Origin of the sequence: Erysipelothrix urinaevulpis (assembly GCF_009828835.1) — a bacterium.
Taxonomy (GTDB): domain Bacteria; phylum Bacillota_I; class Bacilli_A; order Erysipelotrichales; family Erysipelotrichaceae; genus Erysipelothrix; species Erysipelothrix urinaevulpis.
In genome coordinates this window covers 57672-115342 of sequence record NZ_WTTB01000005.1, presented here as the reverse complement: position 1 = coordinate 115342, position 57671 = coordinate 57672, and the positions used below count along the sequence as shown (strand labels likewise).

At 34.6% G+C, this 57671-nt stretch carries 58 protein-coding genes (1 of these 58 only partly in view); 7 read left to right on the top strand and 51 right to left on the bottom strand.

What is annotated here, in order from left to right:
* Positions 1 to 208: 208 nt before the first annotated feature.
* The 30 genes from GVV10_RS06830 to GVV10_RS06685 all read right to left on the bottom strand — a co-directional run bounded on the left by GVV10_RS06830 (position 209) and on the right by GVV10_RS06685 (position 31609).
* The gene (locus GVV10_RS06830; RefSeq protein ID WP_159521005.1) at positions 209 to 2404 is read right to left on the bottom strand and encodes a RelA/SpoT family protein; all 2196 of its coding nucleotides are present in this window, start codon (positions 2402 to 2404) and stop codon (positions 209 to 211) included.
* A 44-nt stretch (positions 2405 to 2448) separates the two neighbouring features.
* Complete coding sequence (locus tag GVV10_RS06825; RefSeq protein WP_159521003.1) at positions 2449 to 2961, bottom strand: adenine phosphoribosyltransferase; 513 nt, start codon at positions 2959 to 2961, stop codon at positions 2449 to 2451.
* Positions 2962 to 2996: 35 nt separating this feature from the next.
* Positions 2997 to 4592: an Ig-like domain-containing protein gene (locus tag GVV10_RS06820; protein WP_159521001.1), complete on the bottom strand. Its 1596-nt coding sequence runs from the start codon at positions 4590 to 4592 to the stop codon at positions 2997 to 2999.
* Positions 4593 to 4614: 22 nt separating this feature from the next.
* Positions 4615 to 6147: a single-stranded-DNA-specific exonuclease RecJ gene (locus tag GVV10_RS06815; protein WP_159520999.1), complete on the bottom strand. Its 1533-nt coding sequence runs from the start codon at positions 6145 to 6147 to the stop codon at positions 4615 to 4617.
* Entirely contained in the window at positions 6137 to 7840 is a 1704-nt protein-coding gene (locus GVV10_RS06810; RefSeq protein ID WP_159520997.1) for a hypothetical protein, read from the bottom strand. The genes GVV10_RS06815 and GVV10_RS06810 overlap by 11 nt, the downstream gene beginning before the upstream one ends.
* A 2-nt stretch (positions 7841 to 7842) precedes the next feature.
* Positions 7843 to 8118, bottom strand: coding sequence for a hypothetical protein (locus GVV10_RS06805; RefSeq protein ID WP_159520995.1), 276 nt, complete (start codon positions 8116 to 8118; stop codon positions 7843 to 7845).
* 57 nt (positions 8119 to 8175) lie between these two features.
* Positions 8176 to 9426 (bottom strand): UDP-N-acetylmuramoyl-L-alanine--D-glutamate ligase, encoded by a 1251-nt coding sequence (gene murD, locus GVV10_RS06800; RefSeq protein ID WP_159520993.1) that lies wholly within the window; start codon positions 9424 to 9426, stop codon positions 8176 to 8178.
* On the bottom strand, positions 9423 to 10385 hold the full coding sequence (gene mraY, locus GVV10_RS06795) for a phospho-N-acetylmuramoyl-pentapeptide-transferase (protein WP_159520991.1): 963 nt from the start codon (positions 10383 to 10385) through the stop codon (positions 9423 to 9425). The genes murD and mraY overlap by 4 nt, the downstream gene beginning before the upstream one ends.
* An 11-nt stretch (positions 10386 to 10396) precedes the next feature.
* Complete coding sequence (locus tag GVV10_RS06790) at positions 10397 to 12556, bottom strand: penicillin-binding protein (protein ID WP_236261878.1); 2160 nt, start codon at positions 12554 to 12556, stop codon at positions 10397 to 10399.
* A 2-nt stretch (positions 12557 to 12558) separates the two neighbouring features.
* A complete protein-coding gene (locus GVV10_RS06785) occupies positions 12559 to 12858 on the bottom strand; it encodes a cell division protein FtsL (RefSeq protein ID WP_159520990.1) in 300 nt (99 codons plus the stop codon).
* Entirely contained in the window at positions 12859 to 13770 is a 912-nt protein-coding gene (gene rsmH, locus GVV10_RS06780) for a 16S rRNA (cytosine(1402)-N(4))-methyltransferase RsmH (protein WP_159520989.1), read from the bottom strand. It abuts the gene before it with no gap.
* On the bottom strand, positions 13771 to 14199 hold the full coding sequence (gene mraZ, locus GVV10_RS06775) for a division/cell wall cluster transcriptional repressor MraZ (RefSeq protein WP_159521140.1): 429 nt from the start codon (positions 14197 to 14199) through the stop codon (positions 13771 to 13773).
* Positions 14200 to 14322: 123 nt separating this feature from the next.
* Complete coding sequence (gene murB, locus GVV10_RS06770) at positions 14323 to 15204, bottom strand: UDP-N-acetylmuramate dehydrogenase (protein ID WP_159520988.1); 882 nt, start codon at positions 15202 to 15204, stop codon at positions 14323 to 14325.
* Positions 15205 to 15260: 56 nt separating this feature from the next.
* Positions 15261 to 15956 carry a CBS domain-containing protein gene (locus GVV10_RS06765; RefSeq protein ID WP_159520987.1) on the bottom strand — a complete coding sequence of 232 codons (696 nt, stop codon included), beginning with the start codon at positions 15954 to 15956 and terminating at the stop codon, positions 15261 to 15263.
* Positions 15946 to 17316, bottom strand: a complete 1371-nt coding sequence (locus tag GVV10_RS06760) for an LCP family protein (RefSeq protein ID WP_159520986.1) — start codon at positions 17314 to 17316, stop codon at positions 15946 to 15948. Before GVV10_RS06760 ends, GVV10_RS06765 begins: the two co-directional genes overlap by 11 nt.
* Positions 17317 to 17392: 76 nt before the next feature.
* Positions 17393 to 17539 (bottom strand): 50S ribosomal protein L32, encoded by a 147-nt coding sequence (gene rpmF, locus GVV10_RS06755; RefSeq protein ID WP_159521138.1) that lies wholly within the window; start codon positions 17537 to 17539, stop codon positions 17393 to 17395.
* Between the two features lie 14 nt (positions 17540 to 17553).
* Positions 17554 to 18054, bottom strand: coding sequence for a YceD family protein (locus GVV10_RS06750; protein WP_159520985.1), 501 nt, complete (start codon positions 18052 to 18054; stop codon positions 17554 to 17556).
* 270 nt (positions 18055 to 18324) lie between these two features.
* Positions 18325 to 19215 carry a site-specific tyrosine recombinase/integron integrase gene (xerA, locus tag GVV10_RS06745; protein WP_159520984.1) on the bottom strand — a complete coding sequence of 297 codons (891 nt, stop codon included), beginning with the start codon at positions 19213 to 19215 and terminating at the stop codon, positions 18325 to 18327.
* Complete coding sequence (trmFO, locus tag GVV10_RS06740; RefSeq protein WP_236261877.1) at positions 19184 to 20473, bottom strand: methylenetetrahydrofolate--tRNA-(uracil(54)-C(5))-methyltransferase (FADH(2)-oxidizing) TrmFO; 1290 nt, start codon at positions 20471 to 20473, stop codon at positions 19184 to 19186. The genes xerA and trmFO overlap by 32 nt, the downstream gene beginning before the upstream one ends.
* On the bottom strand, positions 20457 to 22487 hold the full coding sequence (topA, locus tag GVV10_RS06735; protein WP_159520979.1) for a type I DNA topoisomerase: 2031 nt from the start codon (positions 22485 to 22487) through the stop codon (positions 20457 to 20459). The genes trmFO and topA overlap by 17 nt, the downstream gene beginning before the upstream one ends.
* A gap of 19 nt (positions 22488 to 22506) precedes the next feature.
* On the bottom strand, positions 22507 to 23235 hold the full coding sequence (dprA, locus tag GVV10_RS06730; protein ID WP_159520977.1) for a DNA-processing protein DprA: 729 nt from the start codon (positions 23233 to 23235) through the stop codon (positions 22507 to 22509).
* 41 nt (positions 23236 to 23276) lie between these two features.
* A complete protein-coding gene (locus GVV10_RS06725; RefSeq protein WP_236261876.1) occupies positions 23277 to 23879 on the bottom strand; it encodes a ribonuclease HII in 603 nt (200 codons plus the stop codon).
* On the bottom strand, positions 23876 to 24682 hold the full coding sequence (gene ylqF / locus GVV10_RS06720) for a ribosome biogenesis GTPase YlqF (RefSeq protein ID WP_236261875.1): 807 nt from the start codon (positions 24680 to 24682) through the stop codon (positions 23876 to 23878). The genes GVV10_RS06725 and ylqF overlap by 4 nt, the downstream gene beginning before the upstream one ends.
* A gap of 3 nt (positions 24683 to 24685) precedes the next feature.
* Positions 24686 to 25243 carry a signal peptidase I gene (lepB, locus tag GVV10_RS06715; protein WP_159520973.1) on the bottom strand — a complete coding sequence of 186 codons (558 nt, stop codon included), beginning with the start codon at positions 25241 to 25243 and terminating at the stop codon, positions 24686 to 24688.
* A 46-nt stretch (positions 25244 to 25289) separates the two neighbouring features.
* On the bottom strand, positions 25290 to 25637 hold the full coding sequence (rplS, locus tag GVV10_RS06710; RefSeq protein WP_159520971.1) for a 50S ribosomal protein L19: 348 nt from the start codon (positions 25635 to 25637) through the stop codon (positions 25290 to 25292).
* A gap of 116 nt (positions 25638 to 25753) precedes the next feature.
* Positions 25754 to 26170 carry a GNAT family N-acetyltransferase gene (locus GVV10_RS06705; protein ID WP_159520969.1) on the bottom strand — a complete coding sequence of 139 codons (417 nt, stop codon included), beginning with the start codon at positions 26168 to 26170 and terminating at the stop codon, positions 25754 to 25756.
* Between the two features lie 79 nt (positions 26171 to 26249).
* Positions 26250 to 27545 (bottom strand): signal recognition particle protein, encoded by a 1296-nt coding sequence (gene ffh / locus GVV10_RS06700; RefSeq protein WP_159520967.1) that lies wholly within the window; start codon positions 27543 to 27545, stop codon positions 26250 to 26252.
* 9 nt (positions 27546 to 27554) lie between these two features.
* The gene (thiI, locus tag GVV10_RS06695) at positions 27555 to 28757 is read right to left on the bottom strand and encodes a tRNA uracil 4-sulfurtransferase ThiI (protein WP_159520965.1); all 1203 of its coding nucleotides are present in this window, start codon (positions 28755 to 28757) and stop codon (positions 27555 to 27557) included.
* Complete coding sequence (locus GVV10_RS06690; RefSeq protein ID WP_159520963.1) at positions 28744 to 29889, bottom strand: cysteine desulfurase family protein; 1146 nt, start codon at positions 29887 to 29889, stop codon at positions 28744 to 28746. The genes thiI and GVV10_RS06690 overlap by 14 nt, the downstream gene beginning before the upstream one ends.
* Positions 29870 to 31609 (bottom strand): septation ring formation regulator EzrA, encoded by a 1740-nt coding sequence (locus GVV10_RS06685; RefSeq protein WP_159520961.1) that lies wholly within the window; start codon positions 31607 to 31609, stop codon positions 29870 to 29872. Before GVV10_RS06685 ends, GVV10_RS06690 begins: the two co-directional genes overlap by 20 nt.
* 341 nt (positions 31610 to 31950) lie before the next feature.
* Between GVV10_RS06685 and rpsD the strand changes: the two genes are divergently transcribed.
* The gene (rpsD, locus tag GVV10_RS06680; protein WP_159520959.1) at positions 31951 to 32553 is read left to right on the top strand and encodes a 30S ribosomal protein S4; all 603 of its coding nucleotides are present in this window, start codon (positions 31951 to 31953) and stop codon (positions 32551 to 32553) included.
* A gap of 39 nt (positions 32554 to 32592) precedes the next feature.
* Here rpsD and GVV10_RS06675 read toward each other — a convergent pair whose 3' ends face one another.
* Together GVV10_RS06675 and GVV10_RS06670 are read right to left on the bottom strand one after the other, a co-directional pair.
* Complete coding sequence (locus GVV10_RS06675) at positions 32593 to 33123, bottom strand: chromate transporter (protein WP_159520949.1); 531 nt, start codon at positions 33121 to 33123, stop codon at positions 32593 to 32595.
* The gene (locus GVV10_RS06670; RefSeq protein WP_159520947.1) at positions 33110 to 33670 is read right to left on the bottom strand and encodes a chromate transporter; all 561 of its coding nucleotides are present in this window, start codon (positions 33668 to 33670) and stop codon (positions 33110 to 33112) included. The genes GVV10_RS06675 and GVV10_RS06670 overlap by 14 nt, the downstream gene beginning before the upstream one ends.
* A 95-nt stretch (positions 33671 to 33765) precedes the next feature.
* On the opposite strand from GVV10_RS06670, the gene GVV10_RS06665 reads away from it, so the two are divergent.
* The gene (locus GVV10_RS06665; RefSeq protein WP_159520945.1) at positions 33766 to 34593 is read left to right on the top strand and encodes a LysR family transcriptional regulator; all 828 of its coding nucleotides are present in this window, start codon (positions 33766 to 33768) and stop codon (positions 34591 to 34593) included.
* Between the two features lie 40 nt (positions 34594 to 34633).
* Here the strand turns inward: GVV10_RS06665 and GVV10_RS06660 are convergent, their stop codons facing one another.
* From GVV10_RS06660 to sufC, 10 genes are all read right to left on the bottom strand, one after another.
* Positions 34634 to 35224, bottom strand: a complete 591-nt coding sequence (locus GVV10_RS06660; protein WP_159520943.1) for a hypothetical protein — start codon at positions 35222 to 35224, stop codon at positions 34634 to 34636.
* A 14-nt stretch (positions 35225 to 35238) separates the two neighbouring features.
* The gene (gene tyrS / locus GVV10_RS06655; protein WP_159520940.1) at positions 35239 to 36489 is read right to left on the bottom strand and encodes a tyrosine--tRNA ligase; all 1251 of its coding nucleotides are present in this window, start codon (positions 36487 to 36489) and stop codon (positions 35239 to 35241) included.
* A 10-nt stretch (positions 36490 to 36499) separates the two neighbouring features.
* The gene (locus GVV10_RS06650; protein WP_159520938.1) at positions 36500 to 37744 is read right to left on the bottom strand and encodes a citrate lyase holo-[acyl-carrier protein] synthase; all 1245 of its coding nucleotides are present in this window, start codon (positions 37742 to 37744) and stop codon (positions 36500 to 36502) included.
* 246 nt (positions 37745 to 37990) lie between these two features.
* A complete protein-coding gene (locus GVV10_RS06645) occupies positions 37991 to 39112 on the bottom strand; it encodes an MFS transporter (protein ID WP_159520936.1) in 1122 nt (373 codons plus the stop codon).
* Positions 39109 to 39645 carry a 5-formyltetrahydrofolate cyclo-ligase gene (locus GVV10_RS06640; protein ID WP_159520934.1) on the bottom strand — a complete coding sequence of 179 codons (537 nt, stop codon included), beginning with the start codon at positions 39643 to 39645 and terminating at the stop codon, positions 39109 to 39111. The genes GVV10_RS06645 and GVV10_RS06640 overlap by 4 nt, the downstream gene beginning before the upstream one ends.
* On the bottom strand, positions 39638 to 41038 hold the full coding sequence (gene sufB / locus GVV10_RS06635) for a Fe-S cluster assembly protein SufB (protein WP_201290015.1): 1401 nt from the start codon (positions 41036 to 41038) through the stop codon (positions 39638 to 39640). Before sufB ends, GVV10_RS06640 begins: the two co-directional genes overlap by 8 nt.
* Positions 41031 to 41483 (bottom strand): Fe-S cluster assembly sulfur transfer protein SufU, encoded by a 453-nt coding sequence (gene sufU / locus GVV10_RS06630; RefSeq protein ID WP_159520930.1) that lies wholly within the window; start codon positions 41481 to 41483, stop codon positions 41031 to 41033. The genes sufB and sufU overlap by 8 nt, the downstream gene beginning before the upstream one ends.
* Positions 41484 to 41495: 12 nt before the next feature.
* Positions 41496 to 42707 carry an aminotransferase class V-fold PLP-dependent enzyme gene (locus GVV10_RS06625; protein WP_159520928.1) on the bottom strand — a complete coding sequence of 404 codons (1212 nt, stop codon included), beginning with the start codon at positions 42705 to 42707 and terminating at the stop codon, positions 41496 to 41498.
* Positions 42695 to 43489 carry a SufB/SufD family protein gene (locus tag GVV10_RS06620; protein ID WP_159520926.1) on the bottom strand — a complete coding sequence of 265 codons (795 nt, stop codon included), beginning with the start codon at positions 43487 to 43489 and terminating at the stop codon, positions 42695 to 42697. Before GVV10_RS06620 ends, GVV10_RS06625 begins: the two co-directional genes overlap by 13 nt.
* Positions 43482 to 44303 (bottom strand): Fe-S cluster assembly ATPase SufC, encoded by an 822-nt coding sequence (gene sufC / locus GVV10_RS06615; RefSeq protein WP_159520924.1) that lies wholly within the window; start codon positions 44301 to 44303, stop codon positions 43482 to 43484. The genes GVV10_RS06620 and sufC overlap by 8 nt, the downstream gene beginning before the upstream one ends.
* Positions 44304 to 44440: 137 nt before the next feature.
* Here sufC and GVV10_RS06610 point away from each other — a divergent pair, with 137 nt between their 5' ends.
* The 3 genes from GVV10_RS06610 (at position 44441) to GVV10_RS06600 (ending at position 46790) form a co-directional block, all read left to right on the top strand.
* Positions 44441 to 45415: a peptidylprolyl isomerase gene (locus GVV10_RS06610; RefSeq protein WP_159520922.1), complete on the top strand. Its 975-nt coding sequence runs from the start codon at positions 44441 to 44443 to the stop codon at positions 45413 to 45415.
* Positions 45412 to 46320 (top strand): peptidyl-prolyl cis-trans isomerase, encoded by a 909-nt coding sequence (locus GVV10_RS06605; RefSeq protein ID WP_159520920.1) that lies wholly within the window; start codon positions 45412 to 45414, stop codon positions 46318 to 46320. The genes GVV10_RS06610 and GVV10_RS06605 overlap by 4 nt, the downstream gene beginning before the upstream one ends.
* Before the next feature lie 71 nt (positions 46321 to 46391).
* Entirely contained in the window at positions 46392 to 46790 is a 399-nt protein-coding gene (locus tag GVV10_RS06600; RefSeq protein ID WP_159520917.1) for an HIT family protein, read from the top strand.
* Positions 46791 to 46821: 31 nt separating this feature from the next.
* On the opposite strand, the gene pnp is transcribed toward GVV10_RS06600, so the two are convergent.
* Positions 46822 to 48975 (bottom strand): polyribonucleotide nucleotidyltransferase, encoded by a 2154-nt coding sequence (pnp, locus tag GVV10_RS06595; RefSeq protein WP_159520915.1) that lies wholly within the window; start codon positions 48973 to 48975, stop codon positions 46822 to 46824.
* Positions 48976 to 49049: 74 nt separating this feature from the next.
* Complete coding sequence (gene rpsO / locus GVV10_RS06590) at positions 49050 to 49316, bottom strand: 30S ribosomal protein S15 (protein ID WP_159521134.1); 267 nt, start codon at positions 49314 to 49316, stop codon at positions 49050 to 49052.
* Between the two features lie 212 nt (positions 49317 to 49528).
* Here rpsO and GVV10_RS06585 point away from each other — a divergent pair, with 212 nt between their 5' ends.
* Positions 49529 to 50368, top strand: coding sequence for an NAD(P)-dependent oxidoreductase (locus tag GVV10_RS06585; protein WP_159520913.1), 840 nt, complete (start codon positions 49529 to 49531; stop codon positions 50366 to 50368).
* A 70-nt stretch (positions 50369 to 50438) separates the two neighbouring features.
* On the opposite strand, the gene hemW is transcribed toward GVV10_RS06585, so the two are convergent.
* The 5 genes from hemW to fmt are packed head-to-tail and all read right to left on the bottom strand — an operon-like array spanning position 50439 to position 55002.
* Positions 50439 to 51527: a radical SAM family heme chaperone HemW gene (gene hemW, locus GVV10_RS06580; protein ID WP_159520911.1), complete on the bottom strand. Its 1089-nt coding sequence runs from the start codon at positions 51525 to 51527 to the stop codon at positions 50439 to 50441.
* Positions 51517 to 51780: a MazG nucleotide pyrophosphohydrolase domain-containing protein gene (locus GVV10_RS06575; protein ID WP_159520909.1), complete on the bottom strand. Its 264-nt coding sequence runs from the start codon at positions 51778 to 51780 to the stop codon at positions 51517 to 51519. Before GVV10_RS06575 ends, hemW begins: the two co-directional genes overlap by 11 nt.
* Positions 51770 to 53572 carry a translation elongation factor 4 gene (lepA, locus tag GVV10_RS06570; protein WP_159520907.1) on the bottom strand — a complete coding sequence of 601 codons (1803 nt, stop codon included), beginning with the start codon at positions 53570 to 53572 and terminating at the stop codon, positions 51770 to 51772. Before lepA ends, GVV10_RS06575 begins: the two co-directional genes overlap by 11 nt.
* A 3-nt stretch (positions 53573 to 53575) precedes the next feature.
* Positions 53576 to 54076 (bottom strand): ECF transporter S component, encoded by a 501-nt coding sequence (locus GVV10_RS06565; protein WP_159520905.1) that lies wholly within the window; start codon positions 54074 to 54076, stop codon positions 53576 to 53578.
* Complete coding sequence (fmt, locus tag GVV10_RS06560) at positions 54076 to 55002, bottom strand: methionyl-tRNA formyltransferase (protein WP_159520903.1); 927 nt, start codon at positions 55000 to 55002, stop codon at positions 54076 to 54078. The genes GVV10_RS06565 and fmt overlap by 1 nt, the downstream gene beginning before the upstream one ends.
* 102 nt (positions 55003 to 55104) lie before the next feature.
* Here fmt and rpsT point away from each other — a divergent pair, with 102 nt between their 5' ends.
* Positions 55105 to 55371, top strand: coding sequence for a 30S ribosomal protein S20 (gene rpsT, locus GVV10_RS06555; RefSeq protein ID WP_159520901.1), 267 nt, complete (start codon positions 55105 to 55107; stop codon positions 55369 to 55371).
* Between the two features lie 44 nt (positions 55372 to 55415).
* Here the strand turns inward: rpsT and holA are convergent, their stop codons facing one another.
* Positions 55416 to 56345 (bottom strand): DNA polymerase III subunit delta, encoded by a 930-nt coding sequence (gene holA / locus GVV10_RS06550; protein ID WP_159520899.1) that lies wholly within the window; start codon positions 56343 to 56345, stop codon positions 55416 to 55418.
* Positions 56346 to 57671 carry the 3' portion of a ComEC/Rec2 family competence protein gene (locus tag GVV10_RS06545; RefSeq protein ID WP_159520897.1) on the bottom strand. It continues 309 nt past the right edge of the window, so 1326 of the gene's 1635 nt are visible here — the last part of the coding sequence; its start codon lies off the right edge, out of view; it ends in the stop codon at positions 56346 to 56348.

Genomic DNA, 57671 nt, shown 5'->3' with positions numbered 1-57671 from the left:
TTACTTTTTTCTTAGCCTCTTAACGCGAGTTACGATTTTTCCTAATCCACTATGTTTCAGAAAAATTTCTCTCATGGGTCACACCTAGTCGCATTGAGTAGTTTTCACCAAACACTACCTCTCTTTGACAACGCTCATAAGTTCATTCATGGTCAACGAATTTTGTTCATACATAAGTTTAACATAAGCTCTTTAAGATTGCAATCTATTACATGATAACTCGATCAACACGAATCACTGAGTCCACTTTCCTTAAATTAGCAATCAGTACTCGTAAATGCTGTCCATCCTTAACAATGACACGCATTGTCGTGATAACATGCACTAAATCTTCTTGGATTTCAGAATTCACTGCGTTCATTTTCACTTTTAACTGTGATGCACTGGTTACTAAATCTGTTAATAAGAAGTTTCGATCCATCGATAAAATTTTAAGGACAACTTCATACTCACCTTGGTCATGTTGCTCATCCCATTCAACATCAATTATTCTTTCATCAAGATTTGTAATGTTAGGGCAATCTTTTCGGTGAACTTTAACACCCATCCCCTTCGTTATATAGCCAACAATTTCATCACCATAAACAGGATTACAGCATTTACTTAAGGAAATCATCATCGAGTCGATGCCTTTAACATGAACTCCTGCTTTGTTGCTGCTTGGTGAAGGCAAATTACGATTCACAACACGATCCAGTCGATCTTGTTCTGTATAGTTTTGATCTTTCAAGCCTAAGCGTTCAAAAACAGCTTGCAATGAAACCGATTTTGTCGCAATCGCAAACATTAAGTCATCATAAGAATTGACAGACAATTGCGAATAAATACCTTCTAATTTTTTTGAATGTCTTAATTCTTTTTCTTCAAATCCTCGTCGTTTAAGTTCTTCCTTAAACATCGATTCACCCTTATGAATAAATTCAGCTTTATCTTCTTTCTGTTTTTTTAGAATGAAATTTTTAATTTTATTTCGTGCATGATTTGTTTTAACAACCTTTAACCAATCTTCACTAGGACTTGATTGAGGTGATGTTCTTACAGAGACAACATCGCCCGTAACTAAAGGTGTATTTAATGGAACCAAGGTTCCATTAACAATAGCGCCAACCGTTTGATGCCCTACTTCAGTATGAATCCGATAGGCAAAATCAATCGGTGTTGCGCCATTGGGTAAATCAATAACTCTTCCTTTGGGTGTCATAACATAAACATTTGCTTCAAAAATATCTTTTTGAAGAATATTCATATATTCTTGAGCATTTTCATCAACATCCTGAGTTAACATATTAAAATCTCTAAACCAAGATAAACGATCTTCAATTTCTTTTTGACGACTTGCTTCAGTACTGGAGCCACCTTCTTTATAACGCCAATGCGCAGCAACACCTCGTTCCGCAACTTCATCCATTGTTTTAGTTCTTATTTGAACCTCAAATATATTACCTTCTTCTCCAACGATAGTCGTATGAAGGGATTGGTACATATTCATTTTTGGCATCGCAATATAATCTTTAAATCGACCTGGAATCGGACGATAAGTAGCATGAATATACCCTAGTATTTCATAACAATTCAGCTCAGTTTCAGTAATAATTCGAATTGCTAAAAGATCTAAAATCTCGTCAAATCGTTTGTTTTTAGTTTCCATCTTTTTATAGATACTATACAAGTGCTTTGAACGACCAAAAATATTAAATTTAATTTTATTTTCAAGCAATAGATCAGCAATATCTTCAATCATTCGGGTAACCTGAGCATCACGCTCAGTTTTTCTATCATCAACAAGTCTTGCAATTTCATAATATTTATCGCGATGAAGATAACTAAAAGACAAGTCTTCAAGTTCATTTTTAATCTCGGCAATCCCCAATCGATGAGCGATAGGTGCATAGACATCAAGTGTTTCTTGAGCAATTCGTTTTTGCTTTTCAGGTGATTGGAATTGCAAGGTTCTCATATTATGGAGACGATCCACCAGTTTGATAAAAATAACACGAACATCTTTCGCCATCGCAATAAAAATCTTTCGATGATTGGCTGCTTGATATTCTTTTTCATCTTTAAATTCTAAATTCCCGATTTTTGTGACACTTTCAACAAGCGTTGCAATTTCTTCTGTAAACGCATTTGCAAGTTCGTCAAAACTAACATCACAATCTTCGATGACATCGTGGAGTAAACCAGCCGCAATTGTGGTAGGAGACACCGTCAGTTGAGCAAGAATATAGGCAACTTGAAGAAGATGAACTAAGTAGGGTTCACCACTTTTTCGATATTGACCATCATGTTTCTCTTTCGCGTATTCATACGCATCTAAAATAAGCTCAAGATTTTCTTCACGACTTATATATCGTTGTGCTTCTGTCATCACATCTTCAATTGTGATACGTGTTATTTGTTTCATTTCATCGTGCCTCCTTTAATAAAAAACGAAGAACCCTCTCTTCGTTAGTACTGCATAATTGTAAAGACTTCAATGTCTTTTAGTTTGTCTCTTCCCTTTAAATCGACAAGTTCAATCAAGAAACCACATCCAACAACTTCTCCACCTAACTCCTCAACGAGGGCGACGGATGCTTCAATGGTTCCACCGGTTGCTAAAAGATCATCAATAATCAAAACTTTTTGGCCTGGCTTAATACCATCACGGTGAATATGCAATTCATTTGAACCATATTCCAAGTCATAACGATAGCTGACTGTTTCTCTTGGTAATTTACCTGGTTTTCTAACAGGTACAAAGCCGATCTCCATACTATATGCCACAGGACATCCAAAGATAAATCCTCTTGATTCAGGTCCAACGATTACTTCTGCACCCACTTTACGGGCAAAATCTTCAAATAAATGAGTTGCTTCAGTAAATGCAGGTCCATGTGCCATCAAAGGTGTAATATCTCTAAAAATAATACCTTCTTTAGGAAAATCCTTAATTGATGCAATATATTCTTTTAAGTTCATCTTATCCTCCAAATTATAGTCTTATTATAACACAGTTATTTCTTTTTATAGTGAGCTTTAGTATAGTAGATACCAAATCCTGACAACAAGCTCACAAAAAGAGCAATCGATAATACTTTGATAACCGTTGAGTCATCTGTCTGAGCAATTTTCTTAAACGTTATAAGGTAATCGCTATTTACAATATCAATCTCAAGTAAATCTGCATGATCTATCATAACCTCTTGATGAGTATCAAGGAGCTCTTTTCCCGACATTTCATAAATAAAGTGTAACTGTTTGTAGTGATTCCCCATCATTGCAGCAGGCAACTTCACGGTTGTCTTTGCAGGAAAACCATTCTTGTTTTTAAATTTTAAGTAATATGTTTTTGTTTTTGTTAAAGCGTATAGTTCATCTTTTTCATCGACATTTTCTAAAGAATACTTTAAATCGATGTCACTCGAAATTGAATTTTCAAATGTATAGGTGGCAACGGGTAAATTTGTTGAATTCAACAAATGCACATTAACCTTTTGATTTTTGATCGCCATCATTATTTTTTCATCAATAATCATTTGATCAATCATTTTCATATTGTCGCGATACATTTTATCTTCAAGAAGAATAAATATATCGGTTTTTTCTTTATCTTTCAAAAATTCAATGGTTTCATCCACAGGCAACGATAAGGCAAACTCACCCTCACCATAAATATCCATATCCGGAATATGGTATGTGATTTGCTGCTCATTCACCGATTCTTGTGTTAATTCAACAAGATGAGCACCACTAATGCTTTTCTTAGGCATAACCTTAATATTTAATTCAGCAATGACTTCGTTAATCTGAGCAAATATTTTTGTCGTCCCTACTTTGTTGGCTGTAATAACTTGGTTATCAAGACTCACAATATTAGGATCTTCGATTGAGTACTTTGCCGATTTTTTTGTCGTTGTATCATATGGAACATAGACAAGTGATGGAATCTCTAATGTTTCTCCCACAGCAATTTCTATGTCTGTTGGATTGAATTCTAAACCTTTTAAAGGCACTGTAACATGAACTTCCATCTTAGCGACTACATTTCTTACACTTGCACTAATCGTCGCAGTTCCGATTCCTTGACCATAAACTCGACCATTTTCAACTCGGGCTACTTTAGGATTCGATGATTCCCATATAATTTCATGGGCTTTTATGCCACCATCAAGTTTGTATTCTATATCGAAAGACAAACCCCTAATAAGAAAAAATTCTTTTTTCGCAAACGAAATAGATCCTTTATCTGCCAAGACAGTCACTGATACTTCTTCTTCATATATTTCGCCATTATAATCATAAAGGACTAAAACATTTGTCGAGCCTTCAGAGACTGCACTCATTAAACCAGCATTATCAACCGTAACAACTGCCGTATTTTCACTTTTGTAACGTAGTGCTCCATTTCCTTTAGTTTCTACTTCAAGTGGAACACTTGAAAAAGCTTCAAGTGTATATTTTTTCTTTTTTATCGTTAAATATTTAGGGTCATCAGGTTCATTATTGGCAATGTGATCAGAATCTATATCTTCTGCTATAAGCAAAACAGGACTTAAAAACGATGATATTAAAAGAGCTAATAACGTGATCAACGATGCAATTTTTTTCATCTTACATTCCTCCCCTGTATCACTATCTTACCACAGTGTCGAATAATTCTTCTATATATATTGTAAATTTATTTTGATCTTGTAAATTTAATTTAAAACTAATTGATTTGGATTGTGATATCTCATACTCATTAATTGTCTTCGTAAACAACAAAGCTTCGTCGAGCGTTCCATCGTTAAATAATAACTTATAACCATGACCATTCAATCGTACAAGTTTATATGTCTGAGGTAAATTCATTCTCATCAACGGAATCTTTATTCCCTCGCCAAGAGGCTCATACTGTTTAAGTAGACGAATTAAGTCTCTGGTTAACTCTGTGTAGTCAACCGTAATTCCGTCAAATTCTTGAGTTGTTGGATCTGTTTTTTGAATCATTGAATATAAATCATTTTCAAAATTATCATAATACTCTTTTTTAATTGTCATACCATAAGCAAAATCATGGCCCCCCATGGCAATAAAATAATTTGGATTTAATTGACTAAATAAGGACTCCAATGAGATATTTCCACTTCTCGCACTACCTTTGTACACATCGTCATATTCTCTTAAAACAATACTTGGCTTTCCCGTCTCTTGTGAAATATGATTCGCAATAATCCCTAGCAAACCTTCATGATATGATGTTGAAGAAATAATTTGAATGTCATGTTGATTGATTTTTGTTCGGGCATCTTTTTGATAATGCGCCCCCAATTGTTTACGATAACTGTTTACCTCTAAGACTTGAGCAGCATACGATTTAATTTGTGCTTGAGAATCACTAAGAAAATATGAAACTGCCGTATTTATATTTACTTTGTCAGCCATTCGACCAATTGAGTTAATCTTGGGACTCACTTGAAAGGCTAAAAATTCTGCCGTATATTGAGTGTAACGACTTCGTTTGACTAATGCATCAAATTGAAGAAATTGATTTTTATTCAGAGCATCAACACCTCGTCGAACAATTTCTCTATTTTTTCCCCATAGTGGCATAACATCAGCAACCGTTGCTAATGCACCCAAAGCTTCCATATATTCATTATCTAACGACATGCCCTCTGCCAAAGCAAACATTAATCCACCTGCTGACATGGTACTAAAATAATCATCCTCAATGAGGTCTGGATGAACAAAAACAACATCATTGGGTAAGTCTTGATCCATAAGATGATGGTCAACAACCGCAACATTCATTCCATAAGCAAGCGCCTTATCAATCGCTTCAATCGCTTTAACACCATTATCAACCAGTAAGAGGTCTGTATAGCCTTTTTCATAGGCTAAATCGACTGTTTCCAAGGATAAGCCATACCCCTGGGTTAACCGATTAGGTATATAGAAACCCGCTTCAATCTTTAACTGTTGTGCAAGCAATAAAGCAATGCTTGTCGATGTGACACCATCACAATCATAATCACCACAAACCATCAGGCGGTTTGCGTTCTTCATAAACAATTCAAACCCTTCATGTTTATAAACTTTAATTTTAGGATTAATGATCTCATCTTTTTGTTCGTCCGATAAGTTCCAATACTCAAGTATTTCATTCATTATTTTATGATGCATTTCCAACAACCTTTCGTAACAAACATTTTGCTAAATAAATACTTTCGACACCCATGTGAACAGAAACTAACATAAGTGCTAAAATACCAACCATTTCAACCGCTATATCTGTAGGGATAATAACAAATACAGGAATAGCCATAATTAATAGGATCAAAAAATTAATGCCAGTCATTTTCACTATTTGATGAACATGTCGATCATCCTTAAAGATATTATTATGAATAATTAACACTGTTGAGACTATCATCGGAATTGACCAAGTGACAAAAACTATTTCCAAACTCCACTCTATTTGCAAACCTATAATAAGTGTAACAAATGCCAAGAGACTCATAATCGAAACTGCTGGTTGAATCCAAACTTTTTTTAAATCAAAAAACGTCCAATATAATAGCAAAGATGCTCCCAGGTAGATTAATAGGTTTTTATAAAATGACAAGGTACCCAAAGGGTTCGTTGCTGAACTGGTGTTATAGTATGTAACACTAACAGCCATTTCTTCGCCCACAATTTTACTGATGGATTCTAGATCATTAAAAGGAAGCTTATCGCTAAACTTTATCCATAAATCTTCTTGTTCACTCACTTCATAAGATTTTTGTTGTTGATACAAGCCTTCACGATGCAACAACGCTTGCAATTGTAAATATGTATTCGCATCTGATCGATTTAAAATCATGACGTTCTGATTCGTATAATCTTCACTTTCCAAAGCATCCCATTGAGTCATAAATCCTAATGTTAGCGTTATGATAAGTAAAAGTGAAAGACCAATATTCCCTAACAAATAAATTGTACGACTTTGATTTTTAACATTCACAATTTTGTCATCAACAAAATCCAAGTTATCTTGACGTTGATCTCTTTTTGCACAATAGACAAGTAGAGGCATTGTAACAAAGCGTTGTATTACAACTCTAAGTATGAGTAATGCCGACAATGCCCCCATAAAACCAGCCACAGAGTAGAAACTAAAAGACTCTAATGAAAAGGTAAATTGCGCAACAAATGCGAATAAAAGAGCAATTCCCCCTTGAACATGTAAATATTTTCCTTTTAGAAATTTGTTACTTTTCAAAACATCTTCAAGGTTTTGTCCTTCAAATTCACTGAGAAAGTATTGTTCAAAAAATATAATAATAATCATCGATATTAAGACGGCATACCAAAGCATTTTAGTATAGGGATAACCCATCTTTTGATTAAAGTAAAGTGACCCTATCACTAAACTTATTAATTCTAACGATGATAAATAACCCATCAGTTTAAATCGTCGTGAAAAATAAACCAATAAAACAAGAAAAAAGACTAAAAAATATGTCGCTACAAAACTCTCGTTATTTTTTAGCTTTGTGATGGACCCAAAAGACCCCATAACAATGACCTTTAATTTTGCGTCAATGGTTTCTATTCGGTCCTTATAATCTGATAATTGTTCAACTCCTGAGACCGTGACAAGATAGGTCGAATCTGAAATATTAGTTTTTCTTATTTCTCTGAGATTTTTACTCTCGTGTAATAAAAAATGGTCCAGAATTTGTTCCTGTTCAGTATATACAATGTATCGCGTATCTTTACCAAACCCTATCCCAGTTGTTAAAAGAGAACTCGTATGCAACGTAAAAACACCTACCAAAAGGCTTAAGATTATTAAAATAGATGTTAAATAATAATCATGTGTTTTATTCATCCTTAATCCTCGTTCTTCATTAACATTTTAAAATCTTGTAGCGTTTGACCATAGGCTTCTTTTTGTGAGCGGATTGCTAATACTCTTACGATTTCATCATCTGTTGTATTAAACACCAAATCAACTCGGTCACTTAAACGGCTACTAATCTTTCTTATTCTATATAAATCATCAAAAACCTTTTCTAAATCTTCTACAGTTAAACCTTCAAGACCTCGTCTTTTTAACTGTTTTAATCGTAAACTCAGTACCAATTGACTCTGTTGATCATCCCACATATTACCACTCCAAACTCTATCTATATTTTACATTATTTCACCAAAATAAAAAACTCTTTACAGAGCTTTTATATATTGTTTAAATATCATACCACGTTCTTCGAAATTCTTAAACTGGTCATAACTAGCACATGCTGGTGAAAGCACGACTACTTCATTTTCTTTTGCCATTTTATAGGCTTCTTCACTGGCCTCTAACATCGTTTCAAATATTTTAGCATTAGGGAAAACTTCTTTTAATAAATGTGCACTTTCTCCATAAACATACACACCCGCCAAACCTTCTTTATATCTCCCTAATAATTCAAATGAAATCTTCTTATCAAAACCACCTGCAATTAAATGAATCTTTTCATCAAATGATTTCAAACATACCTCTGTTGATTCAGGATTGGTTGCTTTAGAATCATTATAGAAACGAACACCGTTGATTTCTCTTATATACTCTAAACGATGTTCAACACCTTTAAATTCATGCAAAACGTCTTGAATTTGTGCCGGAGTTACACCCGCCAAATAGGCAATACTTGCTGCAAACATCGCATTCATTAGATTATGTTTACCAGGTAGTTTTAAATCACCAATTTGAAATAATTCTTCGTGTTTAAAATAAACACTTTTACCTTTTTTGTAGATATCCGCAGGTCCAACAAGTGATAAAGAAATATATTCAGTAGTGGTGTTTATCCGCTCCATTATATTTTTATCATCGACATTGATAATGCAATGCTTACTTTTTTGTAGCATTGATAATTTGGCACTATAGTAATCTTCAACTGATTCATAGCGATCAAGATGGTCAGGACTTAGATTCATGAGCGCATAAATATCAAACTGTGTTTCTCTTAGTCCATCCATTTGAAAGGCTGATATCTCAAGCGCTACCTTTCTTTGAGTATTACCATGGTCATAAACTGCTTGACTCAAAGCATAGCCTATATTTCCCGTAGCAAGCGCTCCTTGATCAATTTGCTTCAACATCTCATGGAGCAAATGGGTTGTTGTTGTTTTACCATTTGTTCCGGAAACTGCATATAATTTATATGCATCAGCATTCAAATAGGCCACTTCTACTTCATTGATTGCCTGGTCAAACCCTGGTACACCTGGTGCTTTAATAATACAATCATACGCTTGTATATCAATCAAAGAAAATGAAGCAATTTCAACATTAATTCCAATAGCTTCCAGTTCACTCATTTCTGGGAAACTTTGCTCATTGTATAAAGTAACTTCATCACTGCCTAAAGACAAAAGACGAGCAGCACCCACACCACTTCGTCCAGCTCCGATTAATACGGTCTTCATGAGATTGCACTCAATCCAAAGCCAATCAGCATAAAGGTCAAACCAAGAGCATAAAAGAACAATACAACATCTTTTTCTTTCCAACCACTTAATGTAAAGCTATAGTGAATTGGTGTATATTTAAATATTCTTTTACCGCGTGTTTTCCATGATATTTTTTGCATAATAACCGTAATTGTTTCAAAAACAAAGACTCCACCAATAACCGCTAATAAAAGTTCTTTATTTAAGACAATAGCAATCATCGCAAGCAATGCTCCTAAAGGCAACGAACCAACATCACCCATGAATATTTTTGCAGGTTTTTTATTAAAAACAAGGAAAGAAAGCAATGCACCCATCACTGACAAAACAAACACAAATAAAGCAGTCATTTGAGCAATTTTTGCGAAATATGCAAATGGAATTAAAGCAATCAACATAGTTCCTGTTGCCAAACCATCCATTCCATCGGTTAAATTAACGGCATTAGACGTGCCGGTCATGATGAAGAACACTAATAAAGGATAAGCCCATTTCAAATCAATACCATTTTCCATAAACGGCACCGCTAAAATATTTTTACCACCATTTAATTGATAAAAGAAATAAAAGACAACAGCAAGCACTAATTGATACAAGAATTTTTTTGATGCTTTCAATCCGTCGTTTTTTCCTTCTTTGATAATCTTATAATCATCTATAAGACCAATCATGGCATACAAGACAAAGATTACCATAATTAAAAGTGTCATCGGTTCTGGTTGAAATAATAACATCACAAGCGAAACTAATACAGGGATTACAACAAAGAGAACACCACCAAATGTTACGGTCGGTTTCTTATTTTTGTATTCATCCAATGCATATTCACTTGGTTTTTGTGAAACATTATTTTTTTGTAAAAAATCAATAAATCTGGGATACAACAACAAACCTAATACAAACGATATCCCAAGCCCCAGTAGTCCTATTAACATAATTCTTCTCCTTATTTTAGTTTAACTTTAATTAAATCTTTTTTATTAATACTTTTTCCTTTAGGAATTGATTGTTCTTGTACATAACCAGAACCTTCAATTTCAACGTTAACACCGACAAGATTTGAAAATGCATTCACTTCTTTTCGTGACCAACCCTTCATGTTTGGTACGGTTAACGTGCTTGAATTAGTATACAACATGACCAACTCATTTGACAAGATTTGGCTGTTAACTTTTGGATATTGATCAATGACTGTTTTACCATCACCCAATACAACAGTCTTATATCCTTTACTCTCAAGCGACTTTCTTACACTTGCGACATCTTGATTAATCAATTGTGGTAATTTTGACACTTTTGTCGCTTCGACAACAGTTTCTTCATACTCATCTTTTAAACCATAGGTTGAAACAACTTTTCGCACCACATCATTCACATGTCGTGCAGAATAATTTATATCATGACCATAATTTGCGGTATAGGCATAATAAAGAATATATTCTGGTTCATTATATGGAAAGGCTAAGGCACTTGAGAATATATATTGTCTTGCTGAATATTTTCCATCAATAACCATTTGCGCCGTTCCAGTCTTACCAATTACTTCAATTTCATCAATATCAAACCGAGTTGCCGATCCTTTGCTGACAACTGTTCGCATCATATCTCGAACTTGTAGTGCCGTGCTTTCTTTAAAGGGTTTACCGATTGCTGTCGTTTTACCTTTATAGATGACTTCTTTTGTATCATGATTTATAATTTCATCGACAAAATACGGTTTTACCATTGTTCCATCCGTAACAAGTGATGAATACGCCTGTAACATTTGTAACATTGTGACAGTGGATCCTTGCCCAAAGCCATTTGTAATTTTTTCTAATGAGTAATTCCATAAGTCATACCCTTCATTCTCTGGTATTTTATCTGTATCGACAAATTCAAAAAATCCTAATTTATACAAATAATCATGAAATACTTCAGGATCTAATTTTTTTGTTAAAAGTTCACCTATCATAACGTTTGATGACATATCATAACCATAATCATATGAAATATAACCATAATCAATATTCATCGCATTGGTAATTGTAGCAATACTATTTTTTTCACTAGGTAAACGAACAGGAACTCCATTTTTATCACCCACATAAAACGGACCAGAATCAAAGGTTTCTTTTCCATTATAAACGCCTTCTTCAATTGCTGCTGCGACCGTAAATGTTTTCATGGTCGATCCTGGTTCATAGGTAAATTGTGATCCTTTATTTTCATAGGACTTAATATCTAATTTATTCGGATCAAAGTTAGGATAGTCTGACCAAGCCACAATTTTGCCTGTTTTAGCTTCCATGACTGCGCCCCATAACTCTTTCGCCTTAACCCCTTCATCATTGGCAATCCGTTTCAAAGCATCTTCCAATGACTCTTGAATGGTTCGATCCAGTGTTAATTTTACATCTGCTCCATTTTTTGCCTTTTTTTCAATCACTTCAACTTGCGGTAAGATGTACCCATCTTTATCTTGTTGGTAGGTCTTGTGACCATTTTCACCTTTCAAATACTTCTCATAATTTAACTCAATGCCAAAGCGACCTGTTAGATTTCCTAACTCATCATCAAATAAAGAAATACCGATCAAGCTTGAGGCAAAGTTTTTATTTGGGTAGTGTCGCGTTAGCACAGGAATAAATCCTAAGCCTGGCAAGTTATGTGATTCAATCTTTTCTTTTTGTTCTAACGATATTTTTTTACCCGCTAAACCAAATTCAACTTGCGATTTATCTTTCTGATTTAAAATAGCTAATATTTCCTTGGGGTCTTCTTTAATCACATCTGAAATAACTTGAGCGGTCTTTTCTTTGTCAACAACATAAGCAGGCTCTTTTGAACTGTTTAAACGATTTTCATCAATGATAGCATATAACGTATACGCATTTTTATTGGTCGCAATAATATTATCATTTTGATCAACAATGTTTCCCCGTTCCGCCACAATTGTTTCATCAACAACATGAATCCCTTCAATAATTTCTTTAATATTGGTTTTAGAATTCACATGATACCCCAACACAGAAACAATAAAAACATTGGCACCCACTACAATAAAGAGGAGTGCCATAACTACACTTATTAACAATACTTTAAAATTTGAACTTCTACGCTTCATAACTAATCACCTTGTTTTATTGTCACCGTGTTATTGTTTGTTTCCAAGCCTGCATCATGTGCTATCGAAACAACACGACTATAAGCTCGCAACTCTTGTATATCTCCAAGTAAAACTTCATTCTCAACTGTAATAGCTGTAATTTCTTTTTCAACATCCTGAATTTGACGTGTAATTCTTGTATTCTCTGTTCGGATGAAAACCTGAGTAAATAGGAAAAGCAATACACTAATCATAACCATCGAATATATCATTCCATTAATTGATAATTTCTTTTTCTTTTTAACAATTCTTTTTGCCATTTACCTCACCCTTTCCAAGACTCTTAAAATCGCACTATGTGAGCGATTATTTTCTTTGAGTTCTTCCTTACTTGCTTTTTTCCCCTTTACAATTACCTTGTAATTCAGTTCTTCTTCAATTGCGACAGGAATTCTAGGATTTACCTTTGCAGGTTTACCTACCTTATTAAATGCCTTCTTAACTAAACGATCCTCTAAGGAATGGAATGTTAAAACAACTACTCGCCCACCAACCTTAATACTGTTAATAGCTTGTTCAATTGCATCTTCCACTTCTCCTAATTCATTATTCACTTCAATACGAATTGCTTGGAATGTTTGTTTTGCAGGATGTCCTTTTTTCATTTCTTTAAATGGATAAGCACGCTTAACTGCCTCAACGAGATCAAAGGTCGTCTCCAAAGGCCTTGCCAAACAAATTTGTCTAGCAATCCCTTTTGCAAAGCGTTCTTCACCATAATCTTTCAATATTCTCTCAAGATCACTTTCCGAATACGTATTCACAACTTCATACGCCGATAATTTTTGTCGCTGATCCATCCTCATATCGAGACGTTCATCAAATCGATAACTAAACCCGCGACTTGGATCATCAAACTGTGGTGATGATACCCCTAAATCAAAAATAATTCCATCAACTTCAGAAATTTTTTTTTCTGCCAATACTTCTTCAATCTGTGTATAGCTCCCCCTAACAGATTCAAATAAATTTCCATAGGGCTTTAACCGTTCATGTGTTCGTTTTAATGCATCAGCATCTTTATCAAAACCAATAACATGACCCGTTGTTAATCGTTTCAAAATTTGTTCTGTATGCCCGCCCGCTCCAAGCGTAGCATCAATATAAACTCCATCTTCTTTTATATTTAAACTCTCAATTGTTTCATTGAGCATGACTGAATAATGTTTCATTTAAAAATACTCCGTCAAGGATTCGGCGATGTCTTCGAAGTTTTCACTTGCTAGAGCGTAGTAATTATCCCATCGACCTTTATCCCATATCTCAACATGATCGCTAACTCCCACGATCACACAATCTTTTTCGAGTTTAGCTTCCTCACTCAAGTGACTTGGTATTCTTATACGTCCTTGTGCATCAAGGTCACATTCTGCTGCTTTTGAAGTAATCATGTGTACATACATCCTCGCTTCACGTTTAGTTGTTGGCAATTTTTTAAGTTTTTCATAAACATCTTGCCATTGTTCTTCAGTATAAATTGCTAAACAGCCATCTAAACCTTTCGTAACAATCATTGTATCCCCTAATTCCTCTCGAAATTTAGCTGGAACAATAATGCGTCCTTTTGTATCAATTTTGTGTTGATATTCGCCCATGAACATAAGAATCACCCACTTTCTACCACTTTGCGCCACTTTGTACCACTATTGTATCATAATCTTATTGTTTTTGTTGTGAAACTATCTCTTACAAGCATAAAAAAAGCTTGGCGTAAGCCAAGCTCCTTAAACAACTCTCCATTCAAGTTCTAATTCCACATCAAATTCATCTTTAACACGACGCTTACACTCTGCAATAACATCATGCATATCTTGAACTGTTGCGTTCCCTTTATTAACAATAAATCCAGGATGTTTTGTAGAAACCATAGCATCCCCGATTGTGAATCCTCTTAATTCAACTGTATCAAACATTTTCCAAACATATAAACTTTCTCCGTTTTTATCTTTAGGGCGTTTAAATACACTTCCTGCATTTGCATAATTACGAGGTTGTTTAACATATCGTTCGTGACGGTAATATAACATTTTGTCTAAAGACTCATTATAATCGCCTGCCATCATTTTTAATCCAGCACGTAAAACGTAGACAGGTAAGTTATTTAAATGCGAATAACGATAGGCAAAGAATTCTTCATCTGGATATATCGTTTCAACTTCATCTTTTTCATAATTGTAAACTTCAATCCAATTGACATATTGTCCAATGGTGTATTGCCATTGTCCAGCGTTCATAATTAATGCTCCACCAATTGTGCCTGGAATATCTTCACAAAATTCCAAACCACCCACAGATTGTTCACAAGCAAACCATGCTAAACGATTCAATCGAGCACCTGCTTCTAAAACAATTTCCTGATCGATAATTGTAATATTACTCAACAATACATTGATAATAAATACAGTGTTATCATCATAGTAATCTTTAGAGAAAAGCATGTTAGAACCATTACCAATCAAAACGATTTCTTTATCTTTATAATCTCGCAGTGCTTCTACAAGACCTTCAATTGTATTAGGTAAAACGACCGTATGTGCAATAACATCAAGTCTTAATGTGTTATATCTTCTGAGTGATGCATCATGCATCGTGAAATAATTTGCCATATGTACTCCTTTTTATAAAATGATCTTCCTTAGATAATATACAGTGTTGCTGAAAATTATTCAAGCAGTTCAAAAATTTTCGGTAAATCAGCAGGCGTTAAGACAGCCAGTGCTTTTTGATTCATAAATCCATTTTTTGTCACAATAACCCCTACAATTCCACGACCTTTTTCGTACAAATCAAAATACGTTTCCACTATTTCTCGTAAAGGACTCTGTAAGGACACAAAGAGCACTCTATTTTTTTTATCTTGGTAAGCCAATAATTCTTTGACTGTTAAATCAAAATTTCCCATTGCAAAAGCCTTTTGGTAAAGTTTAGAATAAACAATCCCAATATAGCGTCCTTTATCGTAAATAGGAACCATTGAGTAATTATGTTTTTCTTGAATTTTAGCTAGGTCTATCGCTTTCATATCTGGATGAGACGTGTAAACTTTGCTCAGAGTTACATCAGCTAATGTTGCTGGTTGAGTTAGTTCTTTAAGAATTTTTTCAATATTCTCTACGACCTCACTATGAGGTTCTGCAATTGCATAATTTTCACCACTTCGATTATGAACAATCGCATTTCTAAGTTGTGCATATTCGAGCAAATCAAAGGAGTGGTGTTTCACAATTGCATTTTTTGTCGATAACACCTGAACCATTTGACTAAACCCGAAGGGTGGATTGTTTAATTGTTTTTTTAGGACTTGTTCAATTGCTACAAAAGCATGAATAAATCGTCTTGAGTTCAATTTATTGTCCATCAACATTCATCACTTCCTCTATGCTTGTCATTATTTCATCACGACTTTTTTTATCTGGAATATAAACATAATATTTATAGCGTTTATCCTGGCTGTAGGTATGCTTCATCGCACCCACACCCTTCAAATCTAAATCACGAACATTCCATTCATTCTGATTGGATATTTGATTTGAAATAATTTTCGAAATATCTTGATCACTAAGATTTGTATCTAAGACATTCCGTAATAATGGTAAGTGCGAAGGCAATGAGTAAACATTGTTTTCACTCAACATTTTGTTCATGATTGCTTCCAATAAGTATTGATGATTTAACCCTCGATCAATATCTCCACGGTCTAATTGAGTACGAGCACGCGCAAATTCCAAGGCTTCTTGACCATTAATATGATTTTCTCCTTGGATAAATACCGTTCCTTTATCAGTTGTAAATTCATTGGGTGAAAAAACATTGACACCCCCTACCGCGTCAACTAAATTAACTAAACCTGTGAAGTTAATTCTAGCATAATAATTAAACTCAAGCCCAAAATAGTTTTCCAATGTCTTCATTGAACATCCAACACCATATAAGCCTGCATGCGTTAATTTATCTAAACTATTATTCTCACAGCCTAAATTTAAATAGGTATCTCGAGGAATTGTAACCACTAAAACTTCATGTTTTTTGGGATTGACTGCTAAAACTAAGTTCATGTCACTACGAGATCGTGTCACCACATCACCAAATACATCAATACCACTTAAGTAAACAAGGAAAGGGTCATCAAGTACATCAATTTTTTGGGGCTGTACAGAGGAACCAACTTTCACAGAATAACGATTCACTTGTCGCAATTCTAATCCATCTAAATTAGGATTAGCAATTGCTTCAGGGACTAAATTAGAATTCAATAAAAAAGCTTGAATTTTATTCTCTTTTAAATCAACCGCTAAATCATCGACACTTTCATAATTCATAAATTTAATATTTGGCGAAAAACTTGCTAAAAGTTCCTCATGATGACTGGCTCTAACACCATAAAACCCAATATTCTTAATTTCATCATCCAACTCAGCAACTGCCAGTAAATCATAATCAACAAGTTCAAAGGTATGAGCTTGTGATAGTTTATTTAATTCGTACTGTGATCCAACAAAATAAAAAGAAACAATGATCAACGATAGCCCTGTTAAAAAACGCCAAAAACTATGTTTTGTAATAATCAGTATCGCCATCGCAACCATCGTTAAAATTGATAAAATAATGAGTTTAAAACGAAACGGGATATATTCAATTGTAAATAAGGACAAAATAAGTGCAACAAAACCAATAAATAAAGCGAATAAAGATATTGAATAGGTATGGTTTTTTTTCATGATTTTACCTCACTTTCACAATGTATTCCCATAAATTCACATAAAAAAATCTTGGTTTCCCAAGACTAATTTATAATTACTTAACTTCGTCTCGATTCGCACGATGTGGAACCTTCCACTCTCCAGTTTGTGGATCTTTTGATAAAGTTACTTTTGGTAATTTGTAATGTGTACGACGTTTGTTTTTTCTTGATTTCGATGTGCGTCTTTTTGGAACTGCCATCATCTCACCTCCAATTAATCAATTTCAATCTCTTTTAATTTTGCAAGTCTCGGATCAATTTCTTTACTTTTTTCTTCCAAATAATCCTCTTCGCTCATAACTACCCAACCATCACCGCTTGGATATTCAGTTAATTCTGGATCAACTAACTTCAATGGAATATCAGCCAAGATTGCTGCAAGTATGTAAGGATCTAAGTCAAGCTCTTCTTCCTCAACATAAATGCTATCTTCATCTTCTTCCAGTTCATCGAAAGCAAATACTTCCTGAACACGAACTGAGAAAGGATGTGATAACGGTTTAAGTGTAATTGCACACGGAACTATCATCTCACCATCAATATACATATTAACGGTTAAACGACCAGCATCGTGATCGTAATAAGCATCGCCACTTGCATGAATATCTTTTAAATCATTGCATCGCGGATGTTCTTCAAGTTCGATCATCAAGGCTTCATCGATTTCAATTCGGGAAGCATTCGATTGATCAAGCTCTGTGCGTAAAAATTTCATAATCTCACCTTGCTTTTTAATGCTCTTTAATTATAGAGAAAAGAGTTGCGAATGTCAAACAATTCTACTTGTTTATGCAAAAAGAAAAAAGCCTATTATTATGTGGCTTTTTTCAAATTATTTATAAGGGGAAAGAATATCTGCATAATAACTTTTATTTATTCACAAGGGGATATGAATATAGGAGAAGAGGTTATTATCCAGTGTAAGAGATATCTCTTACATGACTATAATACCTAAATAATGTGTGGAGAGTTTGCGCTTCCAATGTTAAATTATGTGATTGATTGTTTTATCATATATTTCTTTAAGTTTTTCTTGACTCACATGCGTATAAATTTGTGTTGTACTTAAGGACTCATGACCTAACAATGATTGAACCACCCTTAAATTAGCCCCTTGATCCAGTAAGTGTGTTGCGAAGCTATGCCTTAACATATGAGGATGCACCCGCTGTTTTAAGCCTGCTATCTTTGCTTGTTTCGCCAAGGCATATTGGAAACCACGTGGTGATAAAGGTTTACCATTTGCATTAACAAAAACAAAATCATGAGATTCTTGCTTCATTAATAACGGTCTAAGTTCACTTAAATACTCGCTAATTTTTAGAGAAAGTGAAGGATAATAAAATGCAAGTCGTTCTTTGCTTCCTTTACCTTCAACTAAAATAACGCGTTCTTTTTGTTGAATATCTTTTAATTGAAGGCCAACACATTCACTGACCCGAAGACCAGAGGCATACATTAATTCAAACATGAGACGATTTCTTTTTCCCAATACACTGTCATCACAACTTAACAACAAATTATTTAATTCTTGTTTTGTCAAAAATCTCGGTAATTTTTGGCTGGGACTTTGAACTTTAATTTGATTAAATGGATTCATCGTTGCACCGTAATTCATCTGCATAAATTTAAAAAAACTTCTAAGTGCAGAAACTTTTCTTGCAATGGTTGTGGGTGCTAATTCCATTTTGTATAATGCATTGAGGTATTCAAAGGCATTACTTTGATCTATGTTGAGAAGATCCTCACCTTCAAAAAATTCTAAATATTGATTGATATCACTTCGATAAGCATCTTCAGTATGAACTGATCCAGTATTTGTAACTGTTTGTTGGTTGATAAACTCATTTAAATATTGTTTGTTTAAATCGTTCAACTTCCTCTAAGCTCCTTTGAGCCATCTCTTCTTTTTCTTTTAAACGATTCCCAACAATCCCAAAATTAATATTCATAGGTTGGAAACGTTCAGGGTTTGCCGTCGCTACATATTGAGCTAAAGCACCCATCATTGTTTGATTCGATAGAGATTCCATGCTCTCACCTTGCATATATTGATGAATATTTAACGCTGCATATAGTCCCGATGACGCCGATTCAACATACCCTTCAACCCCACTCACTTGTCCTGCAAAAAATATGTGTTTGTGTTCTTTACTTTGAAAGTGTTTATTGAGGATGAGTGGCGATTTGATATAAGTATTACGATGCATAACACCATAACGAACAATTTCAACATCTTCTAAGCCTGGGATCATTTGAATAATTCTTTTTTGATCTCCCCATTTTAAGCGCGTTTGAAATCCAACAAGATTATACAGTGATGCCGCAGCATCATCTTGTCGTAATTGAACGACTGCAAATGGTTTGGATCCATCTGGTTGTTCCAAACCAACTGGTTTCATTGGTCCAAACAACATGGTCTTAAACCCTCGTGATGCCATCTCTTCAATTGGCATACACGCTTCAAATACTTTAACATCTTCAAATTCCCTCATTGGAGCTTGTTCAGCAAGCAACAATTCTTTATGAAAATTCATAAATTCTGATTTTGTCATGGGACAGTTAATGTAATCAGCTCCATCACCTTTATCATAACGAGACTTTTTATAAGCAATATCAAAATTTATTTTGTCTACTGACACAATTGGAGCTACAGCATCATAAAAATATAAATCATCTTGACCAAAAAACGTTTGCAAATAATGTGAAAACGTTTCCGATGTGAGGGGCCCTGTCGCAACCAATGTCACTTTGTCATCAAACTCTGTAAATTCTTGATCAACGACCGTTATATTAGGATGTGATTTTAAAACATCACTTACAGCCTGACTAAACCCTTCACGATCAACCGCTAAAGCACTTCCCGCTGGTAATTGATGCTTATCTCCCATTTGCATAATCAAACTATCAAACAAACGCATCTCAGCCTTAAGAATCCCTACAGCATTGGACAAACTATCTGACCTAAAGGAGTTAGAACAGACCAACTCCGCAAATTTCTCACTAGTGTGAGCAGGGGTCATCTTAGTTGGACGCATTTCAACTAACTCAACCTCATACCCTAACTGGGCTAACTGATAACTTGCTTCACTCCCTGCAAGCCCACCCCCAACAACTCTAACTTTTTTCTTCATCCTTTGTCTCTTCCTTTGTCTCTTTTTCTTTTTTCTTTTTTTCATTCGGTTGGATATAACGGCATTTAGGGAAACCTGAGCACCCAACAAAATATGTTCCATAACGACTCTTACGCTTCACTAAATCAGAACCACATTCTGGACATTGTTCACCAGTCTTAACAGGTTCCTCTTTCTTATTTTCCTCCAATGCACGATTATATCGACATTTTGGAAACTCATTACATGCAATAAACTTACCATATCGACCATATCGATAGACAAGTTCACCACCACATTCCGGACATTCCTCACCAACTTTTTCAACTTCGAGTTTTTCCATTTTCTCATCTGCTTCTTCAAGTAATGGATAAAATTTGTCAACAAAATCCTGAAGCGCTTTAATGTTATCTTTATTCCCTTCTGATATTTCGTCTAATTCTTCTTCCATTTTTGCTGTGTAATCAACATTAATAATACTTGAGAAATGCTCATCAAGTTTTTCACTTGTTAAAACACCTTGTTCAGTAGGTTTAAACACTTTAGTTCTTGATGTTTCAGATACTGCACCAAATGTTGCGTATGCTCGGTAAACAATCGTATCCAAAATCATTGAGTAGGTACTTGGACGACCTATCCCCTGTTCTTCTAATTCTTTAATTAAGCGCGCTTCTGTATAACGTGCTGGTGGTTGTGTAAAGTGTTGATTTGCTTCAATATTGCGTGCACTATATGCCTTTGCTTCGTCAATTTCACCAATCAACTTATCACTTGATTTTTCATAATCATAAACTTTCATATAACCATCAAAAGTTAAAACAGATCCACTACCATTAAAATCATAATCATTTTGCGAGAACACAACACTGACCGCATCAAAGACAGCTGGAGCCATCAATGAGGCCACCGCACGATAATAAACAAAACGATATAATTTATATTCATCTGCCGTTAAATATTTTTTAACTGAATCTGGTGTTCGTTTAATACTTGTTGGACGAATTGCCTCGTGGGCATCTTGCGCATTATCATCTTTTTTACCTGCACGATATGTTCCAACATATTCTTTACCATATTCCGCTTTAATATGACCTAACGCTTCTTCAACAAACACATTGGATAAACGAGTCGAATCAGTACGCATATAAGTAATGAGTCCCTCTGCTTCGCCTCCCATCTCAATCCCTTCATAAAGTTTTTGTGCAACACGCATTGTTTTTCTTGAAGCAAAACCTAAACGTGTCGACGCTTCTTGTTGTAAGGTCGATGTAATAAATGGAAGTTTCGATGCTTTTTTACGCTTTTTCTTTTCCAATTTAGAGATTGTAAATTCATTTTGACATGCATCAAGTACTTTTTGAGCATCATCTTTATTCTTCATTTCTAATTTTTTATTTTTATATCGCTCGGCACTTGTTTCAATAATATGCCCTTCGTTTTCAAAGAAAGCAATGACTGACCAGTATTCCTCAGGAATAAATGCATTAATCTCTTTTTCTCGATCCACAACCAATTTTAATGCAACTGATTGAACTCGTCCTGCACTTTTTGAACGAATTTTAGATTGTAAAAGCTTCGACAACTTAAATCCAATAATACGGTCTAGTATTCGACGTGTTTCTTGAGAACGCACAAGATCCATATCAATTTGTCTTGGTTCCTCAAACGCTTTTAAGACTGCATCTTTTGTAATCTCATTAAAAATAACTCTATTTTTTTGATCAAGATCAAGTTCCAATTCACTGGCTAAATGCCAAGAAATTGCTTCTCCTTCACGGTCCGGGTCAGTTGCTAAATAAACAAAATCAGCATCTTTTGCTTTTTTCTTTAATTCTTTAACAACATCTTTCTTATCTTTACTAATTTTATAACTGGCTTTAAATTCATCTTCAAAGTCAACACCCAAGCCATCTTTTCCTTTTGTAGCTAAGTCCCTAATATGTCCTTTTGAGGATACTACTTCAAAATCTTCACCCAAATAACGTTCAATTGTTTTAGATTTTGATGGAGACTCAACGATAACTAAATTTTTCATATAAAAAACCACTCCTTATCTATATAGTGTAGAATTCATTTTCTTTTGTCAATACGCTCGCCCCTTCTTGAATGAGTTGGTTGCACGCTTTTCCTTGAACTTCATTGACATTATGAGGCAAACAATAGACCTGGCGATTGAGTTCTAGAGCAATGTTCGCTGTATGCATTGTACCACTTTTTTCCGTTCCTGCCATAATTAGTATTTTTTTTGATAGTGCAGCAATCACACGATTCCTAACTGGAAAGTGATGTTTTTTTGCTTTTGTCTGAGGTGGATACTCTGTTAGAACTAATTGTTTCCTGCATAAATACTTTTGAATTGTTTGATGTTCTTTCGGATAATAAATATCCAGTCCATTAGCTATTACAGCGATGGTTCCTGTATCTTTGCTTTCTAAATGAGCAATGCAATCAATGCCATATGCCAAACCAGAAACAATACAATATCTTTCTTTCAAAGACTTGACTAATATCTTTGTCTCTTCAATTGCATACTGATTTGGGCGTCGACTTCCCACAACACTGACACACTCATTTTTCAAAAGTTCTAAATTGCCTGAATAAAATAGAACAATTGGGGGATCATATAAATCTAGAAGTTGTTTGGGATAATCTTTATCAATAATTGTGACAAACTCATAATCACAACTAAATTCTTTAACAGTTGCTTTTCGCTTGAGTGCATTAAGCATTTCTTTTTGATTCCCTTCATAATGAAACGCTAAGTTTTTTAAATAATTTCTCACCTTATCACCCACTTGGAAATTAGCATAAAAAAAGACAAGTCCTAAATATCTAACGATATTTGGTGCTCATCTTTAAATCGAAAACTCGTTCGGTGAATTGGACAACGTCCAAACTTTATAATAGCTTCTTTATGCTGCTTTGTACCATACCCTTTATGCTTTGCAAAACCATATGCAGGATACTTTCGATCATACTCAACCATCAATTGATCACGTGTTGTTTTAGCAATAATACTGGCTGCAGCAACAGAGATTGATTTTTGATCAGCTTTCACAACTGATTGTACGTCTTTTTCACTTAACTGAAAAGGCATAGCATCTGTAACGACAACTTTGGCTATGCTTTTTTTCGCTATCGCAATCATGGCATCCTTGGTTGCTTGGTAGATGTTTTTTTCATCAATTGTTTCAACATCAACAACAATAAGTTCTACATTGAGTGCATCATTATAGATAACATCCACTAAGTCTTGTCTTTTGCGTTCACTTAGCTTTTTAGAATCATTGATTTCAGGGTTAAGATAACCTTGAGGGAAAACCACACCACAAACAACACAAGGCCCCGCCATTGGGCCTCGTCCTGCTTCATCAATACCAACTAGCAATTCATTGTTTTCCCAAGCAATCGATTCAAATTCAATCATAAACGATCCCATGTGATTAAACCATATTTCCCATTTTGAATATCTTGTAAAAATAAGCGTTGAACATGTTCCATTTCAATGTCTCCACCACTTGATAAAAGACCCTTATCAGAAGCAATTTGATTAAAGAAAACATGACTTTCCACATCTCCAAAACGATTGTGCAAGGTATCATAGGCATAATTCACAACTTGCTCCAAATTATACCCTGTATGCTTAACTGAGCCAATCAATGCACAATGTAAGCCCATTTCCTTGCTTTCAAATTTAGGCCATAAAACACCTGGCGTATCAACAAGTTCTAGATTTTGATTGATTTGAATTAATTTCAAAGCTTGGGTGACACCAGGTCGATTTTCAACACTTGCAACCTTTTTACTCGCAAGTTGATTAATAATTGTTGATTTCCCAACATTGGGTACACCAACAATCAACGCACGATCTTTCCTACGTTTCATACCACGCTTTTTTTCTCGTTCACGTTTTGGTATAAGACATTCCTCAATTTTAGGAACTAAAACTTTTTTTAAATTATCTTGTAATGAATCAACTAAAACAACAATGTTACCTTCCGCTTCCAGTTGATTCATCCATTGCTTACTTTGATTGGGTTCAGCCAAATCTTTTTTAGTCAAAATGATTAATCGAGGCTTATCCCCTAATTTACGATCCAATACAGGATTTCTCGTCGATAAAGGTGCACGAGCATCACGACATTCTATGACACAATCTACTTGTTTCAGCTGTGCTTCAATCAAACGCAAAGCTTTGGCCATATGACCAGGAAACCATTGTACAGTCATTATTTACCCAACCTTTCTAAGTCGATTTAAGGGTAAAAAGACAAAAACAGACTTGCTTTTAATCGTTGACCTTTCAAAAAATCCATAATTCCGTGAATCAATAGAATTTGGTCGATTGTCTCCTAAAAGAAAATAGTGATCCTCTGGAACTGTAATTGGTTCGAGATCTTGCATAAATTCACGATCTGCATTGGTGTATTGCGAACGATAATCTGTATTTAAAAATGGTTCATCGACTGCTTTTCCATTAATATAGAGTTGTTCATCTCTATATTCAACTTCATCACCTGGCAAACCAATCACTCGTTTAACGATATATTTATTTTGATCTTGTAGATAAACAACAACAACATCAAATCGTTTGATTGAACCCAAACTATTTGCCAAAATATTCGAAACGCCTATTTCTTTGTCATTCAACGACGGATACATTGATAAACCTTCAACCTTTACAGGCCGAATAACAAATTGTGTTAAAAGAATTACAAAAACTAAACTAATTATCATGCTTTGGATAAACTCTTTTAACACCTTTAGAAAACGATCATCTGTTTTATTCATATTACCCTCCTATTCTATAAAGAAAAAGCCGTATAAAATACGGCTCTTAGCGACGTTCTGCAATTCTTGCTGACTTACCTGAACGTTTACGTATATAGAATAGTTTACTACGACGTACTTTTCCATGACGTATTACTGTAATTTTATCAATAATTGGTGAATGAACAGGGAATGTTCTTTCAACGCCAATTCCTGATGACATTTTACGAACTGTAAATGTTTCAGCAATTCCTTTACCGCTCTTTTGAATAACAAGACCTTCAAATGCTTGAACTCTTGTTTTTCCACCTTCACGAATGAAGACATCAACACGAACTGTTGATCCAGGACGGAATTCAGGAATATCACTACGTAATTGAGATTTTGTTACCTCATCGATTAAATTTAATCCCATGACAAACTTCCTTTCTTTCAAACAAGTTCATACTCCAAGGCAGCGGAACTCGAGTGCTATAAGCAATATATAATTTAACATAATTTGGATACAATTGCAAGAACATTTTATCATCTTTACTTCTCAAAATTATAATGAACAAACCCCTTAGCATGAACTTCATCAAGACTTTTTAGACCTAAGGATGTATAAAACTGATGAGTTTTTTGTTCATCGTCAGTTAGCAAGACAATTTGTCGAATTGTGGATGCATATCTATTCATCATAATTTTAAATAACCGGCTCCCAATTCCTTGACGTTGATATTTGGGATTCACCAAAATATCTTGGACATAAATAATTGAGACACCATCACCAACGACACGAATTAGTCCCGTTAACTCTTGATCAATCCAACACGCACACCACCATAACGAACCTTCCAACATCTTTTCCATTTTAACGCGATGATTTGTATAGCCTGACCACTGAACAGATTGATATAAATGTTCTAATTTTTCTAATTCTATCATTTCATTTTCTTTGAATTTCATTATTTTCTCCTTTACTTTTACTTTGTTGTTTTAATAAAGAAGAAATCTAAATATAGTAAGAACATACTGTTCCCCTACTTTAACCCATCATGCGTGATAACATACGCATTTGCTTTTGCATTTTTTTATATTGGTTTAAAAGTCTGTTCACATCCGTTGTTGTTGTACCAGACCCTTTCGCAATTCTACGTTTGCGCGACGAACGAATTAAATCAGGATTATTTCTTTCTTCTTTTGTCATACTTTGAATCATTGCTTCTGTTTTTTTAATTCCTTCACTTGCGTCAGCATCATCAATTTGACCAGCAAATTGATTTGCTCCTGGAACCATCTTCAACAACCCTGATAAAGGCCCCATTTTAGAGACTTGTTGTAGTTGAACTAACATATCATCAAGGGTAAATTGGCCTTTCATCATGCGCTCAGCTGCTTTCTCACTCGCCTCTAAGTCCATTTTTTCTTCAGCTTTTTCAACAAGTGAAACAATATCTCCCATACCTAGAATTCGAGATGCAATTCGATCTGGGTGGAATAATTCTAAATCTTCAATGTTTTCTCCCATCCCAACAAACTTAACAGGAACTTGAGTTAAGGAACGGACTGATAAAACAGCCCCACCACGAGTATCACCATCAAATTTAGTTGCAAATAAACCCGTAAGGTTTAATTTGTTTTTGAATCCTTGAGCAACATTAATAATATCTTGACCACTCATCGCATCAACACTCAAAAGAATTTCATCCGCTTGAGTTATCTTCTCAATATCAACAAGTTGTGTCATTAATTCATCATCAATTTGTAGACGTCCTGCCGTATCAATTAAAATAACATCAAAATCTTTTCCATGATTCAATGCTTCTTTCACAACATTTTGTGGTGTAGAATCTGCTTGACTATAGACTTCGACACCAATTTGCTCTCCAAGAATATGAAGTTGCTCAATTGCCGCTGGACGCGCTAAGTCAGCTGCGACAAGTAATACTTTTTTGTTTTCTTTTTCTTTTAAATGTTTTGCAAGTTTAGCAATACTGGTCGTTTTACCACTCCCTTGCAATCCAACCATCATTAAGACACCCGGTTTATTATTAAAGTTTAAACCAGCATTTTCTTCGCCTAATATTTCAACAAGTTTATCATTAACCACTTTGATAAACATTTGAGCTGGATCAACACCTTTAGGAACTTTCATTCCCATTGATTCTTTTTTAACATAATCCAACAATTCCTGGATAACATCCAAGTTAACATCCGCTTCTAATAATGAAATTCGAATTTCTGATAAAGCATCTTGGATATTTTTTTCCGATAATTTACCTTTTCCACTAAGGTTTCTAAATGTATCTTGTAATTTATTTGTCAATTGATCAAACGCCATTTTGTCCTCCTATAAGAATGATTCTTCTTCCTCTTCTTCATGATATCTAAAATCAACAACTTCAACATTGTCAATCGCTTCGCTAATTAAGGTATCAACATCAAAATATGATTCAAAACGGTCTATTTTATCACGTTTTGGTTTAGTGACTGGGTTTTTAGGTGTGAAAATCGTGCAACAGTCTTCAAATGGTAAAATAGAAGTCTCATATGTTCCGATTTTCTTTGCTAAGTTAATAATTTCAATTTTATCATAAGTAATGAGCGGACGTAAAATCGGTAAGCCATCATTGATTGCTGTAATACTATTCATACTTTCCAAGGTTTGTGAAGCTACCTGACCTAAACTTTCACCATTCGCAATTGCTAAACAATTTTTCTTCTCAGCCAACTGATTCGCAATTCTTAGCATAAATCGTCGCATCATTGTAATTGAATAACTTTCTGGAACTTTCTCATTGATTTCTAATTGTATATCAGTGAACGGAATAATATGAACACGAATATCATTTTGATATTTCCCAAGTTCTTTGGCTAAATCAAGCACTTTTTTCTGCGCTTGGGCTGATGTATAAGGTGGAGATGCAAAATGAACAAATTCAAGACGTACACCCCGCTTCATCATGAGATGAGCTGCAACAGGCGAATCAATCCCACCCGAAAGCATAAGCATTACCTTTCCTTGTATTCCAACAGGATACCCTTGAGCACCCAGTATTTTTCCCATCATGATGTAGCTTGTATCGCCTCTAATTTCAACAATAACTGATATATCTGGGTTATGGACATCAACCTTTAGATTTGTATTCTGTAAAATCTTACTCGCAACATGGCGATTAATTGTATCAGAGTTGTGTTCAAATGTTTTATCATGACGACGCGCAAAGACTTTAAATGTCGCCCCTTCTTCCATTCGTATCAAATCAAGCGCTTTTTCAGCAATGATATCCAAATCTCGCTCTGTTTTAATCGCAAGCGAAAAGGAACTTAAGCCAAAAACATGACGTAATTCTTCGCTAACCGCTAAACCATCTTCACCATTTAAATTAATGTATAGACGATCATAAGTTGTCTTATACGTTAATGCTTCAAATTGCTTTAATTGACCTTTAATATTTCTAAGGAGCTGATTGGTAAAATTTCTTCGGTTTTTTCCTTTAGTCGATAACTCACCGTATCGACACATAATGTATTCATAATTAGTGTTTGACATATTCTTTAATCTCCATTATTTTCTCACATACTTCTACAATTTCTTCCATTGTATTATTACTCGATAAACTTAAACGAACGTTTGTCTTTAAACTTTGTTTCGATTTACCTAATGCTAATAATACATGAGATTCGGTATTTTTACTATGACAAGTACTTTGTGCCGAAACATAAATACCTTCATGATTTAAAGCATTCATCATAATTTCCGAATCAACATTAAGCACCGAAACATTAAAAATATAGGGGCTTGAGTCCTTAAAACTATGAATTTCGATACCTTCTTTTCCTGAAAAGAACTCCCATAAATATCGATACATTTCTCTAACTTTTTCATGGTTTTTGTGATAGTCTTCAAGCGCTAAGCGTAAGGTCTTAGACCATAGTATAACAGCTGGACTATTGGTTGTTCCACCTCTTAAAGCCTCTTGTTGTTGACCACCATGAATGATTGGTAGTATTTTAACGCCAGCCCTTTTTATCAATAAACCACTGCCTTTTAGCCCGCCAATTTTATGAGCTGAGTAGGAAATCATATCAATTTGCTTCATGGATATAGGGTGTTTCCCTAAAGCCTGAACACCGTCTACATGAAAGAAAGCTGAGGAATGTTTTCGAATAGTTTTAGCAAGTTCGCTTAAATTATTTATACTTCCTATTTCATTGTTGATTGCAAATAAAGAAACCAGTATGGTATCTTCACGCAAGGTTTTTTTCAACACATCGACTTCAACAACGCCTTGATCATTAACGGGTAAGTAGTCGACTTCAAATCCAAACGTTTCTTCAAGAACTTTGCATGTATTAAGGATTGATGCATGTTCAATTTCACTGGTTATAATATGTTTGCCTCGATCTTGATTTGCAAATGCAACACCCTGCAGTGCCCATGAGTTAGATTCACTTGCCCCAGAAGTATAAAAAATTTCATGGGGTAAAACAGATAAATCTTTCGCTAACTTTTCTTGGCTTTGTAGGATTAAACGTGAAACACGCTGACCGGCGTGATGCAATGAGTCAGCGTTAGCATAATATTTTTTCATCAAAACAGCAGCATCTTCAATAATTTCTTCCCGCATTGGAACCGTGCTTGCTGAATCTAAATAAATTGGGTTATTGTGCACTTTTTGCATTGTTTTTGATCATCTCCTCGTATTCTGAGTCGGGGCGATACTTATCAATCGAATTAATAATTGTCGTTAAACTCTGAGTGTATTCACCATTATTGAACGCTAATTCAGCTCGTGTTAATTGAGTATCAATATCTCCAATATAGGGTCTATAACGATTCGCATAAACAATGGCATTCTCAGACATATCAACAACACCAACAAGGTTATTAACGTTGTTGTGTAGTTTATAAATATAGTCAATCGCCTCATCAACTGTTGCGTTTAAAAGACTAACATCTAAACTCTCTTGATCAAGCATTTCTTTTATTTGATCAGTATAATTATATGCCTTGTGTAAATCACTTTGGTATTTTTGTGAAACACTTGGAAGTGATCTTTTTTTAATTCTTACTTGGACATCATTGATAATTAAATGTAATTTTAATAATTGTTTCTTTGCTCGGACTTCATCCGCATTCGCTTGTTCAACTTTTTCTTGTAAACCATTGAAATCCTCAAGCAAGATATTAACATCTTGTTTCAACTCTTTTACCGAAACTAAAATGCTCGATGCCGGAATATTCTCTTCATTTTTCATCCGAGAAATTTTTTGGTGTTTGTCATTATAATCCGCCAGTGTTTTTGCTGTTTCGTCAAGTTGTTCTTCAAATCCTGCAAAACCAAAACGAACTTCAATCCGAGCTGCTTCATGTTTTATTTCATTGAGACCTTGTGTCAAACCCGATAAGGAGTCACTCGATACTTCAAACAATTCTTCTAATTCAACATTTGCTTTATTTTCTTTTTGAATTTCTAGAACCATTTGCTCCAACCGTTTTTGACTCTCTGCTAAACTCTTAGACGTTGAGATAATCTCTCCATTAGCAATTTGTATGAGATCTTCTTTTAACACCTCACTCAATAAGGCAATATTTCGTGGTACCTCAAGATGGTCGATAAACACACCTTCTTGACGAACTCCTTGATACAATCTCGACACTTCATCAAGCAATTGCGGTATCAGTCCTTTAGCCCTTTCATATAATTTAGGTATACTATTTAAACGATCCTCAAACAATTTAATTTCTAGTTCAGTGTCTTCACTAACTTGTGCAGCCTTACCAAAATCTGATGCGTACATCCATTCTTCAAAGGTCGAAAACATATGCTCAATTTCTGAACCTTGGGCTTCTAATGTTTCATAACTGTCGCCCAATTTAGATTCTTTACCTTTCATTTCAGTTTTCAACGCTCTAAATTTATCTTTGAGACTGTTAATTTTCATCCTTTGTTGAGTTTCTTCTTCTAGAAGTGTCTCAAGCTGTTGATCAAGAATATATGTCCCTTTGAGTGCTTCATCTAAAACAATTTCAAGCTCTTCGAATAAGTAGCTCGCCTCTTTATATTTTCCATATGCCAAAGCATCATTCGCATCGCCCATCTGGTTGACGATGTTGTCTTGTTTAGAACGAATAGACTCAAAATCATCTTTGCATGAGTCGACATCTCTCGCAATCTTATGGTTAACTTTAGCTAAGCCTGTTGCTTTATTAATTTTAAAAAGAATCGGAATACTCATTAACTCATTGTACTTAACTTCAAGTTCATCAAAACGGTTACTTAATTGTTTCTTCTTTCTTTGTCGAATTAACATAAAAACCAGGACCAAAAGAAGCCCTACTACGATTGCGATTATTATTTTTTGCTCGTTTAAAAACTTCAATATATCGTTATAGTTCATTTACTCACCTCATTGTTAATATTGTACCATATTTCTAAAGTATAGGTTAAGAATAATCCATGATAATTTCAAGAAATATCGCTTGCGTGAACTCAATTTTAATGAATAATTACAAACAGAAATAATGGAATGATTAAATATTTCGATATTAATTGACATTTACAACGTAATTTCGTATTATATATAAGCGTCATTATGCACAGCATACAAAGTTAGTAGCCATTAGTTTGTCCCGCGGCAGGTGCCAAAGTACCAAAGCTGTAAATGGGAAACGGCTTAGATAAACTCAACTATTAATAATTTGTAAACTTGCGATATATGACATTATAGGAGGTCAATACATGGCAAGAATTAAAGAACCAGTATGGAAAAGATCCCGTCGTTTAGGTTTCTCAATCCTTGAAACAGGAGAAGAACTACAACGTCGTAACTATCCACCTGGACAACACGGACAAGGACGTCGTGCAAAATTATCGAACTATGCTTTACAATTACAAGAAAAACAAAGAATCCGTTTTACATACGGTGTGAATGAGAAGCAATTCTTCAACACATACAACCGTGCTATTAAAATGGATGGTGTTACGGGTCATAACTTCATGTTCTTATTAGAACAACGTTTAGACAATGTCGTCTATCGCATGAACTTAGCACGTACACGTCGTGGAGCAAGACAACTTGTTAACCACGGTCACATCTTAGTTGATGGTAAAAAAGTGGATATTCCATCATTTACAGTTCAACCAGGACAAACAATTGAAGTTAAAGAATCATCAAGAAACATGGCTTCAATCAAAGATGCATTAGAAGCTAATGTAGCAATGGTTGATTATGTTGAATTCGATAAAGAAAGCAAAAAAGGTATCTTTACACGTTTACCTGAACGTAGCGAACTTAATCAAGAAATCAACGAAGCACTTGTTGTTGAATTCTACAATAGATAATTTTTTAAAAAGAACCGACTATATCGGTTCTTTTTTTGTTTAGTAGAACAGCAAGCCAAACACTGCACCAATTAATAAGATTGTTACTGTATTCATTTTCTCTTTCCACGCTAAATACGAGGCACTTACGATAAAAATAATCGATAAGCCATCAAAACTACGATTTTCATTAAAAATTTGAATAACATTGACACTCGCAATCGAAATAAGTGCAAAAGCAGAGATTGATAAAGAATTTAATATTTTTTGACTTTTATCCGATTGTAAGTCTTTAATCAAGGTCTTGATTAAAAAAATGGTGATGAGCAAACCGGGTAATACACTTCCTAATGTTGCGAAAACCGCACCCAAAATACCATCTAACTTATACCCAACAAATGTCGATACATTAACCGCTAATGGACCTGGTGTTATCTGTGAGATTGTGATGATATCTGCAAACTCTTTTAAATGAATCCACCCATATTTTCTTACAACATTTGCTTCAATTAAGGGAATTACTGCATAACCACCACCAAAACTGTATAAACCAATTTTAAAGAATTCAAAGACAATTCTAATGAGTTGCATTGTGTATCTCCTTCAGACCTAATGTCGATACAAGAAAATAATTTAAAATGATCAAAACAGGAATCGGTAAGCTAGAAAAATACACAAGAATAAAAAATAGACCAGCCAATATATGCGCCTTAATGCCAAGTCGTTTAAAAAGATTGAAAAACATCGTCAAATTTAATCCTATCATGATCGCAATGACTGACAAATCAAGGCCATTGATCATTGATTGAATGATGTTATTTTCAATTAAAACATTATAAAACCGACTAACTAGAACAATAATTATAAACGGAGGTATAATACTTCCGATGACCGCCACAACTGCCCCTAACAGCCCCCTTAACCTATACCCTATCCCTCCTGTGAAATTAAGAGCAATTGCTCCAGGTGCTGACTGAGAGATGCTTGAAATCTGCTCTAACTCATCTGCTGTTAAACCTTTCCTTTTAACGACATATTCATTTTTCAATATTGGGATAATTAAATAACCTCCACCAAACGAAACCAGACTCGTCGTAAAAGATATAATAAAAATATTCACTAAACTTAATGTTTCCAATCTAATTCACCTCCTCACCATTATATCCACCCTATGGTATAATGATAAATACATAGTTAGAATATTACTATAACAGAAAGGTTATCGGTGAATTCATGACAATTAGAGAAATGACAATATTTAAATCTGTTTTTGAAACCTTGTCCATGACCCGTAGTGCACACAATCTATATATATCACAGCCTGCAGTTTCAAAGACTATTTCCGACATTGAAAACAAAATTCAAACATCACTTTTTATAAGAGAGAGAGGAAAGCTTAGGCGAACTGACTTTGCCATTAATTTGTATGATAAAGTATGCAGAATTCTAATAGAGGTCGAAAACTTAACCGAAGTTCCGGCGAAGCCGCTTAAACTTGCAAGCAGCATTACGCTTGCAAATACACAATTACATAAAATATTAAATGCCTCACCAGCACTGAGAGTTTCAGTTGTTAATGCAGATGATGTCATCAAAAGTGTTTTAAATGATCAGGTAGATTTTGGGATTGTTGAAGGGAGTTATAATAATCCTGAGCTTTCGATCGAACTCATTCGACATATTAAACTGGAGTTTTTTGTTTCAAAAAAATATAAACCAAATATCAAAACTATCGATGAACTTTTACAAGAAAAAATCTTGCTTCGAGAAGAAGGAAGCTCTATTCGAATTGCATTTGATAGCCTATTAAATAGTCAAGCACTGAATTATACGCCTACTTTTACTTCTGTCAACTCTGAAGTCATCGCAAGCACTATTCTCAATTTAGATTCTATGGCCATCGGCCTTTTACCTTTTGATCTCATTAATACACATCATTTCAGGCTATTGGAAATTAAAGACTTAAGTTTAAAAACACCTGTACAACTCGTTTATCGTAAAGATAAACACCTAAATCAAGAAGCTGTAAACTTACTAGATCTAATTAGAGCCACAATCTAAAAAAAGTGTCCCATTTAACAACGGAACACTTTTTTATAGTTTAATCTTTTTTATCGTCTTTTTTATCGTCTTTTTTCTCTTCTTTTTTGTTGTCTTTCTTATCGTCCTTTTTATTATCTTCTTTTTTGGGTTCTTCATACTCCAAATCGAATTCTAAAAATTCTCGATAGGTGTTTAATTTCCTATTATCTGTAAAACTAACAATCACTTGAATGTTCACTTTAGGTTGATTAATTTCTCCTAGCAGCTTGAATCCATTCATGTAATTTTCTGATACTCTTTCTTGATTTGGAATCATATTATACGGTTCCTTCTCAAATATTCCTGCATTTGGCATCATTTTATCTTCAGCATTATAGTTTTTCTTATCCTCAACAACCATTATTTTTATATCATACATCGCAATTTTGGGGTCATCAACAATAATTTCATAAACATACTGCTCACCTTGTTTCCCAATTTTCGCATCAATCGCGAAATATGGCGATGAATCAGAAAATTTATCATTATCCAGTACTGTCTGATAATAGGATTGGTATTGAAGAACTTGTTCATTGTATTCTTTGCCTTTGGATAGAGAACACCCTTGCAATAATACAACGACTAATAGCATAAGAACGATTTTTTTCATAATCGATTAGCCTCCTAGTCTACGTGCTTTAAAACAAAATATGTTTTCTTGCCACGTCGAATAATCGTTAACTCATCAGCAATCAATGATGTTTCATCAATTACGTAGTCTAAATCCTTAATTTGTTCACCATTTATATATAAGGCGCCCCCTTCGATCAGTTGACGTGCTTCACGTTTACTTGGGAATACTTTGGATGCAACTAAGACATCCACAATGTTTCCATATTCTTTGAGTTCATGAGTACTCATCCCTTTAAACGCTTGATGAATTTCTTCATTCGATAATGTTTTAATTTGACCAGAAAATAAAGCTTCGGTTATATTTAAAGCTTGTTGTAATCCTTCATCACCAAACACAATTGAGGTTAATTCTTCTGCTAATGAACGCTGTGCTAATCGCTTATGTGGTTCTTTCTCAAAAGACTCTATAATTGCCTTAATTTCATCAACAGAGCGTAATGACAATCGCTTTAGAAAATCAATAACGTCCGCATCACTTGTATTATAAAAGAATTGGTAAAATTCATAAGGACTTGTTCGATTATGATCAAGCCAAACGTTAGCACCTTCACTCTTACCAAACTTTGTTCCATCAGACTTCATAATTAAATGAGATGTAACACCGTAAACTTTCGCATCGTTACCCTTCATCTTACGAATTAAATCAGCACCTGCAACCAAGTTACCCCACTGATCTGAGCCACCAATTTGCAATTCGATATTTTCCTGTTCATAGAGATGCAAAAAGTCAATAGCCTGTAAGATAATATAAGAAAACTCAGTATAAGAAATTCCTGAATCTAAACGACTCGCTACTGTTTCTTTTGCAAGCATTGTATTGACACTAAAGTGTTTACCATAATCACGTAAAAATTCTAACATTTGAATTCCCGTGAGCCAATCTGCATTATTCATAATTTTTATAGGGTTATCATCCGATGTCAATATTCTAACGATTTGTTCTGAAATCCCATCAAAGTTTTTTTGTAAATCCTCATCATTCAGTAACTGACGCTCCGTTGTTGGACGTGGATCACCAATCATCCCAGTTGCACCACCAATTACTGCAATTGGATGATGACCTACACGCTGATAACGCTTCAGTAAAATTAATTGTTGAAGATGACCTACATGAAGTGAATCAGCAGTAGGATCGAATCCACAATATAATGTTACCGGAGTCTTTAATCGTTCTTCAAGACCTTCACGATCCGTTACATCCTTAACTAAACCTCGCCATTGCAACTCTTCTAATAATGTCATAAGACCTCCACTAATGATTTGTATCAAATAATATTTTTATTTTTAAATAATTTCGTTGTAATACATCCAACATGCATGTAACAACCAAAAGTGTTGTTGCATCATGTGGGTACAAGTAACTTGAAGTACAGAATTTATTCAATTCATCCCATTTATCTTCTTTAAAAATCAGATTTTTAGCTAAAAATTGTGCTTTCATTAAGTTCTTTTCGCCATTATAAGTCACAATTGAATAATCATCATAACGACTCATAATAAAGAGTAATGTCGATATGACTGATCGATTTTTCTGATAAAAAGGAACATAATGATTAAACGCCTCACGATAACCCGTGAAAGCAATGTCATAACGCTCTCGTTCATTTTCAAACTCAGTAAATCCTTCAATCTCAACTGCAATTTTTTTAATCTGCTTCGTGATATCTGCATATCCTCTGGAATTAATAAAAGCAAAGAGCACCGTACTTGTCATAAAAACTGTATAAAAGTATGATTCTTGATTTAAGACCGAAATTTTAATCTTCTGATTAACCATTTCTTGAAATGCAAGAATTGATTCCGGATCTTTACTGTTATAATTAAATATATTCAACGTTTCATCACGATACGTGCGAACAAGGTGAATAAATTTTTCAAAATTCATATGCTCGTTGCTTCCACGATAATTAGGTCCATACATGCCAAACCCAATCGATTTAGTATAGGCACTTACATAAGAATACATTAAAATATTTGATAAGATTGTTTGCTTATCACCTTTTAACATATAGTTTTCTATTTCTTTAAAGAACTTACGTTCATATTCATCATCATCGATTTCACTCTCAAGTAAACTATCAAGAGATGTTTGTGTAAACTTATCAACCCGACTCGCAACATTAATATCTTCACGACTAACATGAGTATCTTTATCAAATACATCACTATCAATGGCAAAACCTAAAGGATGATAATCTTCGTAATGAACAAGAATGTCTTTTATCTTATCGGCCGATTCTTCAAGCTTAATATAGAAAATCAAACCTTCTTCATCAAACGTATAAGACCAGGATTCAAGCATGAATCGATCCCATAACTCAAAAAATATCGTAAAAATAGCATACGACAATAAGTGATGCTTGCGATTTTTTCCTGCATAAGCGGTCTTTAGAACGAGAAGTGATCCTTCTTGCCCCTCAATCATACCTTGCATAAGAGATTTTCTTTTAATTCGAAGTTCTTTAATTGATTCAGATTTTAATTGCACAACTTTCATAATCCAACCTCTTTCATCTTTACTATTCTATCAAAAAAAACCGCAATTTGTAAGCATATTGTACCATATAATAGAAAAAAGGCCCAAAGGCCTTTTTAATTTTTTATAACTACAAGGAAAATCTGATGTTCTATTCTTTTAAGGAGAAGAAAATAGTATTCAGATGCAAACCATTTCTTGGTTTACATGTATATAATACGTCATGTTTGTGGAGCATATATGATAACATTATGTGAAACCGTGTGTTTACTTATAGAGCTTCATAAGCCCAAACGGAATCAATAAACTTAACCCAAAAATAATGATTGTCGTTGAAAGACTAAACATAGTAATGAGTGCATTACTGACAAGTGGCGCAAGAACTGAAGATAGTCCAATACTCAATGAAACAGCAACCATTTGACCACTGGACCTTAAATGTTCTGGGACCTGAGCAAAGACTAAATATTTTTGGGTAATTAAAATGATTGGGAATGTGATAGCTTGCAGTAACGAAAGAGCAATAATCATCCATGTGTGTGACGACAAACCGATTAAAATGAAACGAACACATAAAATTAACAAGGCAATTCTTAGTAATTTTTGTGGACTTCGTTTACGGAATAATCTTGCACCGACATAAAGAATTGGAATTTCACTCATTGCTTGCACAAAAACCCGAAGACCAACCGCTTGGGCATCGCCACCCAATTCAAACATATACTCTGTCACAATCAGCGGGTCTGTATTATAAATTAAATACACAAAGAAATAAACAACAATTAACAAAATATAATTTTTATTCTTGAGTAAGAGTTTGAGATCACTCATCTTTAAGCTTTCTCGTTCTTCTTTACTGGCGTCTGTTGCTTTGCTTGCAAGCCAGACCAGCAATAAACCTAAAATTGCTGAGGAATAACCTAAAATATTATAACCATATTTTAAGACAAGGTACCCTGATAATAAGGAAGCTATTGCCCATCCAAGTGAACCAAAGCTCCGTAAATAACTAAAATCATGATGTAGCTCATCAACTTCTAATACCCAAGTTTCAAATAAATTAGCAACAATCCGTGTGGAACCAACAGTCACAGATAATACGAAAAAGTGGTACATAAAGTTTACATGGTCATAATTAAAATTTAAGATACCTGCTATAGCCGTTAGATACGTTAAAAGAACAACAAAGCGTTTAATACTACCATGCTTATCACTTAGGTAGCCAAAGACAACCTGTCCTAACATTGAAAAAGCTGCATAGGCTGCGACTAAGTATCCGCGTTGCGCACTTGTATAACCAACACTAATTAAAAAAGGGACAATTTGTGTAAAAAGAAGCGCATGTGAAAAGAACATAACAAACATCATTAAGCCAAATCTACGTTTCATAGTTTCTCCTTTTCGGTCATGATATTGTCGCATTTGACATCATGACTTTCAATCGGAATATAATCAATCGCCTGAAATGAATACGCAATCCCTAAAGCATAACCGTTATAATCCTTCAGAAAACGATCATAATACCCGCCACCATAACCAATTCTATATAAATTCAAATCAAATGCTAACATCGGTACAACGATTATGTCAATACACGTTTTGCATACTATCTCACAGTATTCTTTCGGTTCTAAAATACCAAATGAAGACTCTCTTAAATCTTCTCTTGATTGAACACGATAAAAATCCATTGTTTTTCCGTTGACGCGAGGCAAGTATATTTTCTTTTGTTTCCATAAGCCTTCAATGACAGGCCAAAGATTCACTTCATGATTAAATGATGCGAAAAGTGCAATTGAATCAAAGGGTTCCAACTCAAACATTAAGTGTTTTTGAATCGTATGATCAAGCGCTTTCTTTTCATCCTGCAAAAGCGATGCGCGCTTTAATTTCATCGCATCCGCAATAGCCTTCTTATCCAACAGAGCCTTCCATTTCCAGTTTCATCAATTGATTTAACTCAACTGCATATTCCATCGGTAACTCTCGAGTAAACGGCTCCAAAAAGCCCATTATGATAGTTTCAGCAGCTTGTTCTTCTGATAATCCACGACTCATCAAATAAAACAATTCATCTTCTGATATTTTTGATACACGTGCTTCATGCTCAACCACTGACCCTTCAGTTTGAACGACATTAATAGGCATCGTGTCACTCTTTGATAAATTATCTAGGATCAATGTATCGCACTCAATCTTTGTTTTTGCATTAACTGAGTTCTTATCATGAGAAACAATTCCGCGATAATTCACCGTTCCACCGTTTCGCGAAACAGATTTTGAAATGATTGTACTTTGGGTATTGGGAGCTTTATGGATCATTTTTGCACCAGCATCTTGAAATTGATTTTTCCCCGCTACAGCAATTGAAATTGTCATCCCACGTGCATAGTCACCCGCAAGAACACACGACGGATACTTCATGGTTGTCTGTGCACCAATATTCCCATCGATCCATTCCATAAAGCCATGAGCTCCGACTGTTGCTCGTTTCGTAACAAGGTTGTACACATTTTTCGACCAATTTTGAATCGTTGTATAGCGACACTTCGCTTTATCATGAACAAAGATTTCAACAACCGCCGCATGCATCGATGATTTTGAATAGACAGGTGCCGTACATCCTTCGACATAATGAACATCTGCGCCTTCATCCACAATAATCAATGTTCGTTCAAATTGACCCATTTGTTCTGCATTAATTCTAAAATAAGACTGCAAGGGTTTGTCTAACTTAACGTTTTTAGGAACATAAATAAAGGTTCCACCCGACCAAACAGCCGTATTTAAGGCCGCAAACTTATTATCATTGTACGGGACCAATTCATTAAAATATTGTTTAACTAGATCAGGGTAATCTTTTAAGCCTGTATCCATATCAAAAAATAAAATCCCTTTATCTTCAACTTCTTGAAGCATATTATGGTAGACCATCTCTGAATCATATTGTGTAGCGACACCTGATAAAAACTTTGCCTCCGCTTCAGGTATCCCCAATCGCGCAAATGTTTCTCTGATTTCCTTAGGAACATCTTCCCATCGCGTTTCACTTTTTTCACTTGCACGCAAATAATAAATATATTCATCAAAATTAACCTTTGATAAATCAGCACCCCATTCTGGCATTGGAGCACTCATAAAGTGATGATAAGCTTTTAATCGATAATCTAGCATCCACTCTGGCTCATTTTTTATTTTGGATATTTCTCGTACAATGTCCTCACTTAATCCTAAACCAAATGAAACAACTGGTTCAACATCATCATGAAAACCATATTCATACTCTTCACTTGGTAGTCGTTCACGATCACTCATTGTCATAGTCTAATACTCCTTTCAAGGCAATTTGAACACCTTGCCATCCCAATCTCGCACAAGCAATACGATTGGCTTGTCGCCCCACATTTTTAAATGCATTGGCCTCTTGCATCATGTTTACATCAAATGTTTCAAGTCGCATCATTTTATCAAATTCTTTTATTATTTGCGATGCTTCTTCAAGCGTCTTATTTTTTAAAAGTTCAGTCATTATAGAGGTTGACGCTGTTGAAATTGTGCATGCACTTCCAATAAAACAAAGGTCTACAATTCGATTTTCTTTAACCTTGACATAAACAGTAATATCATCAATACAACTGTCTGTTTTCATATGTTTCATACGATACTCTTCTATTTTATCAGGAGTCCGTTTATTTCTAGGGTTTTCATAATGATCCATAATGATTTGTCTTAAAAACAATGGATCGTCAAAATAGTTCATCTTGTCCTCCTCTTATATATACAAATCGATACATTTTTCCAATGTAATATCTCTTAGCGCTTCAACCAAACGATCAACTTCTTCTTTTGTATTATAAAAAAGTAGTGACGCTCTAATTGTTTTAGATTTCTTCATGGTTGGGTCAAATGCTTTAGCACAATGTTCCCCAGTTCGCACTGCTATATCAAATGAATCAAGATATTGCGCCACATCCTGTGCAAAGATGCCTTTCACATTAAATGAAATAATTGACAAATCAGAGTTTGGATTGTAAATGACAACATTGTCTAACTTAGATAAATGTAAATAAGCATACTCATACAATTGTGAATTTAGAGATTCAATCGTTGATATCCCTTTTTCATTATAGTATTCAATGGCTTTTCTGAAACCGAGAACACCTTCAATATTTGGTGTTCCTGATTCAAATTTATAAGGCGCTTCTTTCAAAGTCATTGTTCCTTTAGTATCAAAATCTACATTACTTCCGCCACCAAAGAAAATAGGTTGGGTTTGTTTTAGAAGTTCAGCTTTTCCATATAAGACACCCACCCCTGTTGGACCTAGCATTTTATGAGCTGAAAAAGCAAAGAAATCAACATCTAAAGCTTTGACATCAACCTCGATATGCCCAACAGTTTGAGCACCATCAACAACAAGATACGCTTGGTTTTCATGAACAAGGTGACTCATTGTTTGGATATCACGAATATATCCTAAGACATTACTTGCATGAGCAATCGACACTAACTTCACCTTATCATGAAGTGCTTTTTTAAGATTATCTACTTGAATTTCACCATGTTCATCCGTCTCAATAAATTCGATGACAAAATCAAACTGCTGAGCCAGTGCATACCAAGGCAATAAATTCGATGCATGTTCTGTCTCATTCAGTAAAATTACGTCTCCCTTGCTTAAGGCTTGTGAGGCAAAGCCCATTGCAACAAGATTCAAACTCTCTGAGGCACCTGAGGTAAAGACTACCTCGTTTGAATCCGCATTAATGAAACATGCAACATCAATGCGTGTTTGGTCAAACAATCCACTGACTTTATGCGACAATTTGTAATCACCACGGTGAATATTTGCACCCAGGTGTTCATAATAATAACTCACTTCATCAATAACTTGTTGTGGTTTCAGGCTTGTTGCTGCATTATCAAAATAAGCTAATTCGGGATTGTTTTTTAAAAAGGGAAAATCTTTTCTTAGATTGTCCATGCTTCCATGACCTTGCTTTCAATTTCTTTTTCAAGAGTGTCTTTACTTTCTTGCTCTGGGATTAAATGAACAATCGGCATCAAATAGCCCAAAACAATCAGTTTAAGCGATTCTTGTCGAGTTAGTCCTCTTGATTGCAGGTAATAGATATGTTCTTCATTAGCCTGTCCAACAGATGCCGCATGGGATGCTGCAACATCATTTTCTTCAATCAACAATTGCGGATGAACAATCGTTTTTAAACCATCTCCCAGGTTCATAATCCGTGTCATTTGGTGAGTTTCTGATCCTGAGTTTCCATTTTCAATCTTCCCAATAATATCCAAATCCAAATGGGCATTTTTCAAAACAATCGCTTGATTGTTAACATTGGCTTTCGATCGTTTTGCTAAATGATTTGCCATGATACTCCATTTTATCGAATCAAAAGATAAGATAGCAGAATTTAAATCAAGCTCGCTATCATGACCTAAAAAGTTTGCGACAGTATTTTTAATATGACTACCATAACTCAGTTCGCCATAATTCATACTCAGTTTTGAAAACTCATGTAATCGAATATCTTCTGTTATGGTTAGAGATTTTGAACTACGGTTCATGACCAAGATACTCCAATTACCATAAGCTCCTAGGTCATAAATAAGATCAAGTGTTCCCTCACCATCAATTTCTAAAAATAGAGATCCTGAACTCTTATCATTAAACTCTAAAGTAAACGTTGTATCCGTTGTACTTTCGATTAAATGTTTATGAGAACCTGACGTAAAACTGATTTTACTCATCTTGATCACCAAAGTGTTCACGAATTGCACAAGATGCCATTGAAATCGGTCTTTGATGACGAGTTTCACCAGGTAAGTCAACACCAATCCAATCATATCCTTCTTGATCAATTTTTGTTACAAGGCTTGCATCGGACGATAAAACAATTCGACCATCAATCATAATGTGCGTGTGAGTCGGTTCAATAAACTCAAAGAATCTTTCGTAATGACTAACGACCATGAGCCCCATTTTTTTAATTTTTTGTTCTTCTTTTAAAACCTCAGCTACTAACGCTAAAGCATCAATATCTAAGCCAGAATCAATCTCATCAAGCATTGCAAAGCGTGGTTCAAGCATGATTAACTGTAATATTTCATTGCGTTTCTTTTCACCACCACTAAATCCTTCATTGAGGAATCGGTGCGCTAAGTCTTCACGCATTCTCAACCTCTCAATGTTTCCTTCCATGGATTTCACAAATTCAAATAACCCTATTGGTTCTTCTCGTCGTGCATTAAGTGCAGACTTTAAGAAATCTGAATTGGTGACACCAGGAACTTCTTGGGGATATTGCATTCCTAAAAAAAGACCTAATCGGCTTCTCTCATCAACCTCTAGTTCTAAAACATCAACATCATCAACAAACACAGAACCTGACGTAATTTCATAGCGAGGGTGTCCCATAATCGACATTAATAACGTCGACTTACCATTACCATTCGGACCCATAATCGCATGAATTTCATTTTCTTTAATCGTCAGATTGACACCTTTTAAAATTTCTTTACCATCTATTTCCACATGTAGATCTTCAATTTTTAGTGTTGCCATTTCTATAACCTCTTTTCCTTCTTCTTTGCCTTTTATTATAGCACAGAACTCACAAGAATCTCACTAGACCATTTATTGCATTCACGCCTTAAATCGCTTATAATTGTAAGGGTACTTATTTATGAAGGAGGACTTAAATGATTGACAATTTAAAAAAACATTGGTTTGTCGTCATTGTAGCAATTATTTTCTTGATTGGAATAATATACTTTGCAAATACACAAATCAACAGTGTTCTGAAGGGAAAACGTGTCGATGGTAAAGATGTTGTATCAGAAGTGAATAACGTTAATTTATTTGCTGATGACTACTATGATAAATTACTTGAAAAATACGGTGACCAAGAACTTTATAAACTGTTTGAAAGAGCAAGTTTAAATGCAATCCCATCAAGCGATGAAGATAAAAAGAAAGCAGAGGAAGATGCGAAGAAGCAAATTCAAGCAATCTCAGCACAGCAAGGTGCTCCTGGCTTAGAAAATTTAGATAAAGCGCTTGTCGCTTTAGGTTATAGTGGTAAAGATGAATTAGCTGTTTTCTATGAAAACATGACAAAAAAAGATAATATGACTGCTGAGTATCTCGAAGCCAACTATGACAAATATGTTAAAAAGTTTATTGAAGATAAACAACCACGTATGGTAAGTCATATCCTAATTACAATGGATGACTCATCCAAACCAACAGATGCTGAGCAACAAAAAATCAATAAAGTTGATGAAGCATTAAAAGGTGGTAAAAATTTCGGTGAAGTTGCGTTGGAATTCTCAGATGACCAACAAACAGCTCCAAACAAAGGTTCATTAGGCTATATGGATAAAGAAACAGAATATCAAGAAGAATTCTTAGCCTCAGCACTTTCGTTAAAACAAGGTGAAACAGGCGTTTGGATCAAAACAAGTTACGGACAACATTTAGTTCATATTGATTCAACAGATTACAAAGATTTCAAAACCGAACAAGGTTTCTTGTCAGCAATCAACAATGCAAATCCTGAACTTGAAGCTTTAGTTTTATGGAGTAAAGCGAAAGAATTAGATATCAAGTTCCACAACAAAGACATAGAAAAACGATTAAAAACGATTATGGGAATCGAGGATGATAAGCAATGAAAAAATTACTATTAGCCCTAGTTGCCCTCTTAGCTCTTACCGGGTGTAAAGATGCATTTGTCAACATATCTTCAGATCAAGATTTGTTTACAGTTGAAAAATCAACAACCACAAAGAAAGACTTATTCTCAGTCATGAAACATTATGATTCAGGTGTTATGCAAGCATCAATCCTACTTGATGAAGCAAAACAACAACTCATTAAAGATGTTGAAGTGGATGATACAATGAAAAAAGAGGCCAAAGAACAAATCGATTACTTAAAAGCAATGCTTGGTGAAAACTATATGCAAGTCATTAAAAATGTCGGTTATAATTCAGAAGAAGAATACATTGAAAAAATGTTATACCCTGAATACAAATTCAAAAAATTGGTTAAAGCTGAAATCGAAAAAGATTTTGAATCATTAAGTGAAGAATATAAACCACGTAAGATTAGAATTTTAGAAGTTGAAGCGAAGAAAGCAGACGCTGCTTTAAAACAATTAAAAGACGGGAAGAAGTTTGATGAGGTCGCTAAAGACAATGCTGTTGCTCAATCACAGTACAATGGCACCGAGCAAATTGTCCTTCTCAAATCATCACAGTTTCCTGCAGCAATCTCAGATTTCCTAAACAAGAGTAATGCACCAACGCTTAGTGAGGTCTTAAAAGACGACACAAAGCCTGACTCAGCATACATTGTTCAAGTTATCGAGGTTGAAGCTTCTAAATTTAAAGATGGAGCTTTAGGTGGATTAGCCATTAATCCTGATATCTTAGCAAAATATGAAGGTGTTGTTTACCGAAACAATAACTTCAAGGTCTATGATAAGGATATTTATGATAATCTAATGCAATCAAAACCTCACTATCTTGACAAAGATGCTGAAGTTCCAAAAGCTCAAAATCAAATGGGTATGTAATAAAAAGGGTCGATTCTTAACAGAATCAACCCTTTTCTTATGATATAATATCGATTACAAGGAGGTCATTTATGACTATATTTAGTAAAATAATCGACGGATCTATTCCATCAAAAAAAATATATGAAGACGATCAGTTTTTAGCCTTTTTAGACATATCACAAGCAAGTAAAGGACACACCCTCATCATCCCTAAAGACCCTACCATTTCAGTCCTAACAGCTAAACCCGATGTGGTTGCAGACATTAATGTTCTAGCGCAAAGACTTGCGAAACATTATGTAGAACATTTAAATGCACAGGGTGTCAATATTATAACTAATGCAAACCCAATTGCAGGACAAACAGTAGACCATTATCATGTCCATGTCATTCCCCGTTACAAAGAAGACGAACTAGAGTTCAAAACAAAAGATCAACAATTGGATCTTGATTCAGTGCATAAAGAAATTTTAGAATCGTTCAAATAAGAAAAAAAGAAAGAGATTAACCTCTTTCTTTTTATTTGCTTTCTTCTTTTACTGTTTCTTTGACTTCTTCTTTTTTAGGTTCAGGTTTTGGTAACAATGCTTTTCTTGAAGCATTCACTCGACCACGATCATCAATTTCGATAATTTTTACTTTAACAACATCACCTAATGATAGAACATCTTCGACTTTATCAACTCGACTATGCTCTAATTTTGAAATATGAAGTAATGCATCGGTTCCTTTAAATAATTCAACAAATGCGCCAAACTTTTCAATTCGAACAACTTTTGCCTCATAAATTTCACCAACTTTAGCTTCACGAACAATATCTTCAATCATTGATTTTGCTTTATCGATTGCTTTTTGATCGTTATGGTAAATTACAACACGACCATCATCCTCAATGTCAATCTTGACATCATCACATTCTTCGATGATTTGATTAATAATTTTTCCACCAGTACCAATAACGTCTCTAATCTTCTCAGGGTCAATTTGTAATTGAGCAATTTTTGGTGCATATTGACCAACATTTGTACGTGGTTCAGAAATTACTGCATCCATTGCTTCCATAATTTCAAAGCGACCTTTATGAGCTTGAGCGAGTGCTTCTTGTAAGATTTCACGATTTAATCCTTTAACCTTGATATCCATTTGCAAAGCAGTAATCCCTTTTTTAGTTCCAGCAACTTTAAAGTCCATGTCCCCAAAATGATCTTCCATTCCTTGAATATCTGTCAATACCGTAATATCATCACCATATTGAACAAGTCCCATGGCTATACCACTTACTGCAGCCTTAATCGGAACACCCGCTGCCATTAAAGCAACTGAACTCGCGCAAATACTGGCTTGTGATGAAGAACCATTCGATTCCAATACCTCTGAAACGACACGTATTGCATATGGAAATTCTTCTTCAGATGGAATTACATACGATAATGCTCTTTCACCTAATGCACCATGACCAATTTCACGTCGTCCAGGTGCTCCCATACGTCCAGTTTCACCCACTGAATATGGTGGGAAATTATATTGATGCATAAATCGCTTTGACTCATCAGAAGATAAATCATCAATAATTTGTGTATCACCCATCGCACCTAGAGTACAGATTGATAATACTTGTGTTTGTCCACGCGTAAATAAACCACTACCATGAACACGATTTAGTAAATCAATTTGAACATCTAAAGGACGCACTTCATCTGATTTACGACCATCAGGACGTATTTTTTCAACAGAGATTAAGCGACGCACTTCATCAGAAACAATGCTATCAACTGCTTCTTTAGCAAATGATATTGATTTCGCTTTATCTTCTCCCTCAGAATACTCCTTGTTTTCAAAATGTTCAACAACCTGTGCTGTGAACTCATCGATCGCGTTATAGCGTTCTTGTTTCTCAATAATAGCAACTGCAGCACGTAAATCTTTCTCAACCAATGCTTTAACTTCAGCATCAATGTCGTCAGGAATTTGATAAAGATTAACTTCCATTTTTTCTTTACCAATTTCTTGAGCAATTTCAATTTGGAATTCACAGAGTTTTTTAATGAATTCATGACCAAACATCATTGCTTCAAGCATTTTCTCTTCACTGACTTCATTGGCGCCAGCTTCAACCATGTTAATTGCCTCAATAGTACCCGCAACAACAAGTTCCATTTCTGATTTTTCAAGCTCTTCTTGACTTGGGTTAATAATATATTCACCCTCAACAAGCCCTACAGTCACACCAGCAATCGGTCCTTCAAACGGAATGTCTGAAATAGACAATGACAATGATGCTCCAAGCATCGCTGCCATATCCGCTGAATAATCATGATCAACTGATAATACTGTATTCACTACCTGAACTTCATTTCTAAAACCATCAGCAAACAAAGGACGAATTGTTCTATCAATTAATCTTGATGTTAATGTTGCATGTTCACTGGGTCTTCCTTCACGTCGTAAAAATCCACCGGGAATCTTTCCAACTGAATATAATTTTTCTTCAAACGTCACTGTTAACGGGAAGAATGGGAGATCTTTTGCTTTTTTACTTGCTGTAGCAGCAGATAAAACTGTTGTATCTCCATAACGAACTAAGACAGATCCTGCTGCCTGTTTAGCCAACTCCCCAGTTTCAACTTGGATTGTTTGACCACAAAAATCTAATGTATGTACTTTCTTACTCATCAGTTCACCTCTTGTATCTTCTTCAATGTTACCACAATTCTACTATATAAAAAAGGAGCAACTGCTCCTTTTAATTATTTTCTTAAGCCTAAGCTTGTAATTAATTCGCGGTAACGGTTAATATCTTCTTCTCGTAGATATTTTAATAAGTTACGACGACGTCCAACTTTTTTAAGAAGTCCACGATTTGAGTGGAAGTCTTTCTTATGAACTTTCATATGTTCAGTTAAACGGTTAATTTCTTCTGTTAAAACAGCAACTTGAACTTCAACAGATCCTGTATCGTTCGCTTCACGAGCATATTGCTTAATGATTGCTTGTTTTTCATCTTTACTTAACATTGACATTTTCTTTTCCTCCTATTGTTTTCTAGTCCTTTATATCCAAGTGTAAGGATGAGGATCCCATAAACCTAGAAATAAAGCTTCTATATAATATCATAAGTCCTATCATTTAACAAGTTATTTATAACTCAAGGCACATCAACTTTTTAAACACGCTCAACTTACTCATTTTTTATGATATCATAAATGAAAAGAGGAGGAAAATAACAATGAAAATAGCATGGATTGGTACTGGTGTAATGGGAGCACCAATGGCTAAACACTTAGCAAAAGCTGGCTACAATGTATCAGCATACAACAGAACATTCGCAAAAGCTCAACAACTCGAACCCGAGATCACCGCATATTCAACCATTAAAGAGGTAGTTCATGATGCTGATGTGATTTTCACAATTGTAGGTTATCCTAACGATGTAAAAGAGGTTTATGACAGTATAATTCCTAACGCCAAAAAAGGAAGTATTCTTGTCGACATGACGACATCTTCACCAACATTAGCAAAAGAAATTGCGACAAAAGCAAAAGAAAGTGGTTTAATTGCACTCGATGCACCTGTAACCGGCGGAGATCTTGGAGCAATCAATGCCAGTCTTTCAATTATGGTTGGTGGTGATGAGAACGCCTTTCATAAAATATTGCCTTTATTAGAAAATATGGGAACAACCATTAATTATATGGGTGACTCAGGCAATGGACAAAACGCTAAATTAGCGAACCAAATCGCAATTGCTGGCGCAATAGCCGGAACAGCAGAGGCCCTTACATACGCAAAATTAAAGAATTTAGATTTACAAACAATGTTAAATGTTATTACAGGAGGTTCAGCAAACTCATGGCAAGCAGCGAACAATGGGCAAGCAATGCTCGATCATAATTTTAAACCAGGTTTCTTCCTAAAACATTTACTAAAAGATCTAAATTTGGCGTTTGAAGAAAAAGGAGATGTTGTTTTACCTTTACTTGAAACAGTAAGGAATATTTACAATATTTTAAACGAAAATGGTTTTGGTGATGAAGGAACTCAAGCAATTATTAAATATTATCAATAGAAGATATTTGTTGATATAAGTGAGTATGAAAAGCAGTCTATCGTTTTGATGATAGACTGCTTTTTGGTCGTTATTCCATAAATTTTAGGAGAATATCATCAAGCATGATGAATCCAGTATCACTGGCATAGATTCTCTCATTATTAACTCGTAACAAGCCTTCTTTTTCAGCTTCTTCAATTGCTGAAGAGTATACTGATTTCATATCACAATCAAAGCGTTCGTAAAACCTTTGAAATGAGATACCTTCCCTTAATCGTAATCCCATCATTATAAATTCGAACATCTGTTCTTCTTTCGTCAACGTTATCACTTCATCAAAACTCTCTTCTTGAATATAGCGTCCCAGCTGATTCGTCCAGGTTTTTCGAACTTCATCTATTTTCATACTTGCCCCTGGCCCTAACGCATGAAAGTTTTCATAACGCCAATAAACTTGATTATGTTCGCTTTTTCGTCCAGGTTTCGAAAAATTGGATATCTCATAGTGATCAAATCCAGCACTTTTCATCAATTCTATACACGATAAATACATCTCAGTTTCTAATTCAACAGAAACAGGTTTTATTCCTTTACGACCAAATAAAGACTCAGGTTCAACAGTAAGAGCATAGATCGATACATGGTCAGGGTTAAGGTTAATGACATCTTTCATGCTCTTTATAAAGCTTTCTAGACTTTGTCCAGGTAACCCATAGATTAAATCTAACGAGATATTCATGATTTCGTGTTTCCTCAGTAAATCGACACCTTTTTTAACATCATAAAATTTATGATGACGGCCTATTTTATCCAATAAATCATCATCGGTTGTCTGAACACCCAAACTCATACGATTCACACCATATTTTTTTAACAAGGCCACCTTTGCATCATTCAAATTTTCTGGATTTCCCTCAAATGTAAATTCAAACGTATCATCTAATTTTTCAATTAACGCTTGCAACAACCCTTCAAGTTGATCATCTTCAAGAGATGTCGGAGTTCCCCCACCCACATAAATTGTTTTAAACGGTCCATTCAGTTTATTAATTTGAGATATCAAACGAATCATAAAAGCATCCGAAATAACTCGCTCATAATTAAACTTTGTAAAAGCACAATAACCACAAATATGATCACAAAATGGAATATGGACATACAACGAACTAGTATTCACGTTTTTCTACCTTCTTTGCTTTTTCATAAATTATCTTTTCAATGTCGTATCCTTTATCTATCGCTATTGAAATTGCATACATTAACACATCAGCCAATTCATCTTGAAACGCTTGATCAAACTCATTAAGACTTTCTTTCAATTCCAGAACTTCTTCATGGAGTGCATCAATTAAAAACGGAATGGAATCTGTCTGATCCCATCCGAATTTTTCACGCATCGATTGTATTATTTCAATAGTATTATTCATCATCCATTGCTAAAACAGACATAAATGCTTCTTGTGGAATCTCAACACTTCCCACTTGTTTCATCCGTTTCTTCCCTTGTTTTTGCTTTTCTAAAAGTTTTTTCTTACGACTTATATCCCCACCATAGCATTTCGCAATAACATTTTTTCGAACTGCTTTGATCGTTGATCGAGCAATGATTTTTTGATTAATTGCCGCTTGAATTGGAACTTCAAATTGATGTCTTGGTATTAAGGTTCGCAATTTATCCGTAATTGCTTTTCCACGATGGTGAGCAAAATCACGATGAACAATTGTAGATAACGCATCAACAATTTCACCATTCAAGAGAATGTCCATCTTAACAAGTTTAGACTCACGATATCCAATCAAATCATAATCAAATGAAGCATAACCACGAGTTACTGATTTTAATTTATCAAAGAAATCAAAAACAATTTCAACAAGTGGTAACTCATAAACAATATTCATCCGTGTATTGTCAATGGCCTGCATATCTTTATAAATACCTCGTTTGGCTTGACAGAGTTCCATTACCGGACCAACATAGTCACTTGGAACTAAGACATGAGCTTCTACATAAGGTTCTTCAACACGATCAATGACGTTTGATACCGGCATTTTAGCTGGATTATCAATTTTAATCATCGTACCATCTGTGAGGTAAACATGGAAAATAACAGAAGGAGCCGTAGCGATTAAATCAAATTGGTATTCACGTTCAAGACGTTCTTGAATTACATCCATATGAAGCAACCCTAAAAAACCACATCTAAAACCAAAGCCAAGCGCTTGAGAAGTTTCAGGTTCAAAATCTAAAGCCGAATCATTCAATGCCATCTTTTCCAGTGCTTCACGCATATCCGTATATCGCTTCGAATCAATTGGATACAGACCACAATAGACCATAGGATTTAATTTCCTATATCCTGGTAAAGCCTCTTGAGCCGGATGATCAACATGAGTAATTGTATCCCCAACATCAACATCATGAATTGATTTAATTGAAGCACTCATCCAACCAACTTCACCTGTAGTTAATTTATCTTTACGTACTTCATTGGGTGTTCGAATACCAACCTCTACGACTTCAAACTCTGCTTCTGAAGCCATAAATCGAATCGTATCACCAACTGCAATTTCCCCTTCTTTGACACGAATTGAAACAACAACACCGCGATAAGGGTCATAAAACGAGTCAAAAACAAGAGCTTGCAACGGTTTCTCTTTAGATCCTTTGGGCGCAGGTATTTGATCAACAATTCCTTCTAATACTTGGTCAATATTTAAACCAGTTTTTGCACTTATTAAAGGAGCCTTAGAAGAATCAACACCCAATACATCTTCAATCTCTTTTTTGACACGTTCTGGATCAGCAGACGGTAAATCAACTTTATTAATAACAACCATAATATCCAAATCATTTTCAATCGCTAAGTAAGCATTTGCCAATGTTTGAGCTTGGATTCCCTGACTTGCATCAACGACTAAAATCGCACCTTCACAGGCTGCAAGTGATCGAGAAACTTCATATGTAAAGTCAACATGACCTGGAGTATCAATTAAATGGAATGTGTAGTTCTCTCCATTATTTGCTTTATAATCCAATTGAACCGAATTCAGTTTGATTGTAATTCCACGTTCACGTTCTAAATCCATTGAATCCAACAACTGAGACTGCATATCTCTATTTGCAACAGTTTGAGTTGATTCCAATATTCGGTCAGCTAACGTTGATTTCCCATGGTCTATATGTGCAATAATCGAAAAGTTTCTTATGTTTTTTTGATTCATTAATTATCCCTTACCTCTCAAATGCTTCATTAATTCTACCACACCTGGGTAGATTAAAGTTGCTATTAAACTACTTACAAAAGCTTGAATTAAATTATACATCATCGATACTGGCATATATGTGATGTTCCCCACTAGAAAAGCATCCACAAAACCATATAAAGTCATCATCGTAAACCCTGCCAAAAAGAAGGGAATAAAACGCTTTTTACCATCCAATAGATGAATTAACTGTTGAATGACAACAACCTCAGCCATTTTTATAAACAATGTAAAAATAGCATATTGTGGAGCAACCATTAAATCAACAATGGCCGAACCCACTCCAGCTGCAATAACCGCTCCCCTGATTGGTAAAACGATGGCAGACATCATAACAATTACATCACCGAAATTTAAATATCCCGTAGGTATCGGTACTTGAATAATTGCTGTTACAGCCGCAACTAACGCTGTCATAATCGCAATAAATACAATTGTTTGCGTTCTTTTCTCTTGTTCCATTATTTGAATACTTTCCCTTCCCACTCATTGTTGAAACCATTGTAAAAATCTATGGCATCCATGGTTGGCTTACCAAATGGTTGAATTTTAGTTATAGTGACATAACCACCTTCACACGCAATATCTACACCTTCTTTGTGGACTTTCATAATTGTTCCACTCGCGAAGGAATGGTTGGCTTGAACGAGTTTAACTTGATGGAATTTTACACGTTCACCCTCTAATAAGGCAAATGAAACTGGCCAAGGAATTAAACCTCGAATGTGATTATAAACATTCATCACATCTTGATTAAAATTAATGTGTTCATCTTTCTTTTGAATAGTATACGCATAACTAACGTCATGCTCATTTTGTGAAACAGACTGAATTTCCCCTTTTAAATACGATTTTAAATCATTTCTTATCAAAGGTTCTGCGACAGCCATTAACTTAGCTTCGACATCACCCATCGTATCTTCTATTGAAATAATAACTTCTTTTTTCGCAATCATATTTCCTGAATCCATACCCGCATCCATTTCCATTAACGTTAAGCCTGTTTTGTTTTCACCTTTAATGATGGACCAATGAATGGGTGCACCACCACGGTATTTAGGTAAAAGCGACGCATGAACATTAACCGCTTTATATTTGGGTTTCTCTATAATTTCTATTGGCACAATTTGTCCATAAGCACATGTCACAATTAAATCAGCACCTAGACCATTGATTGCTTCGATTGATTCTTTAATCTTTTCAGGTTGATAAACAGCAATCCCCTTTTCGAGAGCTCTTTCTTTAACAACTGAAGCTTTTAATATTCTTTTACGACCAAAAGGGCGATCTGGTTGAGTGACAACGCCCATCACATCGTATCCTTCTTCTATCAGTAAATCTAAAATAACTTTGGAAAACACTGTTGTTCCCATAAATAATATCCGCATATTATCACATCCTATCGATTATTATAACACACATACGCTCCGATAATTATACTTTAGTATCTCTTTATGATATAATTCACTCATATACAGGAGGTGGATATTATGCCAAATATTCAAAGTCAAATGAAGAGAGTTAAAACAAATCGTAAATCAGGTCTTGCAAATAGCCAATTGAAGTCAAAGATTAAAAACTCAATTAAGAAATTAGAATTGGCTGTAGTTGAAAATGACACCGAAAAAGCAGACGAATTATTTAATACTGCAAATTCACTTCTGGATAAGTCGATGACTCGACACATCCATCACAAAAATTATGTGCGCAGAAAAAAAGCACACCTTGCTTCGTTGCACAATGAACTAAAATCGTAACCATTCGATTATTAAAAGGACTTCACAAATTGTGAAGTCTTTTTTTATTGACATGCTTGATATAACCATAACTCAAATGAAAGAAATCGATCTTGCAAGCCCAATTTAATTTTTTGATCCATAATGGCTAAATCATTTAATAATTTTAATATATCTCGCCAAGGTCTTTTTCTATTCTTAAGCAAAAAATAAACCTGCTTATCAGATATCCCTAATGCTTTCGCAATTCCATCATTAGAGTATCCTATTTGTTTTAAACTCGTTATTTGATACAACCTTCGAAAACTTCCCCCCAACAGTCCCATTAATTGAATGGGTTCCACACCATTTGTTATGAGAGCATGATAAATTTCAAATGCCGTTTTCAAATCTTTTTTTAAGACAGCATCACTCAAGGCAAAAACATTATCATCCAATGACGCTGGAACAAGTTCTTCAATTAATGCTTTATTTATATTGCCATCATAGAGTTCGAGTTTATTCAACTCTTGTTCTAATCGTTCAGGCTGCGACTTCAAATTATTTTGCAACGTCAATAAAGCATCTTTTTCTATGTTGAGTCCACGGTGTTTTACTGCAAAACGAATTTGATTTAATACTTCATTATCGGTCTGTGCTTTTAAAACATGAACATTCAAAGTTTTTAATGCTTTCCCCACTTTACTGGATGCCAATGGTTTTTTCTTAAAACAAAAAATGAGTGATAGATCATAGATGGTCAAATTTAAAAGTGGTAGAATTCTTTCTTCATCCTCTTTATTGACAGCATCCATTTTTACGATAACAATACGATGTTCATTAAAAAATGATACCGTAGAAACCGCCTCTAAAACATCATCAAATTGATCCCCATTTTTATTGAGATCAAATTCTTTTATTTCTAGTTCCTTAAATTTATCCCGTCGTTCTTCTGTTATTTCTTTTATTTTTCCATTCATTAAAAAGCTACTGGTCGTAATAACAATATCAATCATTCAATCACCTAGTGATATTATAGCAAAACTTGATTTACTTGTCTTAAGATATTGAATAAAAGGAAATGAAATTATCTCGATCGTCCCTAATTTATTCGTTTCAAGTAATTGGATACCATGGTTATACAGACGTCTTTTGACCAGTGGATGAGGATGATTGTATATTTTGGGATTGGAACTTGCAATTGCAAGTTTTATATTTTTTAATTGCAGTAATTCTTGTGAACTACTTGTATCTGAGCCATGATGGCCTAATTTCAAGATACTTACATCATCAACAAGCCGGTTTTTTACTAATTCTCTTTCTTGTTTCTTGCCGGCATCCCCTAAAAATAAATACGTTTGATTGTGCAATTCAAGCTGAGTTATGATGCTATTCTCGTTAGCATCTTCATATTCATTTGATTCTAATACCATATCAAGAACCCCTACCTCTTGATTTTTATTTTTGATAATACTCTCAACATTAAAATCTCTAATTATTTTTTCTTCATTTTCAACATGATCTAAATCATCATGCGTTAATATTAAATAATTTAACCGTTTTATCCCATGCTTTTTTAGTTGTTTGGAAACATTTTCATAAGCAAAATATCGACCTGTATCGATTAAATAATGCTCTTTATTAAACGGTAAAGAAATAAGTGTGCTATCACCTTGGCCTACATCAATATAACTAACTCTACCGTAAGGAGGATAACAAACCCAAACAAGGCTGATACAAAGAAGTAACATATGAGACTTTTTATTGTGTATTATTAATAAAAACAATAGAAAAAACGTTGGAAATACTCCTCTAAACGTAAGCTTTTCTAGTAATAAATTGGATTGAAATAAATGTATTCCCTTGTCAAATCCACCAAGGATAAATTCTCCATTTGGTAGAAACATCGTCAAGGCTGCAATGACAGTATAAACGCCAGCCATAAGTCTAATTTTTCTAAATAATATGGAGCGTAAAGGGTTCCATTCATAAAAATACAATAAACTGAGTTGTGCATAATAACAGTAACGTGAAATTGCTTGAGATCCTTGATGATCGAATATATTTAAAAGATATAGACTGTAAGAAAAAACAAATGGAATACTTGTTAAAGCATTAGGAAAAAGGATTAATAAAACACATATTTGAGTTTTTATAGGAACCTTTAATTGTTTTAAGCAATATCTTAACCATATAAAATTAGGACCAAACATTATACCCAAACAGATTAAGAATACTAATGAACCCTTATCATGACCAAAATATCGTTTCATTAACAGTTGATAAAGCGTCAATAGACCAATCATCTTTAGACTTAACGAACTGAAGATACTTTCCTTATC

Excerpts from the sequence above, each read along its gene's own strand:
- GVV10_RS06830 (WP_159521005.1), bottom strand. The coding sequence starts at position 2,404 with ATGAAACAAATAACACGTATCACAATTGAAGATGTGATGACAGAAGCA.
- GVV10_RS06825 (WP_159521003.1), bottom strand. The coding sequence starts at position 2,961 with ATGAACTTAAAAGAATATATTGCATCAATTAAGGATTTTCCTAAAGAA.
- GVV10_RS06820 (WP_159521001.1), bottom strand. The coding sequence starts at position 4,592 with ATGAAAAAAATTGCATCGTTGATCACGTTATTAGCTCTTTTAATATCA.
- GVV10_RS06815 (WP_159520999.1), bottom strand. The coding sequence starts at position 6,147 with ATGCATCATAAAATAATGAATGAAATACTTGAGTATTGGAACTTATCG.
- GVV10_RS06810 (WP_159520997.1), bottom strand. The coding sequence starts at position 7,840 with ATGAATAAAACACATGATTATTATTTAACATCTATTTTAATAATCTTA.
- GVV10_RS06805 (WP_159520995.1), bottom strand. The coding sequence starts at position 8,118 with ATGTGGGATGATCAACAGAGTCAATTGGTACTGAGTTTACGATTAAAA.
- murD (WP_159520993.1), bottom strand. The coding sequence starts at position 9,426 with ATGAAGACCGTATTAATCGGAGCTGGACGAAGTGGTGTGGGTGCTGCT.
- mraY (WP_159520991.1), bottom strand. The coding sequence starts at position 10,385 with ATGTTAATAGGACTACTGGGGCTTGGGATATCGTTTGTATTAGGTTTG.
- GVV10_RS06790 (WP_236261878.1), bottom strand. The coding sequence starts at position 12,556 with ATGAAGCGTAGAAGTTCAAATTTTAAAGTATTGTTAATAAGTGTAGTT.
- GVV10_RS06785 (WP_159520990.1), bottom strand. The coding sequence starts at position 12,858 with ATGGCAAAAAGAATTGTTAAAAAGAAAAAGAAATTATCAATTAATGGA.
- rsmH (WP_159520989.1), bottom strand. The coding sequence starts at position 13,770 with ATGAAACATTATTCAGTCATGCTCAATGAAACAATTGAGAGTTTAAAT.
- mraZ (WP_159521140.1), bottom strand. The coding sequence starts at position 14,199 with ATGTTCATGGGCGAATATCAACACAAAATTGATACAAAAGGACGCATT.
- murB (WP_159520988.1), bottom strand. The coding sequence starts at position 15,204 with ATGGCAAATTATTTCACGATGCATGATGCATCACTCAGAAGATATAAC.
- GVV10_RS06765 (WP_159520987.1), bottom strand. The coding sequence starts at position 15,956 with ATGGACAATAAATTGAACTCAAGACGATTTATTCATGCTTTTGTAGCA.
- GVV10_RS06760 (WP_159520986.1), bottom strand. The coding sequence starts at position 17,316 with ATGAAAAAAAACCATACCTATTCAATATCTTTATTCGCTTTATTTATT.
- rpmF (WP_159521138.1), bottom strand. The coding sequence starts at position 17,539 with ATGGCAGTTCCAAAAAGACGCACATCGAAATCAAGAAAAAACAAACGT.
- GVV10_RS06750 (WP_159520985.1), bottom strand. The coding sequence starts at position 18,054 with ATGAAATTTTTACGCACAGAGCTTGATCAATCGAATGCTTCCCGAATT.
- trmFO (WP_236261877.1), bottom strand. The coding sequence starts at position 20,473 with ATGAAGAAAAAAGTTAGAGTTGTTGGGGGTGGGCTTGCAGGGAGTGAA.
- topA (WP_159520979.1), bottom strand. The coding sequence starts at position 22,487 with ATGAAAAATTTAGTTATCGTTGAGTCTCCATCAAAATCTAAAACAATT.
- GVV10_RS06725 (WP_236261876.1), bottom strand. The coding sequence starts at position 23,879 with ATGATTGAATTTGAATCGATTGCTTGGGAAAACAATGAATTGCTAGTT.
- ylqF (WP_236261875.1), bottom strand. The coding sequence starts at position 24,682 with ATGACTGTACAATGGTTTCCTGGTCATATGGCCAAAGCTTTGCGTTTG.
- lepB (WP_159520973.1), bottom strand. The coding sequence starts at position 25,243 with ATGAATAAAACAGATGATCGTTTTCTAAAGGTGTTAAAAGAGTTTATC.
- rplS (WP_159520971.1), bottom strand. The coding sequence starts at position 25,637 with ATGGGATTAAATTTAATCGATGAGGTAACAAAATCTCAATTACGTAGT.
- GVV10_RS06705 (WP_159520969.1), bottom strand. The coding sequence starts at position 26,170 with ATGAAATTCAAAGAAAATGAAATGATAGAATTAGAAAAATTAGAACAT.
- ffh (WP_159520967.1), bottom strand. The coding sequence starts at position 27,545 with ATGGCGTTTGATCAATTGACAAATAAATTACAAGATACATTTAGAAAC.
- thiI (WP_159520965.1), bottom strand. The coding sequence starts at position 28,757 with ATGTCAAACACTAATTATGAATACATTATGTGTCGATACGGTGAGTTA.
- GVV10_RS06690 (WP_159520963.1), bottom strand. The coding sequence starts at position 29,889 with ATGCAAAAAGTGCACAATAACCCAATTTATTTAGATTCAGCAAGCACG.
- GVV10_RS06685 (WP_159520961.1), bottom strand. The coding sequence starts at position 31,609 with ATGAACTATAACGATATATTGAAGTTTTTAAACGAGCAAAAAATAATA.
- rpsD (WP_159520959.1), top strand. The coding sequence starts at position 31,951 with ATGGCAAGAATTAAAGAACCAGTATGGAAAAGATCCCGTCGTTTAGGT.
- GVV10_RS06675 (WP_159520949.1), bottom strand. The coding sequence starts at position 33,123 with ATGCAACTCATTAGAATTGTCTTTGAATTCTTTAAAATTGGTTTATAC.
- GVV10_RS06665 (WP_159520945.1), top strand. The coding sequence starts at position 33,766 with ATGACAATTAGAGAAATGACAATATTTAAATCTGTTTTTGAAACCTTG.
- GVV10_RS06660 (WP_159520943.1), bottom strand. The coding sequence starts at position 35,224 with ATGAAAAAAATCGTTCTTATGCTATTAGTCGTTGTATTATTGCAAGGG.
- tyrS (WP_159520940.1), bottom strand. The coding sequence starts at position 36,489 with ATGACATTATTAGAAGAGTTGCAATGGCGAGGTTTAGTTAAGGATGTA.
- GVV10_RS06650 (WP_159520938.1), bottom strand. The coding sequence starts at position 37,744 with ATGAAAGTTGTGCAATTAAAATCTGAATCAATTAAAGAACTTCGAATT.
- GVV10_RS06645 (WP_159520936.1), bottom strand. The coding sequence starts at position 39,112 with ATGAAACGTAGATTTGGCTTAATGATGTTTGTTATGTTCTTTTCACAT.
- sufB (WP_201290015.1), bottom strand. The coding sequence starts at position 41,038 with ATGAGTGATCGTGAACGACTACCAAGTGAAGAGTATGAATATGGTTTT.
- sufU (WP_159520930.1), bottom strand. The coding sequence starts at position 41,483 with ATGAACTATTTTGACGATCCATTGTTTTTAAGACAAATCATTATGGAT.
- GVV10_RS06625 (WP_159520928.1), bottom strand. The coding sequence starts at position 42,707 with ATGGACAATCTAAGAAAAGATTTTCCCTTTTTAAAAAACAATCCCGAA.
- GVV10_RS06620 (WP_159520926.1), bottom strand. The coding sequence starts at position 43,489 with ATGAGTAAAATCAGTTTTACGTCAGGTTCTCATAAACATTTAATCGAA.
- sufC (WP_159520924.1), bottom strand. The coding sequence starts at position 44,303 with ATGGCAACACTAAAAATTGAAGATCTACATGTGGAAATAGATGGTAAA.
- GVV10_RS06610 (WP_159520922.1), top strand. The coding sequence starts at position 44,441 with ATGATTGACAATTTAAAAAAACATTGGTTTGTCGTCATTGTAGCAATT.
- GVV10_RS06605 (WP_159520920.1), top strand. The coding sequence starts at position 45,412 with ATGAAAAAATTACTATTAGCCCTAGTTGCCCTCTTAGCTCTTACCGGG.
- GVV10_RS06600 (WP_159520917.1), top strand. The coding sequence starts at position 46,392 with ATGACTATATTTAGTAAAATAATCGACGGATCTATTCCATCAAAAAAA.
- pnp (WP_159520915.1), bottom strand. The coding sequence starts at position 48,975 with ATGAGTAAGAAAGTACATACATTAGATTTTTGTGGTCAAACAATCCAA.
- rpsO (WP_159521134.1), bottom strand. The coding sequence starts at position 49,316 with ATGTTAAGTAAAGATGAAAAACAAGCAATCATTAAGCAATATGCTCGT.
- GVV10_RS06585 (WP_159520913.1), top strand. The coding sequence starts at position 49,529 with ATGAAAATAGCATGGATTGGTACTGGTGTAATGGGAGCACCAATGGCT.
- GVV10_RS06575 (WP_159520909.1), bottom strand. The coding sequence starts at position 51,780 with ATGATGAATAATACTATTGAAATAATACAATCGATGCGTGAAAAATTC.
- lepA (WP_159520907.1), bottom strand. The coding sequence starts at position 53,572 with ATGAATCAAAAAAACATAAGAAACTTTTCGATTATTGCACATATAGAC.
- GVV10_RS06565 (WP_159520905.1), bottom strand. The coding sequence starts at position 54,076 with ATGGAACAAGAGAAAAGAACGCAAACAATTGTATTTATTGCGATTATG.
- fmt (WP_159520903.1), bottom strand. The coding sequence starts at position 55,002 with ATGCGGATATTATTTATGGGAACAACAGTGTTTTCCAAAGTTATTTTA.
- rpsT (WP_159520901.1), top strand. The coding sequence starts at position 55,105 with ATGCCAAATATTCAAAGTCAAATGAAGAGAGTTAAAACAAATCGTAAA.
- holA (WP_159520899.1), bottom strand. The coding sequence starts at position 56,345 with ATGATTGATATTGTTATTACGACCAGTAGCTTTTTAATGAATGGAAAA.